Origin of the sequence: Grimontia sp. SpTr1 (genome assembly GCF_947387585.1) — a bacterium.
Lineage (GTDB): Bacteria > Pseudomonadota > Gammaproteobacteria > Enterobacterales > Vibrionaceae > Enterovibrio > Enterovibrio indicus.
Genome location: NZ_CANDOD010000023.1, coordinates 1 through 57,671, shown reverse-complemented (window position 1 = coordinate 57,671; position 57,671 = coordinate 1). Strand labels below are relative to the sequence as shown.

Here is a 57,671-nt window from a genome sequence, read left to right as displayed (position 1 = left end):
ACTTGAAGATTGGCAGCAAACCCTGCCACAGAACGCTCCGAATGTGTTCGCGCTGAACATCGCGAAAAGCGAGTTGGATGATTACGTCAGCAGGCTGGACGCGAACAATCTGGAACGTTCGGAAGCCTATCCGATTATCCGAGGTCGTTTGGTTGGCCTTAATGGGCAGCGTTATGCTGAGCTGACGCCAGATAGGGAAGAGCGGGATGAAGCGCTTCGCCGCGAGCTTAACTTCACCTGGCGCTACAACTTGCCAACCCATAATGAGTTGTTGGAAGGTTCATGGCCAAGTGAAGGTGGCGTTTCTGTGGAATCCGGTATTGCTGAAAGGCTAGGACTTCGCCTTGGTGATGAGCTGACGTTTAACGTTAACAGTCAGGAATTTACAGCGGAAGTAAACTCGATTCGTGATGTGGAATGGCGCAACATGAAGCCTAATTTCTACTTCATCTTTGACCCGGCTTTGGTGGAGAACTTACCTGCAAACTGGTTGGTCAGTTTCCGACTGGAAGATAGTCAGAGCGATATCCTCAACCAACTGGGACGTGATTACCAAACGGTGACTTTGCTGGATCTACGCACCATGAGCGGAAGAATTCAGGTGATCCTCAAACAAGTGAGCCTGTCGCTGTCAGTATTGGCGGGGTTGGCGGTAGCCAGTGGTTTATTGCTCTTGCTGACACTGCTTCGGATCACCCTTGCCGAACGCCAGCGTGAAATCATGCTTTACCGAACGCTGGGAGCGAGCAAAAAGCGCATCAACACCACGCTTTGGGCTGAATACGGCATTATGGCATTAGTGTCCGGTTGTATGGCCGTCGGCGGGGCAGAGCTTGCGATGGCAGGTTTGTTGAAGTGGGGTGTTGAGCTACCGGTTCGCTTGCATCCGGAAGTCTGGTTGAGCTTGCCGACATTAGCTGTTGGGCTGGTCTTCCTGACAGTGGCTTGGATGCTTCGGGGCTTGTTAGAGCCGCTCAAAAAATAGCAGTCAGACAAATGAAAAAAGGCACGCATTTCAGCGTACCTTTCTTTTCCTAAAGCGGGAGCTATCAGCGCAAAATGTTTTCCAGTGCAGGACCCACAGACGGATACTGGAAACTGTAGCCGCTGTTTTCCAGAGCTCTGGGCACCGCGCGCTGGCTGTCAAAAAGAAGCTGACCTGCTTCACCCAGCATCAGTGATATCGCAAGCTTGGGCGTAAACATAAAATGCGGGCGCTTAAGCGTTGCAGCAAGACTTTGGCTGAACACCTTGTTGGTGACTGGCTCAGGTGCGGTTAGGTTGAAGGCGCCACGGGTATCAGCATGTTCCAATAAATGAATGATGCCACCCACCATGTCGTCAATGTGTATCCACGGGAAGTATTGCTTCCCGTCACCGATTGGCCCACCCATGCCGAATTGATATGGCAGCAGCATTTTCTTCAATGCACCGCCGCTTTTACTGAGCACAATACCAGTACGTAGGATACATACCCGGGTCTTATCCGAGTCGGCGCGCATGGCGATTTTTTCCCAGTTCGAGCAGACAGAATGTGCGAAATCAGTAGCATCAACCGTGAGTGATTCGTCGATGATCTTGTCACCTTGATCGCTGTAGTAGCCAACCGCAGAGCCACTGATAAAGGTATGAGGCGGGGCATCGGCTTCTAAAATGCGCTGCACCAGTTGTTCTGTCATCCCCCAACGGCTGGCGCAGATAATCCCTTTCTGCTGCTCGCTCCATCGCTTATCAACGATAGGTTCACCTGCAAGATTGATGATGGCATCAAACTGACTGAAGTCTTCAATCTCGTCGATGTTTTTTATCAAGTGCACCTTCGATGGCAAAACATGACGTGCTTTCTCTGGCGAACGGGTCAGTACGGTGATTTCGTGATGTTCGAGCTTTGGGATCAACGCGCGTCCGATAAGTCCGGTTCCGCCTGTCACGAGAATCTGCATGAGGATCATCCTAGTTGGGGTGTTACTAAATAGTATGCATTCAATCGGTTATTTGATCAGCCCGATGGTGAAGTTAATGAAGAAATTCACGAAAACCTTGTTAGCTTTATCACCCTATAGACATTGTGGATTGGCAAATTTCTATACACTGACTCAGGGTTAAATTAACTAACTCCTCACCGCAATTTCATCAATTGGCGCATTTATCGTGCCGGGCTTTTCGTCTGGGCGTTTTCTCTGGAGAGAGTGTGAAGGGACTTACCGCATTGCTGACCTCAATGCTAGGGAGCTTGAAGGATCTACTTCCTATCATTCTTGTGATCGGCTTTTTTCAAATCATTGTTTTACAGCAGCCTTTGCCGGATTCACTGTCCATCTTAATTGGACTGGTGTTGGTCGTGATGGGGCTGACTTTCTTTGTTTTCGGTCTGGAAATGGGGTTGTTCCCCATCGGCGAATCTATGGCTCACTCGCTGGCGAGAAAAGGCAGTGTTTTCTGGCTGGTGGTGTTTGCTTTCTTGTTGGGGTTTGGAACCACCATCGCTGAACCCGCTTTGACGGCGGTAGCTGCTGAAGCAGCAGAAGTTGCCGCTGAAGGCGGTATGATTGCGATGACCGAAGACGCGCAATCTTCCTATGCCAATGGGCTTCGTATCACGGTCGCACTCTCTGTAGGCTTTGCCATTGTGCTTGGCGTGCTGCGTATTCTAAAAGGCTGGCCCATTCACCGCATCATCATCGGCGGCTACATTCTGGTGGTGATCATGACGGCATTCGCGCCGCGCTACATCATCGGTATTGCCTATGACTCAGGTGGCGTGACCACATCGACCATCACTGTGCCTTTGGTGACTGCGCTAGGCGTTGGACTTGCCACTGTGATTAAAGGACGCAACCCCATGGTGGACGGCTTTGGCTTGATAGCGTTTGCGTCGCTCTCGCCAATGATTTTCGTCATGGTGTACGGGATGGTGGCGACATGAATGTATTGTCTACCCTCATTCCGACCTTTATCGACACCTTACTCTCGACCATTCGGGATGTGATTCCGATTGTCTGCATCATTTTCGGTTTTCAGTTTGCCGTGCTGCGAAAACCGGTTGTGAATCTGAAGAAAATCCTCTTTGGCTTTATCTACGTCATTCTTGGTTTGTCATTGTTCTTAATGGGGTTGGAGATGGCGCTCTTCCCATTAGGTGAATCGATGGCCGTTCAGCTGACGGCACCCGCATTTCTGTTTGGCGAAGGAGAGAGCATTCCCGAGAACTTCTCCTGGCAGCACTACTATTGGGTTTACATCTTCGCCGCAGCCATTGGTTTCAGTACCACAGTGGCCGAACCTTCACTCATTGCGGTTGCTATCAAAGCGGAGCAGGTTTCTGGTGGGGCAATCAGTGTGAATGGTTTACGTTTCTCAGTGGCAATTGGGGTAGCGATAGGCATTTCCCTTGGCTGCTATCGCATCGTGGCTGGCGATCCGATTCATTACTACATCATTGCCGGATACGTGGTGGTGGTGATTCAAACCTTCTATGCCCCGAAATTTATCGTGCCGCTGGCTTATGACTCCGGCGGTGTGACGACGTCGACGGTGACCGTGCCTTTGGTTACCGCCCTTGGCCTGGGACTGGCTTCGACGGTTCCGGGCAGAAGCCCTTTAATTGATGGCTTTGGCTTGATTGCCTTTGCCAGTTTGTTCCCGATGATCACTGTCATGGGATACGCGCAGTTAACAGAGTGGGCGGCGAAACGCGGCACCACCGAAGAAAATACGAGGGAATCATAATGCGATTCAAACTGATTGTAGCCTTCATTGAGGACTCTAAAACCGATGCGGTTTTGGACGCCGCCAGAACGGCAGGAGCCACAGGTGCGACAGTGATTAACAATGCGCGAGGGGAAGGATTAACGAAAAAGAAAACCTTCTTCGGATTAACCCTCGATGTTCAGCGGGATGTCTTATTGTTTTTGGTAGAAGAACATTTAGCTCGCTCCATTCTTGAAACGATCAATGAGGTGGGGGAGTTTGATGCGTCATCAGGAACAGGTATTGCGGTGCAGCTAGACGTAGAAGATGCCGTTGGGGTAGCGCATCAAGTGCAGGAATTGAGCAGCAAGATTGAGGATGAGTTATGAAAGTGACCAAAAGAGTCTGCGATGTTATGAAGGACGACTATGCGCTAATTGATGGACTGACGACGGTTGCCGAAGCCATCCGTATTGCCCGTGATAAGGAAGTGAAAGCACTCATCGTGAAAAAGCGCGATGAAGACGATGAATTTGGTCTGGTATTGATGAACGACATCGCCAAGAAAGTGCTGTCACAAAATCGCTCGCCGGAGCGGGTAAACGTCTACGAAATCATGACCAAACCCGCTCTTCATGTGGCACCGGACATGAACGTTAAATACTGTGCCCGTCTGTTTGAACGATTTGGTATCAGCCGTGCGCCAGTGATTGACGGTGGTGAAGTGCTGGGCGTGGTCAGCTACAACAGCATTGTGATGTACGGTATGCTGGCTGACTAAAATGTCAGCTGGCATACTCGTTTGAAGCGCAGGTTAACGGTCGACGTGCCCCAGATCTCGGTCTGGATCGAACACATCGCGAACGCGTTGTTTCAGCACTTTGGCTTCAGGAAAACCGCCGTCTCGCTTGCGCTCCCAAATCAATTCGCCATTGCAGTGAATTTCAAACCTGCCACCTGTGTCAGGGTGCAGGGTTAAACTCTCCACTTCCTCGCTAAAGGTGGAAAGCAACTCCTGAGACATCCAGGTCGCGCGCAACATCCAGTTGCACTGGCGGCAGTAATAAATCTCGATATTGACTTTGTTCATAACACGCCCCACAAAAGCTTGATACCGACTGCAAAGGTCAGCAGCTCAAACGCAATTTTTATCATCTTGTTGCTGTATTTATCGGCAAGATAAGCACCGAGGTAACCACCCAAAATAGAACCCACCAGGAGTGCAGGGATCCACGGCCAGTAAATCTCCGCGCCGGCTATTGCCAGTGTTGCTGCACCCAATCCGTTCCAGAAGATGCCTACGCTGACCAAAGTCAGCGCGACGGCCTGCTTGTAATCGAAGCCAAACCAGCGAACCAAAAACAGTGTGACGAACAGACCTGTTCCCGCGGTGAGGGAACCGTTCAGCAAGCCGATCGCGCTAAGTCCTAGGCAACCTAGAACCATGCCCATCGTATCGCGGTGTTTGGGCTCTGCTTCCTGCCCGAGTGTTTTGCGCATCCGCGAGTAAACACCCAGCAAAATGATGAACCCGCCCAGCAACCCTTCGGCTAAAGGACCCGGCACAAAAAGAATGAGATTGGCACCACCGATCACCCCGGCAGCGCCAGCCAATGTCACGTAAAGAGTGAGTTTAGGGTCGAGGTTGCCACTACGCCAATGCTTGAGCGCCGCACCAAGTCCAAGCGCCACAGAGGCCACTTTGTGGGTTGCCAGTGCAACAGAAAAGCCGAGACCAAGGAATAGCAAAAGGGGAAGTTGCAAAAGCCCTGCACCGCCGCCGGCCAGAGAGGCAAGGGTATTGGCAATCAGGGAGCCAATGAAAAGGCCAATGGTAGAGAGAAAGTCCATGTTCGCTCAAAGTCATCCGTTGTGGAAACGCAGTGTATCAGGTTGTCCGAGACAGAAAAAAGCCCGTGATGAACACGGGCTTGATAGGGGAGCAATTGTTACTCGAACTAACGGCGATTACCAGCCTTTGACTGCGCCGCCATCAAAGATTTCAGATGCTGCGTTGTACACTTCGTCAGTCTGGTAAGACTGAACAAACTGCTGAACGTTTTGCGCAGTCACGTTGTTAGCACGGGCAACAATCAGGTTCACGTATGGAGACTCTTTGTCTTCAACGAAGATGCCGTCTTTCTCTGGTGACAGGTTGATTTCGCTAGCAAAGGTGGTGTTAATGATTGCCAGTGAAACATCTTCCAGAGAGCGTGGTAGTTGAGCGGCTTCCAGTTCGACGATTTTCAGGTTTTTAGGGTTCGCTGTGATATCCAGAACCGTTGCTTTCAGGCCCGCTTCGTCTTTCACTTCAATCAGACCTTGTTGCTCAAGCAGCAGCAGTGAACGGCCAAGGTTGGTTGGGTCGTTAGGTACAGCGATCTGCGCGCCGTCTTCCAGTTGCTCAACAGAAGTCACTTTGGTTGAGTAACCTGCAATCGGGTAAACCAGCGTGTTACCGGCGATTTCGAACTTGTAACCGCGGTCAGAAATCTGCTGGTCAAGGTATGGCTTGTGCTGGAATGCGTTTGCATCGATTGAGCCCTCATCCAGCGCGGCGTTTGGCGTGACGTAGTCAGAGAACGTCACCAGTTCAACATCCAGGCCGTATTTCTCTTTCGCGACTTTCGCTGCGACTTCTGCTACTTGCTCTTCAGCACCAGCGATAACGCCAATTTTTACTTTCGTCAGATCAACAGTCTCTTCCTGACCACAACCGGTCAGAACCAGAGTAGAAGCAAGGCCAACGGCAGCAGCAATTTTCTTGAGTGTAAAAGTCATTATGTATCTCCCTAAAAATAGAATTTCCATTTATCCGGACGGTGTCACCATCCGTTTTTATCTGTGGTCAACCCGCTTCACGAAATAGTCGCCGGCTGACTGAATCATTTGCACCAATATCACCAGCATCACTACGGTGATCAGCATGACGGTGCCGTCAAATCGTTGGTAGCCATATCGGATACCCACATCACCGAGACCGCCGCCGCCAACAGCACCCGCCATGGCGGAGTAGCTCACCAGCGTGACCAAGGTAATGGTTGCGCCGTTCAAAATTCCCGGCAACGCTTCTGGAAGAAGAACTTTGCGGATAATTTGTAGCGGTGTTGCGCCCATCGCCTGAGCCGCTTCGACCAAGCCTGACGGCACTTCCAGCAATGCACCTTCAACCAGACGGGCGATAAACGGAATTGCACCGACAGTGAGGGGAACAATCGCTGCACCTGTACCGATGGAGGTACCCATGATGAAGCGGGTGAATGGGATGATGGCGACCAGCAAAATAATGAAAGGGATTGAGCGGCCAATATTGACGATGATGCCAATGGATTTGTTCAATGCCGCGTTTTCCAACAAGCCGCGTGGCTTAGTGAGGTGCAGCAGTACACCTAAAGGAATACCAAACAGGAAACCAATCGCACCGGATACAAAGACCATGGTCAGGGTCTGGCCCAGTGCATCAATTAACAGGCCAACAAGACGTTCGTTTTCAGCAAACCAGCCTGAAACAGCTGCGATATTAAGCGACATAGCCCAGCACCTCGATGTTGATGTTGTGATCTTTCAGGTAAGTCAGCGCGTGGTTGACGTTCTCTTCGTCGCCAAAGAACTCAGCCAGCATCAGGCCAAATTTCACGCCGCCAGCGTAGTCCATGTCAGAACTCAGGATGCTGATGTCGATATTGAACTTTCGTGATACCTGGCTGATAAGCGGGGCATCGACACTGGCGCCAGTGAACTCAAGGCGAACCAGTGGCGGTAAATGACCATCACTCTGAGGTTGTAGTCGTTCCTCGTAATCCTGCGGGATGGAAAGATCCAACGTTGCACGGATAAAGGTGCGTGCCAGTTCTGTTTTCGGATGAGCGAAGATATCGCCCACAGGACCTTTCTCTACCAACTCACCGCCACCGATGATCGCTACTTCATGACAGATGCGCTTCACTACGTCCATTTCGTGGGTGATGAGAAGAATGGTCAAACCCAGCTTTTGGTTGATGGTCTGCAACAGGTTCAGGATGGAATGGGTCGTCGCAGGATCCAGTGCGCTGGTGGCTTCGTCACACAGGAGAACTTTTGGATCGCTTGCCAACGCGCGTGCAATGGCCACACGCTGCTTTTGACCGCCGCTGAGGTTAGAGGGATAGCTCTGGTGTTTATCGCTCAGACCGACCAAATCCAGCAGCTCAGTCACTTTGCGTTGAATATGTTGTTTATCTTTGCCTGCTAGTTCCAGAGGCAGTGCCACATTGTTAAACACAGTGCGGGAGGAAAGCAGGTTGAAGTGCTGGAAAATCATGCCGATTTTCTGGCGCTCACGGGTCAGTTCCGATTGAGACAGAGCGGTGAGCTCAACGCCATCGACAACGACTTTCCCGGAGGTTGGGCGTTCCAGCAGGTTGACGATGCGGATCAGCGTACTTTTACCCGCACCTGATGCACCGATAACACCAAAAATTCTGCCCTGTGGAATATGGAGGTCAATATCGAGCAGGGCATGGATCGTCTGATCACCCTGTTTGAACTCCTTGTTAACCTGTTTTATTTCGATCATAGGCCTTCCTGGACAAAAATCGTGTTAATAAAAGGTAAAAAAGATAGCGATTGTTATGGGGTTTTTGTGGCTATCTGGTGTTTGATGCTATTTATTGTCTCAAAATAAGTCAATAGATATTTTTACGGCTAGACGTCTAAACGTATATTGTAGGGATAAGTGATTGATAAGGGATTTGGGAATGGCTTGAGCTGGTAGGAATACCCAATCTTTGCGGGCTTGTAACCTGTTTTTTAACTCACCTCACATCAATTGCTTTCTTTTCATACTGACTCACTGCATCAATACACTTAGTGATATATATTTTGCGACTTATATTCACAAGCAGGATGGGTATGTGAGGGCGTCATTTAAACGAATGATGTTGTTGGCAAGCGCCTTAAGTTGGGTGCTGGTCTCACTGATGCCTGTGATAAATGCCCATGGCAGTAATGCTGGCGTCTGGGAAACACTCTGTACTGTTAATGGCTTTAAGCTGGTTCAGGTTGAAGGGGAAGAAACCAGCAGTGAAGGAAAGCACCATGGAAAGCCTTGTCCGTTCAGCCATTTCTCTTTTAGCCATCACCTTACACTCACCGCCACAGACACTCATACTCACGTAAAATTCGTGGGGAATCAGCACTACTCTTTATTGGCTCAAAGGGTAAAGTTTGAATCTCCCATAGCCCGCGCCCCACCTTTCTCTCTCTCATAATCTCCAAGCCCACATACAGCTGTAGTTGCTGAGGGCTGGAGTGTTCTAAAACAAAAATAAATAGGGCGCTTAGCCCACTGAGTAAAGTCATCGATAAAAATGCACTGCGTGTTTTGCGGTGTGTTTGCTTATGAGAAAGGAAAACTAACTATGGTTAGTGAAACCAACACAGCGGCTGCGCCTGCCCAAAAAGCGCGATATTTCACAGCTTGGCGATGGCACTTCTATGCCGGACTTTTCGTTATTCCCTTTATGTTGCTGCTGAGCGTTACCGGTCTTGTCATGCTGTTTGATGATGAGATTGAATCTGCCTGCTACGGAGACATGTTAACGGTTCAGGCCAGCGGACAACCAATGCAACCTTCTGAACAGCTCAATGCGGTAAATCAGGCGTTTCCAGAAGCCACGGTGACGCAATTTATTCCAGCGCAAACTGCAGATACTGTCAGCCGTTTTTCCATTCAATTGCCAGGCGGTGAAACCCGTTTTGCCTTAGTGAACCCGTATACAGCGGAAGTGACAGGGACAATCGACCGTAGCGACAGTTGGTATGAGCTGGCGAACGATATTCACGGCACACTACTTATTGGTGACTTAGGTGATCGGCTGATTGAAACTGCCGCCAGTTTTATGATTCTGCTCCTGGTGTCAGGGATTTATCTCTGGTGGCCGAAAGACGCGGCAAGCCGAGCCGGTTTTCTTAAGATCCGAACCGACAGTGGGTCGCGCATTTTCATGCGGGATTTGCATGCCAACCTAGGTGGTGTTTTATCCGTGGTATTACTGCTGTTTGTATTGTCTGGTCTTGCCTGGGCGGGTATCTGGGGCGGAAAAATTGTTCAGCCTTGGGGCAGCTTCCCAGCTGAACGATCAAAAAACGCGCCTGAATCGGTCATCACCCACAAGATGCTTAATCATGGCTCTGAAGAGGAAATGCCTTGGAATCTCGAGCAAACGCCGGTACCGAGCTCTGATCATGGTGGTCATGGCGCACCTGAGCCAAACGTGGAACGTAAGTACTCTGCGGATGTGAGCATCGATCAGGTTGTGACCTTGGCTAAGGAAGTGGGTTTTACCCACTATAAGCTGAAGTTTCCGAAGTCGGATACTGGGGTTTATACCTTGTCGGCGAACACCATGAGTGGGGATATCACTGACCCAACGCAAGACAGAACCATGCACATAGACCAATACAGTGGTGAAGTGCTGGCAGATATTACCTTTGCAGATTACAACTGGATGGCAAAAGCGATGGCGGCAGGGATTGCATTGCATCAGGGGGATATCAGCATCATCAATAAAGCGCTGAATGTATTTTTCTGTCTTGCCTTTACCGCCATATCGATCACAGGTGGTGCCATGTGGTGGAAGCGACGTCCGAACGGTTCACGCAAACTGGGTGCGCCCCCCGTTGTGGCAGGAAATGGTTTTTGGGTAGTTGGCGCGACAACCCTGATTGCCATCTGTCTGTTGTTCCCGCTCGCTGGTTTGTCAGTGGTTGCAATTTTATGCATCGATTGGCTTATCTTCCGACGCGTGCAGAGTTTGAAGCAAGCTTTCAGCTAACAAAATTGAGCCCCTCGCAATAGGGGCTTTTTTGTACATTTTAAACAAGGTGAAATCCCCAAAAACAGTGCGTGGTAGCACGCAATTAGGAGGCTACATAGGGAGTTATCTATCAGAAGGTTAAATAAAACCTGATCATTGTTTGACCGACTTCAAACTACCTTGTGATGAAGCTACTTGCCTAGGCGCATAATGAGTAAAGTTATTGCAACATCTTATTAACTGCATAGTTAGTGAGATTGCCACGGATTGAACAGGCAGCCTGCACCTATCTTTTGCAACTTTCCGCGTTGCCTGTTGTTACCGCCATTTCGAGCAAGGAGACTGAAATCATGTTGAAACGTCGTTCGTTCCTCGCCACCGCCGCAGTAGCACTCAGTGTGTTCATGGCTGGTTGTGGTGAGCAAAAGCAGGAAGCGGCAGCTGAAGCTGCACCCGCTGCGCAAGAAAAAGTAACCTGGAAAATGGTCACCACTTGGCCGAAGAACTTCCCTGGTTTGGGGACGGGCGCAAACAACCTTGCTGAGCTGATCACTGAAATGAGTGACGGTCGCTTGGAAGTGAAAGTGTACGGTGCCGGCGAACTGGTGGGTGCACTGGATGTGTTTGATGCAGTATCTCGCGGTACGGCCGAAATGGGCCATGGCGCGGGCTACTACTGGAAAGGTAAAGCGCCGGCAGGTCAATTTTTCGCAGCAGTACCATTTGGTCTGACCGCGCAGGAAATGAACGGCTGGATCTACAACGGTGGTGGTCTGGAACTGTGGGCGGAAGCTTACGAACCATTCGGCATCATCCCAATGCCAGCGGGTAACACTGGCGTACAAATGGGTGGCTGGTTCAACAAAGAAATCAACCAAATCAGTGACCTTGAAGGCCTGAAAATGCGTATCCCTGGTCTGGGTGGTGAAGTGCTGAAGCGTGTAGGCGGTACGCCTGTACTGCTGCCGGGCGGGGAAATCTTCCCATCTCTGCAATCTGGCGCGATTGACGCGACTGAGTGGGTAGGTCCATACAACGATTTGGCATTTGGTCTGCACAAAGCGGCGAAGTACTACTACTACCCAGGGTGGCACGAGCCAGGTACAACGCTGGAAGCGCTGATCAACAAGCAAGCATTTGAGAAGCTGCCAAAAGATCTACAATCTATTGTTCTGGCGGCAACCCGTGTAGCGAACGCCGATATGCTGGCTGAATTCACTGCACGCAACAACGCAGCGCTGGAAAGCCTGGTGAACGAGCACAAAGTTGAGCTTCGTCCATACCCACAAGAAGTGCTGACTCAACTACAGGCAGTGGCTGATGAAGTGGTTGCTGAGCAGGCAGCAGTGGATGAGATCAGTAAGAAAGTTTACGACTCTTACAAATCATTCCGCGATCAGGCAATTGACTGGCATGCGATTTCTGAGCAATCCATGCTGAACGCCCGTAACCCGCAATAATGTTGAACAGGCAGTGCCCCGGGCACTGCCTTTTTCAATACCCTCATAAAAACAAAAAGTAAGAGTTGTTTTATGGAAACCGCTTCTCCTTTTCTGATTTCCCTGATTAAAGGGATCAATCGATTCAGTGATTGGACGGGTCGCTTCGTTTCCTGGTTCGTGTTGGCAATTGTGCTTATCACCTTCGTGGTGGTGGTGATGCGTTATGTGTTTAACACGGGCTCAGTGTTTATGCAGGAGTCCGTTCTCTATTTTCATAACTATGTGATTATGCTGGGTGCCGCTTATGCGTTGCTCAAAGGCGCTCACGTTCGCGTGGATATTTTCTACCGCCCAATGTCTGACAAGAAAAAAGCATGGGTGGACTTGTTTGGCTTTTTACTTTTATTGCTTCCTACCTGTGTGTTTATTTTCTATATCGCTTGGGATTATGTGGCTGCATCATGGTCGATCATGGAAGGCTCGCAGGAAGCGGGTGGTGTAGACGCCCGCTATATCTTTAAAACCAGTATATTGCTGATGCCAGTCCTGGTTTTGTTGCAGGGTTTTGCAGAAGCGCTGAAAGCACTGCTGACGTTGACTGGCCATCAGGACTTGGCCAAACAATTGGAAGATCACGATGAGGAGCACGCACTATGACCGAGTTCCTCGCACTGTTTCTTTTCCTGTTTACCTTCGGCGTACTGCTGTTGGGGTATCCGGTGGCGTTTTCACTGGGTGGGTCGGCGTTGTTATTTGCCTTTATCGGTGCAATCACAGGAACTTTTGATCCTGCGTTTCTTGAAGCCATTCCCAATCGTATTTCCGGCACCCTTTCTAATGAACTGTTAGTGGCCATTCCACTGTTCGTCTTTATGGGTGTGATGCTGGAGAAGTCTAAAATCGCCGAAGACTTGCTCGATACCATGGGGCAGGTGTTTGGTGGATTAGCAGGTGGCTTGGGTATATCCGTGACCATCGTAGGTATGCTGCTGGCGGCGAGTACCGGTATTGTCGGCGCCACCGTGGTAACCATGGGCTTACTATCTCTGCCTTCGATGATGAAGCGCGGCTATTGTCCGCGTATCGCAACGGGAACGATTTGTGCCTCTGGAACACTGGGGCAGATTATCCCGCCATCTATTGTGCTAGTTCTTCTCGGCGATGTGATTTCATCGGCTTACCAACAGGCACAGCTTGATCAGGGGATCTACTCCCCAGAAAGTGTCACTGTGGGTGATTTATTCCTCGGTGCGTTGATCCCAGGTTTTGTGCTGGTGGGTCTATACATTGTGTACTTGATAGGTATCGCAATCCTCCAACCGCATCGTGTGCCACCCATTCCAGCTGAAGAGCGTAAGGTCAGCAAAGAACTCTTTGTTCAGGTACTGACGGTATTGATCCCGCCTGTGCTTCTGATTGTGCTGGTGTTGGGCTCCATCCTAACGGGTGTCGCCACACCAACAGAAGCCGCGTCGGTTGGGTCTGTCGGTGCCATCATTCTCGCGGCCAGCAAGCGCATGTTTAACATCGCTATCCTCAAGGAAGTCATGCGCACCACCACAGAAGTCACGGCCATGGTCTTTATGATCCTGATTGGTGCGTCACTGTTTGCGCTGGTGTTCCGTGGCTTTGGTGGTGACGATATTGTTCGCGACTTCCTCACTGGTCTTCCGGGTGGCGTGTTTGGCGCGATGCTGCTGGTCATGCTGGTGCTGTTCCTGTTGGGCTTCTTCCTTGATTTCATCGAAATCACTTTCGTGGTGATCCCTATTGTTGCGCCAATCCTGCTGACCATGGGGGTGGACCCGGTTTGGCTGGGTATCATGATCGCGCTGAACCTACAGACGTCATTCCTGACGCCGCCGTTTGGTTTCTCGCTGTTCTACCTGCGTGGGGTAGCGCCTAACTCCATCTCAACCATGGATATTTATCGTGGTGTGATGCCGTTTATTGCTATCCAGATTCTGGTGCTGATGATGCTGGCTTACTGGCCGTCATTGGCGACTTGGTTGCCAGAGTTGGTTTACGGCTAAGATTTGGTGTTTGCGTAAAACTGAAAGCCTCCTTCATAGGAGGCTTTTTACTGTGTATCAGTAAGACCATATTTTGCTATGGGGTATTCCATACTGCTATCTCAGCTCGAGACTTTTTGATTCAAATGTGAGCCATGTGTTTTCATGGTGGGTCTACATTTAGAGTAATACGCTTGAATATCGTCTCTTTAGTTTTTGGGAATGCTTCAGACCATTTTGATTCGCCCTCGCTGTACTTTGGCTTCCTCTCTTTTCATGCTTTTGCGTGTGGGGGTGTTGCTGACAGTATTTATGCTGACGGGTTGTCCCGACTTAGTGCTCTGGCAAGAGAGAAGTAAGCCCAAGGATGAAGCAAGCTCATCGACTTTAAGTGCCTTTAACATTATCTCGGTTTCTCCAGCCAATTCTTCTTCCCCAACTGCTTATATTGGTAGGGTGGAATTTGAGTGGGAGGCAGCAGGAGAAAATAATGAGGCCCCCATTTCCTACTCCATATGCCAGAAAGATCCCTCTGAGAGTCAAGGATGTTTGGAACTCGCATCTGTCACTAATGCACAGAGACTGAAAGTCGATATTGGTGGAGCTCTGAGCGCTGTTCAAAGTGATTATTTTATAAGAGCCTCCCGAGGTGGATTACAGAAAGATTCAAACGAAATTTCTATTGTAAACACAGTAGCAAATCAGCTTATTGGATACATCAAAGCATCAAATGCAGAGAGTCTGGACGAGTATGGGTCATCAATTGCACTGAGTGAAGATGGCAACACGCTAGCGGTCGGTGCGGCCAATGAAAGCTCAAATGCAACCGGAGTGAATGGAGATGAAGCAGATAATTCATCAGCCAGTTCTGGTGCAGTGTATGTCTATCGACGACAAGGTGGTGTCTGGTCGAAGCAAGCATATATAAAACCCTCGATACTAGATAGTGGGGACTACTTTGGTAAGAGCGTCTCGCTTAGCGCAGATGGAAACACTCTGTCAGTCACCGCCCCAGGCGAAGACTCTTCAACGAATAGCGTCAATAGCGATGCTTCTGACAATAGTGGAGATGGCAATGGTGCAGCTTACGTCTTTCGGTATTCAGCTGGTGCTTGGAGCCAGCAAGCTTACATCAAGCCATCCAACTCGGGTTCGAGGGATGCGTTTGGGAATTCTGGCCAACTGAGTGGGGATGGTAATACGTTTGCAGTATGTGCAAGAAATGAAGACTCAAATGCGATGGGCATCGATGGTGATGGCTCCAACAATTTGGCTTCAAATTCGGGAGCAGTTTATGTTTTTCGGTTTGATGGCAGTCATTGGGCTCAAGACGCTTACATCAAGGCATCTAATACTGAGGAAAATGACACTTTTTGTTTTGGTTTAGCGATAAGTGGTGATGGAAACACCATTGCATCGGGCGCATGGTCAGAAGACTCAGACACCACTGGCATAGATGGAGACCAGTCAAATAACGATGCAGTTAACGCGGGAGCCGTTTATGTTTTTCGTTACGATTTGGCATTAGGGTGGCAGCAGGAATCTTACATTAAAGCCTCTAACACCGGAAATGGTGACAGGTTTGGTAATTTAGTCGATCTTAATCAGGACGGAACCGTGCTGGTTGCGACTTCGTTTTACGAAGATTCTGATGGTTCTGGGGTCAATGGCGACCAGTCCAATAATGCAGCAAGTAACTCCGGCGCAGCTTACGTGTTTAGATATAGTGCCGGAAGTTGGACGCAAGAAGCATTCATTAAAATGGAAAACGCAGACAGTTTTGACCGTTTTGGAGAGTCGGTGGCGTTAAGCGGTGATGGAGGAACGCTTGTTATTGCATCGGCAGGGGATGACTCAAACGCTATTGGTATAGATGGGGAACAAACCGATAACTCGAACACAAATACTGGCTCAGCTGCTGTCTATCGTTATGATAATTCAGTGTGGACTTTCAGCCATTACCTCAAAGGAACCACCTCAGATGATGAAGATAATTTCGGGGCTTCTATCGCCTTGAGTGAAGATGGCTCGCGTATCGCGATCAGTGCCGACCTTGAATCTTCTTCTGCCTTAGACATCAACGGTGATCCCACGGATAATAGTGCCACCAACTCAGGAGCTGTCTATCTCTTCTAGCACCTTCAGCCATGTTGATTTTTGGCTTAATTGGATAACTCCTTCTTGACGCTGTAACGTCTCCAGTTTCTACTACGCTTCTTTATGCTTGTTATGTCCGGAGATGAAGTGGCATCTGCAGTTGATATCGCCATGTTGGCGGTGTTTATTCCAACATTCTTTTTTGTATCGGTCACGCCGGGTATGTGCATGACCCTAGCAATGACGCTAGGCATGAGTATTGGTGTACGTCGTAGTCTTCACATGATGTGGGGAGAGTTGATTGGTGTGGGCTTGGTTTCGCTGGCATCCGTTGCTGGCGTAGCGGCGATCATGCTCAATTACCCAGAGCTGTTTGCGATTCTGAAGTATCTGGGTGGTGCATACCTGTTTTACCTTGGTGTCCAGATGTGGCTATCTAAAGGGAAAATGGCGATTCCGCAGGACTTCACTTCAAATTCAGATACGTCTCGGCTTACGCTTGCAATGCAAGGCTTCGTGACTGCCATTGCCAACCCGAAAGGCTGGGCGTTTATGATTTCCCTGTTGCCACCGTTCATTAACCCTTCTTTGGCGTTGCCACCTCAGCTTTCCGTGCTGATTGGCATTATTCTGCTGACAGAGTTTGGCTGTTTACTACTTTATGCTTCGGGCGGCCGCACGCTGCGCCACTTCCTGCAAAAAAGCGGTAATGTGCGAATGATGAACCGCATCGCGGGCTCATTGATGATGGGTGTAGGTGTTTGGTTGGCTGTGGGCTGATTAATCCTCGGCGTTCAGTCTTTGTAAGTCTCTGCGATCTTTATAAAGTCTGCCTGCATTTCAAACATGATATCGACTAACAGAGGGTCGAAATGCGATCCTCTGCCTTCCCGAATAATGTCAAACGCCTCGTCGTTGGTCATTGCAGATTTGTAAATACGCTTACTGACCAACGCATCAAACACATCAGCAACCGCCATTAACCGCGCACTGAGCGGAATGTCTTCGCCAGCTAAGCCTTGCGGATAGCCAGAGCCATCCCACTTTTCATGGTGACCGTAGGCGATTTCTTTCGCTGCGCTCAGGAATGGATAATGCGCGTCTACTTCTTCCTCCGCTTTCACTATCGCGTCGTAGCCAAGTTTGGCGTGCGTTTTCATGATGTCGAATTCTTCTGCCGTCAGCTTGCCGGGTTTTAGCAAGATAGCATCTGGAATACCGACTTTGCCGATATCGTGAAGCGGTGCGGTTTTGAACACCATAGTGACGTACTCGGGCGTTACTATGTCAGGATATTTACCACGCAGGTAGAGTTGGTCTGCAAGGATTTTTACATAGTACTGAGTACGGACGATGTGATTACCGGTTTCCTGATCGCGTGTTTCCGCCAGGCTTGCGAGTGCATTGATGGTGACATCCTGAATAACACTGAGTTCTTTAACCCGACGCTGAACTTCTGCTTCCAAAAACTCATTTTGATCATGCAGGAAGTCTTTAGACGCTTTGTTCTCTAAATGGATGCGGATGCGCGCCATCGTGATAGGAGGGCTGAGAGGCTTTTTGATGTAGTCAGCAGCACCTACAGAAAAACCAAATTCCTGATCTTCCGCTTTTGACTTAGAAGTCAGGAAGATAACTGGAATATCGCCACCGCCTTTTTTGGCTTTGATCTGACGGCAGACTTCGTAGCCGTCCATGCCAGGCATGACGACATCCAAAAGAATCAGATCAATGGAAAATTTTTCAACGATAGCGAGAGCTGTTTGGCCGTTGGTCGCTGCCTTGACTTCATAATCGTTCTTGAGCATCTCGCTCACGAACACAAGATTTTCAGGCGTATCATCGACGACCAATATGGTTGCGCGTTTCTTTGCGTTGTTTTCCGGTGACACCATTTACGGGATCCTGAATCACTTTCCACTTCTTCAATCCTAGGTCTACTCTTAATAATGTTCCAATTGTGAGTCACATTATTTTAATTGAGACATGCAGTTACAGCGTGCGCACAGACGTACGGTAAAAATGTTTGTAATGTGCCAACGGCGAGCAGATCAAAACCTATGAACAACGACAGTTTTTTGGGCGTATCAGCGTTCACTGGAAAGCTTATCTTAGAACTTATTGCAAGGGCGGGCAGCGTGTTGAGCACAGCACTAGCCCGCGCTTTCGTTATGGTGGTACTCACCTTGCTGCCGATATCCGTGCGAGCGGAAAAAGATCATGGCTATCTATCTGCCACTTCGCTTCCGCCGACGGGGGAGGGGGTCAGCCTGCTGCCGCTGCTTACCGGTATCATTCTTATACTGTTAGTGATTGTGGTCCGTGGGGCAGTCACCATCAAAGGTCTGCAGGCCCAAGTCAAAGATCAGCGCCAGAAGATCCGCCAGACCGAAAAAGACCTCTCTATCGCAAAACGTTCCGCCAGCGTGGCACATCAGGCGAAGCGAGATTTTCTTTCCAACATGTCCCATGAGCTAAGAACACCCTTAAACGCCATATTGGGGATGTCTCAGCTGGCGATGGACAGTGGCCTTGAAGGGAAACAGCAACGGTATATCAAGCGCGTCATCAGTGCGGCTAACTCATTGCTTGATGCGGTCAATGAAGTGTTGGATTTCACCAATGTCAAAGCAGGTAACCTTCACATTGAATGGGTTGAGTGTAACCTCGAAACTATCCTGACACCGGTGGCAGACACCCTGGGCGAACGGGCTCAGGAAAAAGATGTGCTGTTTTGCGTCAACCTCGATATGGCGATTCCAAAGATCATAGATGCGGACTCTGTGCGCCTCACTCAGGTGCTCATGGCGTTGGGTGATAATGCGGTGAAGTTTACCGACAGCGGAGAAGTCACACTCTCTGTCACGCTCGAATCCTGTCGGGACTCTGACGTTAAAATACGCTTTACGATTCGTGACACCGGGATTGGGATCCGCAGAAAGGACTTGGATAACCTCTTCCAGCCTTTTTCGCAGTCAGACAATTCCTCATCACGGGAGCATGGCGGTCGTGGGCTAGGACTAACACTAGCCCGTGAACTGGTGTCGCTGATGGGGGGCGAGTTGCAGGCTGATAGCCGCTTGGGGGAAGGGAGTGTATTTTCCTTCTCGCTGCCTTGTCAGTCCGGGTTGCGTGAAACCTCAAAACTCGGTGGAGCCTGGGCGCGTTCGCTTACGGCCAAAAGCGTACTCATCGTGTCGCCAAATTCTACCCTGCGCAACAACATGAAAGAGCCACTGGTTTTTGCTGGTGCCAATGTCAGTCAATGCCGGGATGTCGACGACATTGAGCACAGCAAGCAGAACATCGAGCGCGGGGTTTATGAGCATGTTGTCGTGGACTGGGATCTGATTACACCAGAGATGAAATCCAGTATTTCAACCATATTCAATAACTTGTCACAAGCTCAATCCGTCCTTCTGCTGTGCGGAAAGAAACACTGTCTGGATATTCCTGATGCCAGACCGAACTTCGCGTTCAACTGGGTCACCATGCCTGTGCTTCCATCGAAATTTATGCGTTCGTTGACGGAAGAAGTACGCACCATCAAGCCGATCAAAAACGGTCGCAAAGACCTGCCAGAGCTGGAGCTGGAAGATGTTCCTGAACATGAAATGGCCATCAGGGATAAGGTCGTGTTGTTGGTTGAAGATAACCTGATCAATCAGGAAGTGGCACTGGGAGCGATGGAAACCCTGCCAATCAGTGTGCTGGTAGCAGACAACGGTGCAGAAGCTATCGCAATGGTTCAAGAACATCATGTTGATTTGATCTTGATGGATATGCAGATGCCGGTGGTTGATGGGGTGACTGCAACTAAGACCATCCGTCAGGAGCTAGGCATGAAAACCTTGCCGATACTTGCCATGACGGCAAACACGGATGCCCACGACGTGGCAGCGTGTCGTGAAGCGGGGATGAACGAGCATCTTGCCAAACCCATCAACTTTGAATTATTGCACGCCAATCTAATAGAGTGGCTTTCGAAAGATGCACCGGAAGAGAAGAAATCTGAGGCACCGCTTGAATCGGTTGTGGTTTCATCATCTACAGAACCAGAACCAGAACCAGAACCAGAACCAGAACCAGAACCAGAACCAGAACCAGAACCAGAACCAGAACCAGAACCAGAACCAGAACCAGAACCAGAACCAGAGCCGGAGCCAGAAAAAGCCGAAGACACCACGGAAATAGCTGAAGAGGTGGAAGACGCAGATATTGAAGCGACGACGGAAGTGGTCAATACCGTTGGCGAAACACAAGAACCCAAAGGGGAGTCAACCGTTGATGCGGAAGCTGAGGACGCTGAACGGACCCGAAGGAGAGTAAACATGGAATACGACGATACAATGTTTGATCTGATGGTTGATAACGTGCCCGGCATCAATCTTGGTGAGGGGGTGCAACGACTGGGTGGCAACAAAGCCAAGTACCTCAAAATCCTGTCGCTGTTCCTGACTTCCCAAAAAGCAGCTATGGATCAATTACTATCAGATGCTGACAACAGTGAGAAAGCGATACTTGCCCACTCGTGTAAAGGGGCGGGGAGTAATATTGGCGCAGATGCAATCTCCAAGATAGCTTCTGGTTTGGAAGATAAATACAACGCGGGTGAAACGGTCACAGAAGCCGAGGTGAATGAGCTGAAAAACCTGATCACAGCGGCTATAGATAAATTTGATGAAATTGCTTTAAGCTCAGCGTCAGTGGAAGCAGAGCCAGTTGTCCAAGAAGAAATTAAGCCATTGGATGCGTATCTGATTGAACAAATCAATGCTTTGCAGACAAGTCTGCAAGAGTTTGATATTGGCGTGCAGGATAAGCTGTCTTCGCTGTCAAAAGACCTTCCGCAATGGTTCAACCAACTTGAGGAATTTAAGCGTTTGCAGGAATCAGTGAATCAGTTTGATTTCCTTACGGCAGAAGAACACCTCAAAGCGCTGAAGAAGAAAACTGGGTAGTTGAAATAAGTCAGTCCATTATAAGGCCTCGTTAATCGAGGCCTTTGTCTTTTCCAAAGAACATGCCAATTCGGCGTCGGTAGATATATAGGACAAACACACAGTTTATTAGCACCAGCCAAAGTGGAAGATAAAGGCTAAATGCAGTGAAATGCCGTTCAGTGATAAATCCGAAAATCTGAGGGACTTGAGCGTAACTAATCAAGTCAAAGTAATCCTTAAAGAAGCCAACAATTGTCAGCATCTGGATGAGGGTGATGACAAACAGAATGAATGATTGTTTTTGCTCGATAGCCTGTATGTTGTAACTGATTTTTCTATCGATGAAGTCCTTATTGGTTTGAATCCATCGTCGTACATCCTCCATTGACGCCAATAAGCCCCAGTACTGCTCAACACCTTCAAACGCTGCAGTCTGCCATGGCTTTAGTGCGCCTTTGTATTGAGAATGACGTATGTTGTACCACTCGTTGGCGAGTACCATAGTGTCAAACATACGTGAACGCTTTTTCAGTTCGTCATTTGTTATGCTTCTAGACAATACATTCATGGACTCCAGCAAAACAGACTTGAAAAACTTGTTTAAAAACCAAAAGCTTTGAAGGTAAAGCATGAATGGAAGACACATTTTTGCGCGACTCTCTTTCAACCCTAACAAGGTAGAATAACTCCAGCCAAAATGACTGAACACCTGGTTGGAAGAACCGTCAATTGGCGTCACATCCTCGTAGTCCAGTTCCTCCTCGGCATGAATTTCCTGCGCGCTTTGAATAGAAAGCTCATCAGTGTTAGAGCCAAAGTCACTAACTATGTGGCAGGTATTGTCACTGACATACACGCAATCTTGAGGCATGGTTCGATGGGTGATGACCTCAATGAGCTTTCTTGATTCGAAGCAGGCAGAATCTTTCATTTCGCTCGACCAACCTTCCGGCTTGTTGTTCTCCATGATTCGACGAATATACAAAGGCAATTGGTGTAATTGCGCGAGGTCTGCTTCAGAAGTGCTTTTAATTTTGAACTGAACAACCAGCATAAAAACGCATTTGTTGACGAACATTAGCTGCAACTGAGTCTCTTCGCAGGCCAGACGAAACCCAGGCGGCAGCTCCCCAATAGAAGTGTTAGTGTTCGTAAAGTACTGAAGCCGTTCAATATGTCTTCGACGGCTCATATCGCATAGCTGGAGATCAAGATATTTGGCTTGTGGTTGGACCATGAACGCATCTAACCACTCTTTGTCACCAACTTCTGGTTGGAACTGCTCAAGAGGTGTCCAGTTAGACATTGTTGAAACCAATGTGTTGTCACCATCTAGCATTCCTACCTTTTCAAGTAACCGAATCCACTGGTTATCTTTAATCCATAGGGGTTGGTAGCATGTGAAGGTATAAGTGCTATCCATCGCATCAAGTCCTTTTGGCATGATTTGTCTATAGGTATGTGGAACCATGTTGGTTTAGATAACAGTCAGGCAACGGCTCCTGACGATAGTCCAGTGTGAACTCCTCATCTTTGGCGATATTGGTGAGGGTAACTACGCGGATGGGATGATAGAGAATGACTGTATTGGGCTGGCGGCTGTGATTGATAAAGCCATATTTGGTGCGAACGGGACGAACCAGTAGCGTTTCTTTGTCCAGTGCATTCCACTCAAATGATGTTGCATACGCATCATCCCAAGGGACGACCTGTCCATCTAGCACACCAAGGATGCAGCCTGTGGGAATGTCTTGAACAGCAAAAAGACCTTTTCCATGAATTGCACTATTCCCAATGATACCCAGTGGTATGTTATCTACAGTCGGTAACCCTAAATCTTTCATTATGTACTTCCTTGCTCACATATGACCAAGGTTTGATATCACACTCGCTGGTTGGGAGCTATCTGATTGTTTATTAAGCGTGATCTTGCTAAGGACATAAAAAAGCCGACGCGATTGCGTCGGCTTTTCTTCTAGAAGTCAGAGAGCTTATTCAGCTGCTGCTTCTGCATCTTCCGCTTGTTTTGCCTGAATCGCAGTCAGTGCAACGGTGTAAACGATGTCGTCTACCAGTGCACCACGAGACAGGTCGTTAACAGGCTTGCGCATACCTTGCAGCATTGGACCGATTGAAACCAGATCCGCTGAACGCTGTACCGCTTTGTAAGTGGTGTTACCGGTGTTCAGGTCTGGGAATACGAATACGGTCGCTTTACCTGCTACTGGAGAGTTTGGCGCTTTAGAAGCAGCCACGTTTTCCATGATAGCGGCGTCGTACTGCAGAGGACCGTCGATCATCAGATCAGGACGTTTCTGCTGAGCAATCAGCGTTGCTTCGCGTACTTTCTCAACGTCTGCACCCTGACCAGAAGTACCGGTAGAGTAAGAGATCATTGCTACGCGAGGCTCAATGCCGAATGCCGCTGCAGAATCTGCAGACTGGATAGCGATTTCAGCCAATTGCTCTGCGTTTGGATCTGGGTTGATCGCACAGTCACCGTAAACCAGAACCTGGTCAGGCAGCAGCATGAAGAACACAGAAGACACCAGAGACGCGCTTGGCGCAGTCTTGATGATTTGCAGCGGTGGACGGATGGTGTTTGCTGTGGTGTGAACCGCACCAGATACCAGGCCGTGTACTTCGTTCGCTTCCAACATCATAGTACCCAGTACCACGGTGTCTTCCAGTTGCTCACGCGCTACAACTTCGGTCATGCCTTTGTTCTTACGCAGCTCAACCAGACGCGCAACGTATTGCTCACGAACTGCTTCAGGGTCGATGATGGTGACGCCAGCACCCAGAACCACGCCTTGCTGATCTGCAACACGCTTGATTTCTTCTGGGTTACCCAGCAGCACACATTCCGCAATTTTACGCTCAGCACAGATAGCTGCCGCTTTAACGGTGCGTGGCTCGTCGCCTTCTGGCAGAACGATACGCTTAGCCGCTTTACGAGCCAGCTCAGTCAGCTGGTAACGGAATGCTGGTGGGCTCAGACGACGTGCACGTGCAGCGCCTTCAGACAGAGACTCAATCCAGTTGCCGTCAACGTGTGCTGCAACGTGGTTTTGAACGAACTCTACGCGCTCTTTATCATCAGCTGGAACTTCCAGGCTGAAGCTTTGCAGGTTCAGAGACGTCTGCCAGGTGTTACCCGCAGTGGTGAACACTGGCAGGCCTGCTTGGAATGCGCGCTCGCACAGACCGTTCAGCTGTTCTGGGATGCTGTAGCCGCCAGTCAGCAGCAGGGCACCGATTTCCAGACCATTCATCGCAGCCAGACACGCTGCAACGATAACGTCAGGACGGTCAGCAGAAGTTACCAGCAGAGAGCCTGCGCGGAAGTGTTCAACCATGTTAGGAATTGAACGCGCACAGAAAGTGATGCTCTTGATACGACGGGTGTTGATTTCACCTTCGTTGATGATTTCAGCATTCAGGTGCTTCGCCAGATCGCTCGCACGTGTTGCAATCAGATCGATGCTCCAAGGCACACAACCCAGAACGCGGATTGGGCTGGAGTTGAAGATCTCCATCACTTCAACATTGCTGCCTTTCGCTGCATTGTTGTCGTCGAAGATGTCAGACAGATCAGGACGGGTACGGCCTTGCTCATCAACCGGTGCGCCGTGTTTGTTGATCACAACGCCTGCGATGTTTGAGTTCTTGCTACCACCGAAGTTAGATACTGCAACTTCAATGCGCTCTTTCAGTTGCGCAGGGTTGTCAGTACCTGGAGTGGTGATGAACACGATTTCCGCATCCAGCGTTTTCGCGATTTCGTAGTTAACCTGGTTCGCGAAAGGATGGTTACGGGTAGGTACCAGACCTTCAATCAGCGCCACTTCTGCTTCTGCAGTTGCTTCTTTAAAGCGTGCGATGATTTCTTCCATCAGCACGTCAGTCTGATCGGTACGGATCAGCGCTTCAGCGTTTGCCATGGTCAGCGGCTCTGCCACTTTCATGTCGCTGTTTGCTTCGATGATGGTTGTTGTCAGGTCAGGTTGGTTATCGCCATGGCGAGGCTGGGCGATAGGCTTGAAAAATGAGACGCGAAGGCCCTTTTGTTCCATCGCACGCAGTACGCCCAGGCTAACGCTGGTCAGACCGACACCTGTGCCGATTGGAATGAGCATAATAGTACGGGACACGCTTGATTCCTCTTTACTATGTAGGGAGCAAAACCCACAGACGCGGGTTTTGTTAATAATTCAGTTTGGCAGACAGTCAGATAACTTTGCCAAATTGAAACGGCTGACCACATTGATCAGCCGCATGTTTGCATCAAATGGCGATTAGATTTCAGCCAGACGTGCAGTGTCTTGTGCGATAACCAGCTCTTCGTTGGTAGAGATAACCATTGCTGGAACACGGCTGCTATCAGTAGTGATAACGCCTTCGCCGCCGAAGCGAGCTTTCAGGTTGCGCTCTTGATCAACTTCAACACCCAGCAGAGCCAGACGGTTCAGAACCAGCTCACGGATTGGGCCAGAGTTCTCGCCGATACCGCCAGTGAACACGATCGCGTCCAGACGGCCGTCCAGACATGCAGTGTAGCTAGCAACATATTTCGCCAGACGGTGACAGAAAACGTCCATTGCGCGAGTCGCTTCTTCTTTCGCGCCGTAGTTGTCTTCAACGAAACGACAGTCAGAAGTCACTTCGGTCAGACCCATCAGGCCAGATTCTTTGGTCAGCATGCTGTTGATTTGCTCAACGCTGTAACCCAGTGCATCGTGCAGGTGGAAGATGATTGCTGGGTCCAGGTCACCAGAACGGGTACCCATTACCAGACCTTCAAGAGGAGTCATACCCATAGAAGTGTCTACAGATTTACCGTTCTTGATTGCACACACAGATGCGCCGTTACCCAGGTGACAGTTGATGATGTTCAGTTCTTCAACTGGCTTATCAAGCTGAGCCGCTGCTTCTTGAGCGATGAAGTAGTGAGAAGTACCGTGCATGCCGTAACGACGGATACCGTGCTCTTTGTACAGCTTGTATGGCAGTGCGTACAGGAACGCTTCTTCAGGCATAGTCTGGTGGAACGCAGTGTCGAATACCGCGACGTTTTTCAGAGTAGGGAATGCTGCTTTCGCTGCTTCGATACCTACCAGGTGCGCAGGGTTGTGCAGAGGTGCGAAGCTAGAAGCGTCTTCGATACCTTTCAGTACTGAATCACAGATCAGTGCAGACTTAGTGAACTGCTCGCCGCCGTGAACAACACGGTGACCGATTGCGCCCAGGTTTTCAGCCAGTTCTGGTTTAGAAGCCAGAATGGTTTCAACGATGAAGCTCAGTGCTTCTTTGTGTGCAGCACCTTCGCCCAGTTGAGCTTCGTGTTTGCCGTCCAATTTCCACTTAATGCGTGCTTCTGGCAGGTGCAGACATTCTGCCAGACCTGACAGGTGCTCATCACCTGATTGTGCGTCGATGATTGCGAATTTCAGCGAAGAGCTGCCGCAGTTAAGAACAAGAACCAGCTTAGACATTTGAGACTACCTATTCGTGTAAAGTAGATGGTGTTTACTAATCGGAGAAGGATAGTTGATTAACGTCACACTAACCGTCCCAGAAAAACTTTTAGCAAAATTTGTCGCGGAATAGATACATCGCTCATCAGTCCTTTGATAGATACCCACTGCATCGCGCCCATCCTGTTTTGCGTCACATGACTGTCCAATTCGGTTTTCCGTCACATCAGTGATTGATGTTCGAAGAATTCACGTATTGGACCTTATGACTCAACAAGGTTTGAGCTTTAAGGTGTGACTGCTTCATTTTCTGAAACAGTTTTTTGCCACACCGGTCAACATATCCGGGTACGCAACGAAAAACGCCAGACAGATTGTCCTACAGGCCCACCATCTTTGGTGATTTGTTGCGCTGCCGGTCATCCATTTGGCGTTTCAGTGGTTGCGAGATAATCAAATCCGAGCAACAATTGATTTAGGTCGGCTAAGTCTAGCGATACTTGCGCCAGATAACAAAAATTTTTGAGTCTTAATTGATTTGAATTAATGTTTATCAACTTTGTTTTAAAGATTGCAGCAAGTTTTTAGCCGATGATACAGAGACATCGCTTGAGAGGTATGCGCCATATGAGTAATAAATCAATGTGGAACGCGTTCCGTGATGGTCAGAAGTACATGACGGAATGGCCAGTTCGAAAAGAGCTGGCACCAATGTTCCCGGAAAACCGAGTAATCCGTGCAACCCAGTTTGCGATTAAAGTGATGCCTGCTGTTGCCGTCATCAGCGTGTTGATGCAAATGGCCTTCAATAACTACTCAGGTTTGCCGCAAGCCATGATCATGGCTTTGTTTGCACTGAGTTTGCCGCTACAAGGTATGTGGTGGCTTGGGAAACGTCGTGAAACACAACTGCCTCCTGCGCTGGCGGGTTGGTATCGCGAATTGCATGAGAAGATTGTCAGCGAAGGCGGGGCCGTGCAGCCAATGAAAAGCCGCCCACGTTACAAAGAGCTGGCTCAAACCCTGAACCGCGCATTTAAACAGCTAGATAAGTCCTCGCTGGAACGCTGGTTCTAACTTTGCCCGAAAGAAAAAACGCCTCGGCTTGTGCTGGGGCGTTTTTGTTTGCTTAGTTGGCATCCAATCGCGTGAAAGCCTGCTCGCTCGCGCTGATAAGCGTGGCTTCGTCAGCTATCCAACCTACGCCGTTTCGAGTGAGAAGGTGATAAACACCATCTGGCATTTGAAAAATACCTTCAATGCCATCTTGGGTCTTTGTCAGGTTGCCAGCAGGTTGGCCATTGTTATCAACGAATACCCAGTTGGTGGCGCCATGTTTCCAATATTCCTGTTGCGTGACGATGACCTGCTGACGGCTTTCTCCCAACTTGGGCAAGGTAAAGCGTTGCCCAACCTCCAGTGTTTCAAGTAAGGACTCATCAAACTCGATGAAGTGCTCTTCACTGAGCGACACGACTGCCCCGTAGTTTTCAAACACAGACTTAGCAGAAGATACAGGTTGCCAAAGGGTTATCTCAGCATCAAAAAACACCGGGATGATATCTTCTTTTTGCGCTTGTTCGTCGCTGCTGCTTGTTGGTGGAAGGGTCGCGACATCTGCCAAATATTCATCCACAGTGTCAGATTCTGGGGCCATGATGTGAATGTTGGATACTTCATTGCTTTGTGTTGAAGAGGCAGCAGCAGAAATGGTCGGCTCTGCTTTGTCTGCTGGTATCGAAACACGTGAAGAGTCGGGGACAGAGGCCCCCGAGTCTTCAACGATCATTGCGACACTTTCATCAGACGCGGCAGGCTCAAGCAGCCTGATAGCGAAGAAAATCAGGGTTCCAGCCAGTGCCAGATAAATCAGTGACGTTTTCACTGAGCACCTTTCTCTACGTCAAGCTTGAAGGTCAGCAGCTTATTAAAGTCTGAGTGCCAACCGCGTGCGCGGATGTTAAACAAAGTTTCATAGTCACCCGCTGGAAGTGCGGAGTTGTCTTCTGGATGGTAAGAGACCCGTAACTGCCCGTAGTTTGCGCCATTGGAGCAGTAAACACCGTTGTTCATTACGCTCCAGCCACAGCCAACATAACGGGATGCGCGCAGGACGATAGTCGCAGACTCTTTGGTGGTTTTGTTGACGACGGGAACTTGCAATGACGACCATGTGTTGAACTGTCCGCTCCAAACCCTGCCGCTTGCATTACTTTGAACGTTACCTTCAGGCAAGTAATAGACCGAGCCGTTGACTGTGCTGTCATAGCGAATAGTCGTCGCTGCAGAAGAAGCGGTGACTGTGCCTTCCAACGCTGAATCACTGCCGACAAGGATATTGGCTTTCAGTGCAATGTCAGCGCTGTAGCTGTGATCATGCCAGCCTTTTGCTGTGAGAGAGAAATCGCCTTGATACAAGCCAGCAGGCGCAGCGGTGTTATCGTTGGCATCAAACCACACTTTTAACCCGCCCTTGGTTGCATCCGGTGAACAGTAAACGCCATTGTTAATTTCACCCCAGCCACACCAAGTCTGACGTTGTGCGCGGAGTTTGATGTGATGAGTTTGACCTGTCGTTTGGTTCACCATAGCCACGGAAAGCGCCGAGAAGCCTCTTGGGTAAACCCATTTACCTGAGGTTGGGCCAGAAACGTTGTTTCCCGCTAGATAATAAACGGTGCCATTAACCCGTGCTTCTACGTCATTCAGGGTCACGTTTTCGTCTTCAGTCAACGTACGGGTACGCGTGACTGTATTTATTTCAGGGTATGTTTTTTTCATCCAAGCCTGATAGGGTGCAACACGGCCATGGCCCGACTGGCGGCCATTCCAACCCGCCCACCACGAAGTGACCCCCACCCCGACAAACTGGCCTTCACGCCATTGCCAAGTGGCGGAACCGCTATCACCGGGTGCGCCAAATGCCCAGGCTTCTTCGGTATTGGCTGGATTTCGCAGACAGCCACCGACATCGCGTGAAATATGCCCTAAACCATACGCTCGGCCGCTGGACACTTTTCCAAGACTAGGTGTACCTTGAATACCGTAACCTGTAAGCGTCATGGGTTTACCCACGTATTGATTGAAATCTGGCGCGTCAGCAATGACAGGTTGAGGAACTGCACCACCCTGAGCATTGATCGGAGAAGTAAGGAGGGGAGCTTTGACAATCGCGATGTCAGAGTGACAGCCCGTGTAGCCGATAAAGTGGGTCGTCGCAGTGCCAGAGGCGATAAGTCGGCCATCCCCTGTGCGGAAAGAAACATTCTGTCCGGTATAAACAGATTCCTGATCTTTGTTATCTCCCTGCACACAGTGAGCGGCGGTGAGGATGACGGCTTTGTCTCCCTCATTACCCAGCCAGGTGGCAGTGCAAAGCGCACCGCCTGCAATGATGCGGCCCACTGCATCGAATCTTTGTTCACGCGAGATTTGGTTTAAATGGTCGTAAACTTTTCTGACCGTGGCTTGATCGTTTGAGAGTGAACCACCAAGTTCAATGAACTTGGCGTCACTGATACCAACAGCGAAAGCCTGAGAGGAAAGGGTCGCCGCGCCGAGTGAGAAAAAGAGCGCCTTAGATGTGCTAGTGCCTACTGTTTCTATTGGTTTTTTCTTGATAAACATTATATTGCCTTGAGTGTCCCTATATTAATCAAGGCAATATTGGACGCAGCGAATCCACTTCGTATATTGAATAAAGTATGAAGTGTTTAGCTTCTAACTCGTGGTCATGTTTTCACAATACGTACGTGTAAAACTGGCCTTCAATGAAGCGAGTGTTATGAAATTGAGGCAGGCAGGTGATGTCGAATGATTCAGTAACACAAGAAACTGACCTATTCGCAGTCAATATCTTTCCCTGAATAGCTGTGTCGCATCTCTTTCATCGCCGCATTCATTTCATCGTCAGAGAGCCACTGAGGTGGCAGCGGATTGACCACTAATCGGAAATCTTTTACCTCTTTCCCGAGAGGCTGTTCCTCAGACTGAGGTGAAACAATAGCTACCTTCAACTCTGGATTTCTGGCGGTAATACGCGCCGCAATACCAAGTCCATTTTCAACATGGAACGCACCGGCAATGTGCATGACTTTGTCATATGGGTGTTCGGCCAGATAGTTCACAATGCTCTCGGCCATGGTGTCGTCCCACGCCAATTGCGCCAGATACTGATTCTCGGTTTTTTTCTCATCGCCATGGAACATGGCAGCCAAGAATTTCTCTTTGTACGGCGAATCACCATCGCTGAGTGTGGCGGCCACCAAACGGCGCTTTTCTGGTGGTAGCTGGTCTAGATAACCTTTCCCTTCCTTGGCGATACAACGAACGATTTCAATCGGCGCATTGGATGCTATCAAAGGGACAGAGTGGGCTTTGGCGTATTCCACCAATGGGCGATAACTACCTTCATAGTTTGACCATTTACTGGTTTTGCTAAGGAGACTGTTTTCACCGAATTTGCCCGCGAGGTAATCATCAAGCACGGCCTGATCATTCCGCGTGAACTGCTCCATGGAGAGCGCTACATCTGGGTATGCTGAAGTCAACATGGCGAGGAGTTGCGCTTGAAAGAGATGAACACCGGAGTGGGTGTGCCATTCACCAACCAAAATGACATCAGCGTCTTTGACCTCTTTAGAGAAGGCTTCCAGTGTCAGCGGGGCGTTATCAGCTGTGGTGAGTTGATAATCGTAGAGAGAAACTGAACGCGGCTCGGATGACAATCCATGCAATTGTTGGCTGCACCCAGCAAGCAAGCTGCAGAGTAGCCATGTACCTATTGATTTCTTCACCGTCATCGCTTTCCCGCCCGATTAAATTACACCTAAAACTCAAGACTTTAATTCTAGTTCCAAGTCAGCTCAACCGAGCAGCAGAATTTTCTGCAGCGACTAGAGTTTCAGGCGGGAAAAGTTTTTTAGCAGGAGAGTAGTGAGTGCAAAAGCGTGTTTGGGTAACGGGTGGTAGTCGTGGCATTGGTTTCGCGTTGGCACAGCACTTTGTGGAAGGTGGATACAAGGTATTGGTGATTGCCAAAAACGAGAACAGTTTGGATAGCGCGAGACAGCGGATTGAAAGCCAGAATCCTGAAACTGATTTGGTATCCGTACAGTTAGATTTCTCTGATGTTAACGCGGTGGATTGCAAAGTGCAGAAACTGCTTCAAGAGTTCGGCGCTCCAGACATTCTCGTCAGCAACGCGGGTATCTTGGCATTTGGGAACACGTCTGCCTCCGCATCGACCATTCATGATGTCTTTTTGGTGAATGTGGTGTCATCGCTGGTTTTCACCAACAAGGTGGCAGAGGCAATGAAAGAAAAAGGTGCTGGGAGGATTTTCATCGTAGGATCAACCGCAGGGATAACGCCCGTCAGCAAACTGGGTGTGTATTCAGCATCCAAGGCAGCAGTGGTGAGTTATAGCCAGAGTTTGTATGAAGAGATGCTTGCGCATGGTGTGGATGTAACCTGCTTATGCCCAAGTGTGGTGGATACAGACATGACGGACGATGGGCGGATAGACAAGATGCTGAAAATACAGCAGGAAGACATTGTGAAAGCAGTGGACTACATCATGTCATTGTCGCCGGGTTGCGCGGTGCCACTACAGAAAATTGCCTGTAAGGTGATAGATTTAGAAAACCTATAAAAAAGCCAGCACTGTCGCTGGCTTACCATTCTAATTAAGATATTTTGCGATACACACGGAGCGTGAAATCGGCTTCACAGTCAAACTGCTCTGCGTCTTTGAGGATTTGCCACAGACTTTCCGGTGCGCGCCAAGCGAATGGCGTCATTTGCAACAAGGTCGTTGCATCAGTGCTGTTCAGCGTCATTGGGTAAGCGACGGTTTGCTCAGTTTCCAGTTCAAAGCCCGGCAAATCTTCCACTGGCACATCGTGAAGACGGACTTCGTCGTAAATGCCCGCTTTCAGTTGATAAAGGTGACGTGGCCCAGGTGTGACTGTCACCACCACGCCGTTGTTTTTCACGGCACGTTCTAGTTCTTCGCCATTGCATGGCGCGTAGATACGTACCACAGCATCCAGTTGTTGGTTAGCGAATGGCAAACGCTGACTGGAGGCAACGAGAAAATCTACATTCGGGTAGCGTTTGGCACCATAGCGAACCATTACTTTGGAAATGTCGAGACCAAACACCTTGGTGCCCGCCAGTTGATCCGCAAAGTAGCTGGTGTAATAGCCTTCACCACAACCGATATCCAAAAGCTCCGCACTGTCTTTTCCAGCAAGCAGTGAGGTGAGCAATTCACTGACTGCATCGCGCATTGGCTGGTAATGACCACCATCCAAAAACTGGCGACGGGCCTGCATCATCTCTTTGTTGTCACCCGGATCTTTTGAACGTTTGTGCTGCACAGGGAGTAGATTTACATAGCCTTCTTTCGCCAGATCGAACTGGTGATTGTTGGCGCATTTGTACGTGCGGTCAGAAAGGTTCAGCGGCTCTTGGCACAGCGGACAAAGATAAGATGACATAGCGAAATTTCGGCAAGGATGAATGAGCGGCAAGGATACGGTGTGGGGGCTTAGGGTTCAAGCGGTGATAGGAGATATGAAATGCATAAGCACCAAAGGAAACATGATTTATTTATTTGTTGGGGTACGTCTGGTTGATGACAACGTTGCTGCACTATGGTGTTGTGATTGGATTTACTATTTTAGTCTTTTTTATTAGAGGTTTAGAGTTTTGACCGACGAGCATCTTTGTATCAATATGTATTAACGAAAATGTAGTTAATACAGAGAACATGAAGACATTAGGTCAGCTTATACGTACAGAGAATCAGATTTTAAGGGTAATTGCTAAAAAATATGAAGAGAGCCTCTCCGATGAGTTCTACATCGCTAGAAGAAACCTGCTTCTAGCTTGCAGTGCGCTTATTTTTCTAACGGTGGCGGTACTAGAGAAATGCCTTAATGATGTTGAGTTGGCTCTTATCATAAAAGCTAAAGTTTCTAGTGAGACGGTATTCCTTTTGCTCGCAATAGCTTGTACATATTTTTATTTCAGGTTTCGTGCACTTGGGAATGTGTCGCTCATCAATGCCCATGAAAGGTCTTATGTCGACTATGTAAGCTTGATATGCCTAGACAAGTTCAATGCACAACTGGATAGGCAGCTAGAGGCACTTAGTTGCGGTAGTAACCAAAATTATCCGCAGTTTCGCTTCAACGATTGTTGTTCAAACTTGAGTGCATCAAGTACAGCAACACCAAACAGCTATTTTGAAGTTCATCTACGACTGGACTCGAAACATATGAAAGGCTTTAAAAAAGAGGAAATAGAAAAAGCATTGGAAGTATTGGGAGAGTCTCCGAGTTATCACACATTTGATAACGGTGAATTTGCATTAACAATAGATAAAAGCGTACACCTTAACTTTTTTGAATTAAGCCAGTACCAGAGGATAGAGCGCTACATGTTGTGCGCTAAACAAAGCCTTTTTATTGAGACTGTACTCCCGTCGATTTTATTTTGGTTTGCTACGACTTTCGCCACGGTGGCTTCAATTTTCTTGAATATCAGCAACTAGAGTTGGCGTCGTTGGTACTCGGTGAGAATAATACTTTAGCCTTAAAAAACAGAGCTATTGTGGGATCTTCTTGTGATGCGCCATACAAAAAACACCCGCCTAAGCGGGTGTTTCTAGTCAGCAAAGTAGTAATCACTTCGCTTTACGATTCGCTGCCCATACATACAGCAGGTCAGTTGCAATCGTCGCTGCCGCAAGAGAGGTCAGATCTGCATGGTCGTAGGCGGGTGCCACTTCTACCACATCCATACCAATCAGATTGATGCCTTGCAGTGACCGAATCACTTTCAGGATCTTGTCGGTGCTCAGGCCACCACAAACTGGGGTTCCAGTACCCGGCGCGTAAGCTGGATCCAGACAGTCGATGTCGAAGGTCAGGTAAACCGGACGGTCGCCAACGCGGGTTTTAATCGCTTCTACGATTTGTTCCACTGACCAATCGTTTGCCGTCGCTGCATCTACCACCTGGAAGCCCAGCTCATCGCTATGCTCAGTGCGGATGCCGATTTGGATAGATGCGTGTGGATCAATCAGACCTTCTTTTGGCGCGGTGTAGAACATGGTGCCATGGTCGAACTCGCTGCCTTGATCGTAGGTGTCGGTGTGGGCATCAAAGTGAACCAGTGCCATTTCACCGAACTGCTTTGCGTGGGCGCGCAGCAGTGGCAGGGTCACGAAGTGGTCGCCGCCAAATGTCAGCAGGGTTTTGCCTTCTGCCAGCAGGCTAGTGGCGTGTGCTTCCAGACGCTCGCTCATGTTGCGTGCATCGCCACAATCAAACACCAAATCACCGCAGTCAGCGATTTTGATTTCTTTGGTCAGAGAGAAATCCCAAGGCCATTTTTTGCTTTCCCATGCCAGATTGGTGGATGCCTGACGAATCGCGCCTGGGCCCATGCGCGCACCAGAGCGGCCTGTAGTCGCCATATCAAAAGGAACACCTGTGATCACCACGTCAGCGTCGCAACCTTGTGGGTTAAACACCAGTGGTTGGCGCAGGAAACCGAACGCGTTGGCGTACAGGGAGTAGTCTGGGTAGTTGGCCAATGTTGCCATTGATAAATCCTTGAAAAAGGGGCTGCCCGCGATGCAGGCAGCCGAAATCATTAACGGTTGTGATGAATGTCTTCGAGGTAGGTGTAACCTTTCAGGCCTTCTGAAAGCTCAGACAGAATCGCATCTTGCTCGTTCTCCGGCAGTGTTTTCACCATTTCTTCGTATTGGCTCAGGAACTCGTCCGCTTCCAAGTGCACGTAACGCAGCACATCACCCACAGTGTCGCCGTGGTGGATAGATTCAATCTCGTAGCCGCCATCTTTATTGCAGCGAACAACGGCAGAGTCGGTATCACCGAACAGGTTGTGCATGTCGCCCAGAATTTCCTGATACGCCCCCACAAGGAAGAAGCCGATGCGGTATGGCGATTCATCGCTCCAAGTCGGTACAGCGAGTGTACTTTCGATGCCTTGGCCTTCTACGTATTGCTCAACGGCACCGTCAGAATCACAGGTAATATCCAGCAGCACTGCGCGGTTTTCTGGCTCTTTATCGAGCTTTGACAGCGGCAGGATAGGGAACACCTGCTCAATACCCCAAGCATCCGGCAGAGACTGGAACAGGGAGAAGTTCACGAAGAACTTGTCTGCCAAGCGGCTGTTCAGCTCATCCAGTACCGGGCGGTGTGCGCGGTTCTTGTGGGACATCTTGCAAGACAGCTCGTAACAAATACGCAGACTGATTTGTTCTGCCCAAGCGCGCTCAGCAAAGTTCACCAAGCCCATGGCGAACTGCATGTGTACTTCTGCCAGATCGTTCTGGTTGTCGTGGTAAATCTCAACCAGTGAACGCTGGTCAGTTGACTGACTCAGGTCTTTGAATGAACGCCACATGTTATGAAGGATCTGCGATGCATCTTCTGCTGGTGCAAACACTTCCTCACGCTGGTAGCTTTCAACGCCCATCACGTCAGTGATAAGCACAGCGTGATGCGCAGTCAGGTTACGGCCAGACTCAGAGATAATGCGCGGCATCTTGATGTCGAATGCCTTACACACATCACCGATGGTGTAGACGACATTGTTGGCGTACTCGCGCTGGCTGTAGTTCATGGAACAGCTGCTTTGGCTACGTGTGCCTTCGTAGTCGATTGCCAGACCACCGCCCACGTCAAGCGTGGTGATTCCTGCACCCATTTGGTAGAGCTCAGCAAATACACGTGCCGCTTCGTTTACACCTGAGCGTACGTCGCGGATATTGGCGATTTGTGAACCCAGATGGAAGTGCAGCAGTTGTAGTGAATCCAGCATGTCGTTTTCGCGCAGGCGATCCATTACCGTCATACACTGAGAAGCTGACAGACCGAACTTCGACTTCTCGCCGCCGCTTGCCTGCCATTTACCCTTGCCCTGAGACGCCAGACGCGCGCGCAGACCCAGACGCGGTTTTACGCCCAGCGCTTTGGCTTCTGCCAGCACAGTATCCAGCTCAGAAAGCTTCTCCAGCACGATGTAGACTTCGTGGCCCAGCTTTTCGCCAATCAGTGCCAGGCGGATGTATTCGCGGTCTTTGTAGCCATTACACACGATCACAGAGCTTGCCTGACGCGCCATGGCCAGCACTGCCATCAGCTCAGGCTTACTGCCCGCTTCCAGTCCCAACTGACGTTCCTGACTGGCGTATTGGCTTTTCAGAATTTCGCCAACCACTTCTTTTTGCTGGTTCACTTTAATCGGGTAAACCAGCAGGTATTCGCCTTCATAGCCGTAGTCAGCAATGGCATCGTTGAAGTGGGTGCACAGGCTGTCTACGCGGTGGTGCAAGATCTCCGGGAAACGCACCAGCACAGGCAGTGAAGCGCCTTTGGCAATCAGTTCATCAGCCAGCGTTGAAAGCGCGATGTTGTTGTCCGGTTGTTGGGTATCCGGACGGGCAATCACCTCGCCTTGTGAATTAATATCGAAGTAACCCTGACCCCAGTAAGGCGTGTTGTAGACATCGCGGGCGTCATTGATAGACCAATCACTCATGTTCGTTCCTCAGTGGTGATTGGGTACAGGAAACGCCGCTGACGGCAGATAATAGGTGGCCGTCACCGGTGCTGTGTACCAGATAAAAATAATGGGTAACGCTGGCAGACCTTACTCAGGCATCTGAAGCGACAGTTCGAAAAGCACGGTTTCCGCGCTGCGTGTTCGCTTTAACGATGCCCGTTTCCTGCGTACATGGGTCGACAGGTTCTGGGGTTTGTTTTGCGGGTGGATGTTAGCTGCGGTGTCGCAAAGAGTACTCAGGCCTTCAGCCTGAACAGCGTGGTTTGCGATAGATTTCATTGCCATTCCTAAAAAGGCCGCGCTTACTGCTGCGCGGTATGACAGAGAAAACGGCTCGTCTGCGTGGAAACTGCAACTTGAGGTTGTTCCAGCACATTGCAAATCAGAGGTTTGATTTGCTCGACCTAGCCCGTATACACCTCGACGGCATCATCAAAACCGGTTGGGTGCGTGGCGATTAGACAACCGATTTAGCTTGGGCGCAAATAAATTAATTTGTCACTGACAATCAAAATTACTTGTCGAACCATCTGTCAATGTTGTACCGGATAAGTTCAATTTAAACATGGGGTTATGAGTGGAATTTAAATGCAGAAAAGCCGCTGAAAACAGCGGCTTTTGATTGAGGTTTTTGGCGCTTACGCACCCACGATTTGGCAAAGCTCGTTACCACACAGGTGGTACTGACGAGGGCAGTTGCGCCATACCTGCAGCATGCGCTGGTATTTCGCCAGCATTGGCGTTTGGCTGTTGAAGTGGTGTGAGCCTTTGTCGAATTGTGGGTACAAACCTTCTACGTCGGTCAGGAAGCGCACGTAGTTCACCAGATGTGCTTCCGTCGCGGCATCAAAGCCCCAGAACTGCAGGCGGCGTGCATCCACGTCACATTCACAACGGGTGCCATCTTCCAGCATGCGGTAAGACTCTTGAAGTGCGTGGTGCATCTCCATGATATCAACTACCTGGCGGCACAGTTCTTCTGACATGTCGCCAAAGTCTTTATCCAATTCACGCATTTGCAGGGCATATCCACGCTCTACAATAGTTTGTAGACGACGATATTTTTCTGCGTTTTGTGGATCAAGTTGGGACATTAGCGTGTATTGATTAGATAGGATAAGACGTTGAGCGTGTGTCATTTCCATAATAGTGGCCTCGAAAGATAAAAATTCTTTATCCAAACAGTCTCTTAGTAATGATTTGAAGTGAGCAAGTTTGGCAATTCATGTGCCACAGATTAACAGTTGGAGCAGGTCGTTTTTTTGATCTGGACACAGGTTAGTTACGCTTTTTTAACTTGAAAAGTGACTGGATTTTGTAGCTCAGAGCCCAAGAATAACGGAGCAAGGATGATTTACTGGCAGGTGTTTGGTTGGACGTGTTTTCTGGTGTCGCTGTGGCTTTGCCGATCGCCGCTTGGCTGGCAGAAAATGCGTACCGAAAAAGACTATCAGCACTTAGTGTTTGCCAGTGGGATCATCCTGTTTTGTTTGTGGGCATTGAAAGCAGGGATCAGTGAAGGATTGGATATCCACTTTCTGGGAATGACAGTGCTCACGCTGTGCCATGGCCCGAGAATCGCTATTTGGATTTCAGTGATTCCATTAACTCTGATGGTGGGTTTTGGCCTTTTGCCGTTTGCCGATGTCGGGCTGTATGCGTTCACCACGGCGGTGCTTCCTGCCTTGGTCAGCTATGCGATTTTCCAGCTCTCCTATCGGTATCTCAGTCATCACCTGTTCATCTATATCTTCATTGCTGGTTTTCTTAACGCGGCCTTTACCATCGTGTTCCACCTTTGCACGGTATCGACAGGTTACTGGGTGTCTGGCCTTCATGGCTGGGATACCATCCTCGATAATTACCTGACACTGGCGCTGTTGATCTGGTTCCCGGAAGGGCTGCTCAACGGCATGGCCGTGACTTTACTGGCGGTGTATCGTCCGCATTGGCTGCGCACATTCTATGACAGGGAGTACTTGTCGCCGGATAGGTGATCTTCTTTTGACCTTTTTTCTACCGACCATCGGATAGGTTATCTGTTCGTTGTATCAAAGAGAAAAGCGATGTTGGCGCAGATCAGAAAACCAGAGTGGGCAAGCCTTGGGTCGGCGAAGGTTGTGATAGGGCAGCTAAAGCGTTTCTCAGGCGTGGGTGTTTTTAACACTGTGCTGGGTTACGGGCTCTATGCTTTCTTCCATCTTTTTTTGGACTACGCAACGGCTTATAGCCTTTCAGTGCTGATAGGTGTGGCGTTGTCGTTTGTGCTCAATACCAAGCTGGTGTTTCAAACTCATTTGTCCCGCGGGAAATGTCTGCGTTTTACCCTGGTGTGCTTGGCGCAATATGGCATTGGATTGATGGCTTTGAAAGGATGGGTGGAGTGCGTCAGGGTCGATGACATGCTCGCCCCTTTGTTGGTGTTGGCTTTAACGATACCGCTTGGCTTTGCGGGTTTTCGGTGGGCGTTGATGGATAAAAAAATGGCTTGAGTCTTTGCCCAAGCCATACGAGATTTCTCTATCAGTAAACCACTTTGTGGCCGTAGCCTTCCAAAATCGCTTTTAGCGTTTCCATGGTTTCTTTCTTCGGTGGGCTGACATCTTTCAGCTCATACTCGTAACCCAGCGCTTCCCACTTGTGGGCACCCAGCTGGTGGTATGGCAGCATTTCGACTTTCTCAATGTTGTCCATGTCTTTGATGAACTCACCCAGACGGTGTGCTGACTCTTCATCGTCGGTGTAGCCGGGAACCACTACGTAACGAATCCAGGTTTTCTGGCCACGCTGATGCAGGTAGCGGGCGAAATCCAGTGTGCGGCGGTTGGACACGCCAATCAGATCTTTGTGGATTTCGTCGTTCATTTGTTTCAGGTCCAGCATCACCAGATCGGTGGCATCCAACACTTCATCAACGACATCAGTGTGCTTGCGGATGTAACCATTGGTATCCAGACAGGTATGAATGCCTTCGGCTTTTGCTGCACGGAAGAAATCACGGACGAATTCAGGTTGAAGCATAGCTTCACCACCGGATGCTGTAACACCGCCACCGGAGGCATTGATGAAGTGACGGTAGGTCACCACTTCTTTCATGATTTCTTCGACGGTGACCTCGCGGCCATCATCCAGATCCCACGTATCACGGTTGTGGCAGTATTTGCAGCGCATCAGGCATCCTTGCATGAAAACGATAAATCGAATGCCAGGACCATCAACGGTTCCACAAGACTCAAAAGAGTGAATACGGCCAATCACCGACATGAGCATCTCCAAAACTACTGTAAAAAGTAAGGTGTTATTTTATTACAGAAACGTGGTGACCTAAAGGGAATATGCCCCTATTAAAGCCATATGAGACGTGAAATTGTAAGGAAAGGAGAAAGGCGCGAACACCGCGCCATTACTGGGATTAGATTTCGATGGTGTTGAGGGCAATTGGGGGGCACAGCGTGCGACTTTCCAGCACGGAATCCCACAGTGTTTGCCATTGCTTCAATTGGTCTGCTGGCATAGGGCGGGCAATGAAAAAGCCCTGACCATAATCACAACCCATGTCACGAAGCGAGTGCCAGACTTCAATGCATTCAATGCCTTCTGCCACTGAAGCGACGCCAATGCGGTTAGCAACCAAGTTACTGGCTTCAACCAAGGCGAAGGCTGTGCGTGAACTTAGCATCGGTAGCACCAGATTAAGGCCGATTTTCAGGGAGTCCAGTGGCAGGAATTCGACTTGTTGCAACGTGCTGTAGCCTGAGCCGAAATCGTCAATCGCGATACGGAAACCATTGAGAAGTAAACGGGAAGCGGCTTCCTGTAGCTGAGCGATCTGCGAGAAATTTTCTGGCTCGTGAAGCTCGAAGTAAATCAACTGATTGAGGTTGGGGTATTGATGGCCCAGCTCAATCACCTCATCCACAAAGTTCAGTTCGATAAGATTGTTCACGGAAACATTGATGCCGACTGGGTGACCATCGAGGTGAGTTTGGTTGGCAATCACGGCGTTGACTACCGAAAAGGTCAGCTCTGATTCCAGATTCAAATTTGATAACTGGGAAAGAAAAGATATCGGGGTGAGGGTTCCCCGTATCGGATGTTTCATCCGCTGTAATGCTTCGCAGGCTACCCACTCACCGGTATCAAATCGCACGATAGGTTGAAACCAAGTTTCAAACAAATTCGCTTTCCAGGCTTCCAGCACTTCGTCGTCAGTAAGTGGAAGCAAATCCTGCGGATAATCGGTGTCGTGCTCCATCGCCAGTGTCAGATAATACTTCAGCAGGGGGATAGAAGCAGGTTTTGGTAATACTCCGAGAACGTTGAGGCTCATGTGCTCACACATGCTTTTGACGGTATCCATCACCTTCTGAGACGCTGCACTGGTGATCACAATGCATCCCATAAAACCGCGTTCGGCGGCATTGCTCAACAACTTGATGCCATCCATGTCTGGCAATTCCAGGTCACAGAACACCAAATCCGGCTTACCGTGTAGGATTTTCTCAAGCGCAGCATTGCCGGATTCGGCAAAAATCAGTGTGTCGTCTCCTGAAAGGAGCTGCATCAATTGCCCTGCAATCACATCTCGTTGGAAAGGATGATCTTCCACTAGCAAGATATTCATGGCGTTCCCCTAAAGCGCACATGTCGGCATCAAAGTGTGATGCGAAAATTGTTGTGATAGAACAGCTTGCTTCCAGTATGGTCGCTATTTTTCAGAGCGTCGACAGAACGTTATGCGGTTAAGGGGGGAGTTGAGGCGTTTTTTGATCAGGCATAAAAAAACACCTCCCGGAGGAGGTGTTTTTCAATTCAATGAATACTCAGATTACAGAGATTCAGTGAAAGTACGTGCGATAACGTCTTTCTGCTGCTCAGCAGTCAGAGAGTTGAAGCGAACTGCATAACCCGATACACGGATAGTCAGCTGTGGGTACTTCTCTGGGTGCTTAACTGCGTCTTCCAGCGTGTCACGGTTCAGAACGTTAACGTTCAGGTGCTGACCGCCTTCGATGCCAGACTCGTGGTGGAAGTAACCATCCATCAGACCAGCAAGGTTAGCTTTCTGCGTGTCACCGTCTTTACCCAGTGCGTTAGGCACGATAGAGAAGGTGTAAGAGATACCGTCTTTCGCGTGAGCGAATGGCAGTTTACCTACAGAAGTCAGAGAGGCTACTGCACCTTTCTCGTCACGACCGTGCATTGGGTTTGCACCTGGTGCGAATGGCGCGCCTGCACGACGACCGTCTGGCGTGTTACCAGTCTTCTTACCGTACACAACGTTTGAAGTGATGGTCAGGATAGACTGAGTAGGTACTGCATCGCGGTAAGTTTTCAGCTTACGAATCTTGTTCATAAACTTCTCAACCATTTCACATGCGATGTCATCAACGCGTGAATCGTTGTTACCGAACTTCGGATAGTCGCCTTCGATTTCGAAGTCGATAGCGATGCCGTCTTCGTCACGAACTGGTTTCACTTTTGCGTACTTGATAGCAGACAGTGAGTCAGCGGCTACAGACAGACCAGCGATACCACAAGCCATAGTGCGGTAAACGTCACGGTCCATCAGAGCCATCAGAGACGCTTCGTAGCTGTATTTGTCGTGAGAGTAGTGAATCGCGTTCAGCGCGGTCACGTACTGCTTCGCCAGCCAATCCATGAAGCTGTCCAGACCCGCCCAAACTTTATCAAAGTCCAGGTACTCGTCTTTCATTGGCTCTTGTTTAGGACCAACCTGCATCTTCAGTTTTTCGTCAACACCGCCGTTGATTACATACAGCAGCGTTTTCGCCAGGTTCGCACGTGCGCCGAAGAACTGCATGTGTTTACCAACAACCTGTGGAGATACACAACAAGCGATTGCGTAGTCATCGTTGTCGAAGTCTGGACGCATCAGGTCATCGTTTTCGTACTGGATAGAAGAAGTATCGATAGATACTTTCGCACAGAAACGCTTGAAGCCGTCAGGCAGTTGCTCAGACCACAGTACAGTGATGTTTGGCTCTGGGCTTGGACCCATAGTGTACAGGGTGTTCAGGAAGCGGAAGTTGGTACGTGTTACCAGCGTACGACCGTCACAGCCCATACCACCCATAGATTCTGTTGCCCAGATTGGGTCGCCAGAGAACAGCTCATCGTACTCAGGAGTACGCAGGAAGCGAACCATACGCAGCTTCATGACGAAGTGGTCGATGATTTCTTGCGCTTCAACTTCAGTGATCTTGCCTTCAGCGATGTCACGCTCAACGTAAACATCAAGGAACGTAGAAGTACGACCCAGTGACATTGCAGCACCGTTCTGAGACTTAACAGCAGCCAGGTAACCGAAGTACAGCCACTGAACCGCTTCTTGTGCGTTAGTCGCAGGACCAGAGATGTCGTAGCCGTATTTCGCAGCCATTTCTTTCATCTGGTTCAGAGCACGGTATTGCTCTTGGATTTCTTCACGAAGCTGCATGGTCATTTGCAGATCGTCGCCCGCTTCCAGTTTCTCTTGCAGAGAGTGGAATTGCTTCGCTTTGTCTTTCAGCAGGAAGTCTACACCGTACAGTGCTACGCGACGGTAGTCACCGATGATACGACCACGGCCATATGCGTCAGGCAGACCAGTCAGAACACCAGACTTACGGCATTTCAGGATATCTGGGGTGTAGATATCGAAAACGCTTTGGTTGTGAGTCTTGCGGTACTCTGAGTAAATTTTTGAAACCATTGGGTCCAGCTCACGGCCGTAAGCCTTGCAAGAACCCTCGATCATGCGAACGCCGCCGTTTGGCATGATTGCACGTTTCAGAGGTGCTTCAGTTTGCAGACCAACGATCTTTTCCAGATCTTTGTTGATGTAGCCTGCGTCGTGAGCAGTAATGGTAGAGATTACAGAAGTGTCGAAGTCTACAGGCGCGTGAGTTGAGTTCTCAAGCTTGATGCCTTCCATCACTTTTTCCCAAAGCTTGTTAGTTGCTTCAGTACCTTCAGTTACCAGGAAAGACTCGTCGCCCTCGTAAGGGGTGTAGTTCTTCTGAATGAAGTCACGAACGTTAACTTCGTTCTGCCATTCGCCGTCAGCGAAACCTTCCCATGCTTTAGCAAATTGCTCAGACATGTTGTACCTACCTTTTTAGTAGAAGAAAACAAGTACTTAGCGACTTTGACGTCGCTCCACCGTTGAGCCAGTGGTAGTACACGATCATTAAAAAACTGTAAAAGCAAAAACGGTCTTTCAAAACGCGTTTGATTTTACGCTTTCTAGCCAATTTATGAATAGTAAATTGGGCAGCCAGTTAAGGCTGCCCAAACCGTTATTACATCAGAGCAGGGATGCCGAACTGATCTTCGAGCATACCAACCGCGAGCATAGCAACCAGACAGATAATTAATACTGAACCTGGAATCACGATACGGTCTACGAAAGACAGTTTTTTCGCACGCTCTTTGTCACCAATGAGACCATTGTTGTCGAGCAGCATTGCCAGCGCCCAAGCCAGTACTGGGTTAGCAACCATTGATGCGAAGATACAGATACCTGCTGATTGTGAATCCTTAGTTTCACGAACCATCTGAACACCTGCTTCAAGCAGTGGCAGGAATACACCTACCAGCAGCGCGATACGCATTACCGGTGGCCATACTGCTACGTCCATTGGGAAACCAAGGATAGCGATGAACATCACCAAACAGCCCAGCAGAATCGCACCAGCAGGGATTGGACGCTTCGCAATCGCTGCAGGGATCATGTAAGTACCCCAAGAAGACGTGATGTTACCGCCACCTACCGCAGTACCAACCATCTGGCGGATAGAACACATAGTCATTGTGTCATCCACGTCCATCAGCACTTTTTCGGTTTTCTTCGGGTAGTTCAATTCTTGGAAAATACGGTGGCCCAGGAAGTCAGGAGACCACATGGCGACTGCCAGAATCGCAAATGGCAGAGAGGCAATGAAGTGCTGCAGATTTGGCAGACCCAACATCCAACCTTGCTCAGTGCTACCCCACCAGTAAACAGGGTTCAGGTTAGGCAGACCCATTTCAGTGGTGAAAGTCAGGTCGAAACCAGCGCCCAGCGCCAGTGCCGCAATCAGACCAGTGAACGCACAGGCAGGGATTGCCAACCAGCGTTTACCGATACGCGCCAGCAGAGCGTAAAGCACTACGTTCACGGCCAGAACCACTAAGCCAACGTAACCCATGCTGCCTTTCGCGACGGTTGCAGACTCCAGGCCTTTTGCCCAAGTCTGGATGTCTGCGATTTGGCTCATTGCACCGGTGAAACCGAGGAAAATAAGAAGACCGCCGGCGACCCCTTCACTGGTGAGGTTCACCAGTTTCGAGCCACCTTTGAAGTAACTCAGCATCAAGCCAAACATACCCAGCAGCAATGCAAGCGCAAGAGGGTGAGCACCGGCTAACGCAATGGTACCGATCAGTGGGATCATTGGACCATGGTTACCGGCAAGGTTAGCGCGTGGGTTGATAAAGCCAGAGGCAAGCACACAGAACAGCAGTGCAGGGATAAGCATCTCAACACGTGCTACTTCGATTGCGAACTCTTTGCCCAGATTGATGTGATCCCAAGCTTGGGTCAGGCCATCAGCCCAAGACATCATCACTGCTGAGTACATCGCGATAATGCCGATGGTACCCGCCAATGCAGGAACGAGATCTTCGAGTTCGAAACGGAAATCACGGCCAGGAAGGTTTAGCTTCCAACGGCGCGGGTTCATGATTTGAAGTTCGTGGTCCAGGTAATCTGAACGTGTCGCGAACTCTGAGGCAGGTCGGTGCTTAGCTTGATACTCGCTTTGCGCCTTATCGCCGATGTGCTCTGATGGAGCTTGAGTTGACATAAAGTCCTCTTCGTACAAAAGCAAACAGAACTGGTTACGCTCCCCGCAGGTTTTAGCTTTTATTCAGCAATGAACGCGCTGCTGATTGAGGTGAGGCCGGGAGCCAAAATTCGTTACAAACATACTAACAAACCTCTCCTGAGCAAATTTGATCTAAATCATTTTCGTGAAAATAAATTACAGGATTTGAAAGTTGCCAGAAACGGAAAATGCCATAAATGATAAGGATATTGCCGTTTTTGCCGAATTTACTTTGATTTCTGAAATAAAATTACCAAAAGTGGTGCGGGAGATGTGCCACAGAAATGCACTAAATTGCTATGAAAATACGTTGGCTGTCACTTTTTCCGCACATCGTTCTTGAACAATATAAAGAAGCCTGCAGGGGTTTCCCTCAAGCAGGCTTGTTCGGTGCAGAATCGTAAGAAATAATTACGCAGCGTTGGCTTTTGCTTGTTGCAGCTTTTCGTAGGAGGCCAAAAGTTTCTGATGCGCACCAAATGAGGTCAAATCTGCACTTTCTAGCTCAAGGCCAAAGAAGCGGATGTCACCGCAGATTGAGCTCCAAACCGCTTCGGTGATGCTTTCGCCGTAAACAAACCCAAATGCGCGACGGTACTCTGCAGCGTCTCGCGCTTCATCCTGGGCCAGCTCCAAGCTTGCAATCAGGCAGCGCATAAACATGGTGCGTTCCTGACTGTAGATGGTGGCATTGTATTCCAAACTCCAGGTCGCGAAATCCTGTGCTGTTTCCATGTCGCCCATCGCCAGTGCCAGCAAGCATTTCAGCTCGCCAATGGTGAGTGACTTCCAAGCGGTACCTGCATCCGGCAGCACGCCCATCAGTTCGCATACCATGTAGCTGTCATCAAAGTCTGACATTTCCAGCACATCAAACAGAGACTCAACCGATTCATCACTGAAACCCGTTGCGAGCAGCATGGACATTGCTTCACGCAGATCGGTACCGCGGTTGTTATTGCAAAGTTGCACTTCCTCCGGCGGGTAGATTTCAGACCAACCCGGCACAATCACTCGGCAACAGTTCACACCCAGATGACTGTAATCGGCGATGTAGGCATCAGCATCTTCCGCATGGAGTTTGCCCAGCAACCAGGAAACTTCTTCTTCAGAAGTGCCTTCGAAGTTCCACTCAGTGAATTCGTAATCCGGTGTGGACTTGAACATGTCCCAAGAGACCGTGCCCGAAGAGTCGATAAAGTGGGTTTCGAGGTTATGGTGGTCAGCCACGTCTTCATCATGGAAAGAAGGCGCTTCGAATACATCCAGATCTTTCAGGCTGCGGCCTTGCAGAAGTTCGGTCACAGTGCGCTCGAAAGCCACCTGGAAGCGAGGGTGTGCGCCCCAAGAAGTAAAGCAAGTGCCATTGTTGGGGTTAAACAGGGTGACACATACCACCGGATACTGACCACCCATGGAGGCGTCATAAACCGCAATCGGGAAACCTTCTGCCTGCATGGCTTCAATCGACGTCTGAATAGTCGGGAAACGGGCAATCACCTCAGCAGGAATTTCCGGCATGCTGATGCGCTCAGCAATGATGCGGTTTTTAATGGCGCGCTCAAACACTTCTGACAGCGCCTGACTGCGCGCTTCGGTTGCAGTGTTGCCCGCTGACATGCCGTTAGAGACATAAAGGTTACCGACAATGTTCATTGGCACGTAAACGGTTTGCTGATCTTTCTGGCGGATAAACGGCAGCGCACAGATCCCGCGATCTTCATTGCCCGATTGAAGATCAACCAGATCGCTCGCCATCAGGGTTTCTTCCTGATCGTAGAAGGCGCGCATGTCATCATCGAGCAGACCTTCTGGCAGCATGTCGTCATCAGTGAGAGGAAACCATTTCTCGTTTGGATAATGAACGAAAGGCGCCTCTGCGATCTCTTCGCCCAAATAGAAATCCGCATAAAAATAGTTGCATGAAAGACGCTCAAAATACTCGCCGAGCGCCGAAGCCAAAGCGGCTTTCTTGCTGGCACCTTTTCCGTTAGTAAAGTTCATTGGCGCGTCCACATCGCGAATGTGAACAGACCACACATTCGGCACAGGATTAAGCCAGGAAACAGGTTCAACGTTAAAACCGGCCGCTGTCAGTTTAGCTTCAAAGTTGTTGATGGACTCTTCGAGCGCAGCGTCTTTACCAGGGATATAGGTTTTCATGGGATTCTCAGTATTTATAAGAAGGCGCGGAGTATATAGAGCCCGCTAGTAAGACGCCACGGAAGATATGTTGCGTCCCTGCAAAAAATAGACGTTTTTACAGGCGCAGTGTGTCTAATCTACGTTATATTCGAGATATCAAATCGTTATTGGCTGAGGGATATGAAACTTTTTGGTGTTGGCGTATTGCTGTTGTGTGCAAGTTTACCGGCGTTTGCCAGTGATCCGGATTTTGCCCGTCACCTGAATCGTATCGAAACCCTGCTATCGAATGATGAGGTCGATAAAGCAGCCGATCTGGCGAAAGCGATTGTTGCGGATAACGAAGAACAGAATGCCTTACATCAGCGGTTGCTCGGTTACATCTATCTCAATGAAGGTGACTACAACCGTGCGTATCTTGCCTACACCAAAGCGCTGGAGTACCGAAAGTTACCTGAAAGTCTGAGACAGGATGTGCTGGGCGCATTAGTGTCCCTTTCTATGAAGCGTGGCCGTCCAGAAGTCGCCATTCAATACGGTAAAACCTATCTGGCTGAGTTTCCTTCCTTCCAGCCGGTTGAGCATCTTTATACCCGTGCGCTGTTCAGCGAAAAGAGATATGCAGAAGCGTTGAAACAGGCTAACGCCATTATTGCCCGTTACGCCGATGTGCCGGAATTTATATGGCAGATCAAACTGCTGAGTGAAGAACAGCTTCAGCAGCACCGCGCGCTGATTAATACCACCCGCGTGATTCAAGATAAATTTGGTCATGACATTCGCTGGCAACGCAAGAAAGCCTCCGCCTATGCGGCATTGGGTGAAGTGCGTGCTGCGTTGAGAACTTTACGGGAAGAAGCCAAAGCCGGAGCCACGCTGACCGAGGCGGATTACCTTAACATGTCCCAATACGCGAGCATGCTGGGAGATACCGAGCAAGCGAAGCGATTGCTCAATCAAGGTATCAGCTCAGAAGCTGTGACCGTGAACCGTGATGTGCTGAAACGTAAACTCCAATATCACATGCAGTCGATGGAGTGGATGGAAGCTTGGGAAGTGGTGTCTTTGCTGAATAGAGAGCCTGAACTTTCTCTGGTGAAAGTGCAGGTTAAAATAGCGTCCCAACTGCAACGTTGGCAGGAAGCCGCCAATCTGGCGCAGCAGGCCATCGACATGGGGGGCAGCCGGGATGCCTTTTTGTGGGAGATCTTGGGCTTTAGCGCGATGAAAACTAACCAGCTTGAGTTGGCGCGTTCAGCATACGAAAGACTAAAGATGCTAGACCCTCACAGCGACGCAGATGTATGGCTCAAAACGTTGGAGTTAATGGGCAAGGAATAGCGTGAAGGCCCCGAGTAAAAGAAAACCCAAGCATCAGCTTGGGTTTTCTTTTATGGGGTATTCTTGGGTGACTCTTCAACCGGTTCCAATTCGAGCAATTGAATCAACCTTGGCCTTTCTGTGTACCAAATTGGCGGTACATTCGGCGTCCCGTCTTCATGCCTTCTCCAGCCTTTGTAACGTGTGGTGGTGAATTCCACCGTTTCCAGCTTGTAATAAAGCGGCACAGTCACCTGATTTTCAGAAACGCGCAGATGAAGCTGGCTGACAATATCGCGCTGTTTCTGCTGATCAGTTTGAAGCAGAAAGTCATCCAACAGGTCATCCACTTTTTCGTCTTTGAAATAGTGCTGGGCAAAACGTGGCGAAGTAGGGGTTTGATAGGCGCTGTTAAAGGCTGAATTGAAATACCTGAAAGGCGTTAGGCCGGTAAAGTAGTTGGTGATGCTGAGATCGTAACTGGCATTCGCCATGCGGGCTTCATATTCAGGAAACGGTAAAACTTCTGTTTTTACACGCAGGCCGACAGCCGCGAACATCTCCGCAGCCACATTAGAAGCAGAGATGAAGTCGCTCCAACCATTCGGTGCGATGATCCGCAGAGTCAGTGGCTCTCCAGACGGTAATTCCCGGAATCTGTCGCCGTCGATATCGACCAATCCCAACTCGTCAAGCAGGCGTGAAGCGGCTTTGGGATGAAAGCGAATGTAGTAAAGATGCTGCTCTGCGGCCGAATTCGGTATCCAGTCCTCAAATGTCGATGCCATACCACTGGCAAATACCGCTTTTTCACCCTGCCCAAAAACAGCAACACTGATCAAAAGATCCCGTGCAAGGCTCATCGACATCGCACGGCGAAAACGCACGTCTTGAATAACTTTGCGTAATTCTTCGTTGGGATGTTTGAAGTTAAACATCAAGCTGACGATGGTTGAGGGCTTATGGTGGTAATGGTAATCACGCGAATAGGAGGCGTAGTTACGCTCAATATCTGGAATAAACGCACTCGCCCAGTCAAATTCACCGTTGCTCAGACGGCTGATGAGCTCATCATTACTTTTGACTTGTGGGTAGCGAATGCAATCGACCTTGAGTTTGTCTTGTTGCCAGTAGTTGGGGTTACGGCACTGAACGATGTTATTGCTGCTAAAGGCTTTTATATCGGTAAAAGGGCCAGTGCCGACAGGATGGGCATTAAGGAAAAAACGCTTGTCAGAAATGTCCTGCCACTGGTGCATGGGAACAATGATGGCTTCCTGTAAACGATGTGCTATCTGTGCGTTTGGATGGCTTAACGAGACGTATACCTCATTTTCGCCACGTTTTTCGATGTGCTCCATCCAGTACCCGAGTGAATTGTAATCCAGTTCGGGTTCGTCTTTTAGCAGTGAAAGACTATAGACCACATCGTCCGCAGAAAAGGGGGTACCGTCAGACCATTTAATGTCATCTCGCAGCGAGAGCAGAATGCCTTTCAGGTCGGGGGATAGGGTGTAACTTTTGGCTAGACGGAAATGTGCGACGCCCTCCTCAAAAACCATCAGGGGTTCGAAGATGAAGTCTCTCGTCGTCGCCAGTGTATCGGCGCGGAAAGGGTTGTAGTTTCTGACAAAGCCGTTCGACAGCTCGGGAATAATTGTAAGTGTATTGGTTGTGGCTGAGCTGGCGAAAGAGACGAGCGCGAAACACAGGGTCAGCAAGCGTGGCAACATAGCTCTCTCGATATTGATCTACAAGCAAATTTTCATCGAAATACACCCTACACTAACCACTCAAAACCATCAATCAATTCACACTCTTGATAAAGCACTCATTCTGTTTAATTATGCATTGAAAATGACTTATTTTTTATTCACTTAAAGGTTAACAAATTGTTGCTGTTGAAACTGATGGATGTTATTTTCAGATAAACGAGCCTCAGTAGTGAAATGTGTTGTGGCACGGCAGAAAATGACAATTTACGCCATAGTTACACTGAACTCGTACCACCAAGCCATATAAAAAAGAGTGCCTAAGCAGTCTTCAGACTAAGAGCAGGTGCTCGTATTAGCTCGGCGTGCAAACAGAAAGACAGGAGTCAAGCGCATGACGGAAGCAGTAGCGCTACAAGTCAAAGACCTTCACAAGACCTTTGGTCAACACGAAGTATTAAAAGGGATTTCACTGGACGCACACCGTGGCGATGTCATCTCTATCATCGGATCATCCGGTTCAGGTAAAAGTACCTTCCTTCGCTGCATCAACTTGCTGGAAACCCCAACTGCAGGTGAAATCTGGGTGAACGGCGAACTTATCGAAATGAAAAACGGTCGCCATGGCGAAGCCGTACCCGTTAGCGAAAAACAAGTTCAACGCATTCGTTCCCGTCTGGCGATGGTATTCCAGGGCTTCAACCTGTGGTCTCACATGACAGTACTGGAAAACGTGATTGAAGCACCTATCCATGTTCTGGGCGTACCAAAAGCAGAAGCGTTGGAACGCGCAGAAGCCTTCCTGCAGCGCGTAGGCTTGTGGGAACGTCGTGATTACTACCCAGGGCACCTTTCCGGTGGTCAGCAGCAGCGCGCTGCGATTGCCCGAGCTCTTGCGGTCGAGCCTGAAGTGCTGTTGTTCGATGAACCTACCTCAGCCCTTGACCCAGAATTGGTGGGTGAAGTACTCAACGTCATGAAAATCCTGGCCGAAGAAGGTCGTACCATGCTGGTCGTGACCCACGAAATGGCTTTTGCACGTGACGTTTCCAACCATGTGATGTTCTTACACCAAGGACTAGTGGAAGAGCAGGGCGACCCAGCTAAGCTATTTACTAATCCTGAATCGGAGCGATTACAGCAATTTATCTCTTCGATTTACTGATAGTTCTGAAATAAGAAAGCCCCGACGCGGTAAACGCATACGGCAGATGGCAAAGGAGTATCGCCATCTGAACAATATATCCATAAGGAGACAGAAAGATGAAAAAATGGTTAGTTGCTGCTGCAGTGACAGCTGCACTGGGCGCGACAGCTGTTCAGGCAAAAGATTGGACAGACGTTCGCATCGCTGTGGATGTACCTTATGAACCATTCGAATACAAAGCACCAGACGGTACCCTGACTGGTTTCGAAGTGGATCTGGGTAACGCTGTATGTGAAAACGCAAAGCTGAACTGTAGCTGGGTTATCCAAGCATGGGACGGCATCATTCCAGGTCTGCAAGCGCGTAAGTACGACGTGATCTTCTCATCAATGTCGATCACTGAAGAGCGTGCTAAGCAGGTACTGTTCTCAGAACCTTACTACAACACCCCAAGCGGTTTCTTCGCACCAAAAGGTTCAGGTCTTAACCCAGCCGATGTTGACTCTCTGAAAGGTAAGCGTATCGGTGTTCAGCGCGGTACGATCCAAGACAACTACGCGACCGACACGTTCGGCAAAGTAGCAGAAGTTAAGCGCTACACCACGGGTGATGATCTGGTACTGGATCTGCAAGGTGGTCGTCTGGATATCGTGCTTATTGACTTCCCAGTAGGCGAATCTTCAATCCTAGGCGGTAAAGACGGTGACACCTTCGAAGCAGTGGGCGACAACGTTCAACTGGGTAATGGTGTAGCAGCAGCATTCCGTAAGCGTGATAAAGACCTGGCAGCGATCTTCAACAAGTCTCTGTCTCAGGTGAAAGCGAACGGTACGTATGACGAGATTCGTAAGAAGTACTTTGCCTACGATATCAAAATGTAAATCTGCTTCTTAGTTGGAGCGATAGCTGCGTTGCTCTAGCTCCAACTACTTTGCAGGAACTCTGCTAGGCCTATATGGCAACACATGGCAGATTCATCAGCCCTCTGATTTAGGGGGCTGATAAAGCTCTAGGGGGAGCGGGATTCGCTCCCTTTTGACTGATAAGCGAAAACTGAATACAAGATCCATAAAGCGGTAGTTTCGCTATCGGTTTATTCGTGCAGGAGGAAAGGATGTTAGATCTGCATGGTTATGGCCCTTCCATTTTCATGGGCGCAATATTAACCGTCGAATTGGCGGTGCTTTCTGCTGTGATTGCGGTGTTACTGGGATTGGTAACCGCATTGGCACGACTTTCTAAGAACCGTTTTGCCCGCGGTGTGGCAACGGTTTATTCCACCGTGGTTCGGGGTGTACCCGATCTGGTGTTGATGCTGCTGATTTTCTTCGGCGCACAAATCATGATGAACAACTTCTCTGACTGGCTTTACGAAAAGTATGACATTGATATGTTCATCAACATCAATGAGTTTACTGCTGGTGTTTCTACGATTGGCTTTATCTTCGGTGCCTACATGGCTGAAACCTTTCGCGGCGCATTTCTGGCGGTTGACCGTGGTCAGTTGGAAGCAGGCACTGCATATGGCATGAGCCCTTGGATGATCTTCCGTCGCATTATGTTCCCGCAAATGATGCGTCACGCATTGCCAGGCATTGGTAATAACTGGTTGGTGTTGGTGAAGACAACGGCGCTGGTGTCAGTGATTGGTCTGGCGGATATGACGCGCCTTGCCAAAGAAGCGGCAGGTGCGGTGAACGAACCGTTCAAATTCTTTATTCCGGTAGCATTGGTCTACCTGCTGATCACCTCCATCTCTGAGCTTGGACTCAAGCGCTTGGAGCGTAAGTTCAGCGCCGGTGTAGTAAGAGGCTAAGGAGACACGGAATGTTAGAATCAATTTACGCTTACCTCGACCAAAACGAGATTTTCACCTCGACCACCATTCTCCACTACTGGAGTGGTTTGACGGTCACTGTTCAACTGGTGTTCCTGTCGCTGGTGCTGGGTCTTATCCTGTCCGTACCATTGGCGGTTGCTAGGACCTCAAAGAACCCTTGGATTAACCGTCCAGTTTGGATTTACGTTTACATCTTCCGTGGCACGCCGCTGCTTATCCAGCTTTACCTGATTTATTACGGTGTGGCGACCATTGAAGGCATTCAACAAAGTATGTTCTGGGCAGTTGTCGAAGATGCTTTCTATCCATGTCTGTTTGCTTTTGTGTTGAACACGGCCGCATACACAACGGAAATCCTCCGTGGTGCGATGGTGGCAACACCTGCAGGTGAAATCGAAGCAGGCAAGGCTTACGGCATGTCGCGCTTTACGATTCTGCGCCGCATCATCTTGCCATCTTCATTCCGCCGCGCACTGCCAGCGTACAGCAACGAAGTTATCTTCATGCTGCATGCAAGCTCGATTGCGTCGGTCGTGACCATCATCGACCTTACAGGCGCAGCCAGGGACATCTATGCACGTTTCTACGCGCCATTTGATGCCTTCCTGTTTGTGGCGGCTATCTACCTGTGTCTGACCTTCGCTATTGTTTACGGCTTTAAGCGACTAGAACACCGCTGGCACAGACATTTGAGACCGTTGGAGTCGTAAGAGCAGGACCTAGGGAAGAGAAAGGTCCTAGGTCCTGGGAAAAGAAAGGTCCTAGGAAGAGCAGGATACAAAAAACCGCCAGTGAATGGCGGTTTTTCTTTTTGGGCTTTTGCTCTTCCCTAGGACCTAGGACCTAGGACCTTCTCTTCCTAGGTCCTGATCTACTTAAACTCCGCCCAAATTGGCGCGTGGTCGGAAGGTTTTTCAATACCTCGGAGTTCGTAATCAATACCCGTATCAATGCAGTCTGCTGCCAGTGAAGGGGTTGCCAGAATCACGTCGATGCGCAGACCGCGGTTGTCGTCAAAGCCACGTGAGCGGTAATCGAACCAGGAGAACTTGTCGTCGGCATCAGGGAACTGCTGGCGGAAGGTGTCCACAAAGCCCCAGTTCATCAAGGTCGCCAGCATTTCACGCTCTTCCGGCTGGAACGAACACTTACCGGTTTTCAGCCAGCGCTTACGGTTCACTTCACCAATGCCGATATCCAAATCAATCGGGCTGATGTTGATATCACCCATCACAATCAGTTTCTCGTCATTGCTGTGCGAGGTGTTGAGGTAAGTCATCAAGTCTTGGTAAAACTTGCGCTTGGCAGGGTACTTGGTTTCGTGGGCGATGTTTTCACCTTGCGGGAAGTAGCCGTTCAGCACTGTCACTTCACTGCCATCGTCTTTTTTGAAGGTTGCCATGATCATACGGCGCTGTGCATCTTCCTCGTCTGTTGGGAAGCCTTTTTGCACTTTTATTGGCTCTTGTTTGCATAGCATCGCGACACCGTAATGCGCCTTCTGACCATGGAAATAGACTTTGTAGCCCATCGCTTCGACGTCTTCGACAGGAAAAGCTTCATCATGAACCTTGATTTCCTGCAGGCCGATAACGTCCGGTTGATGCTTTTCAATCAGTGCCTGAAGTTGGTGAAGGCGGGCGCGCAATCCATTGATATTAAAAGAAATGACTTTCATGCTGATTTACTTCTCTTTGTCTGAAGTCCATTGAGGTCTGCCCAGTTTATCTGAAATTACTACAGCTCGCAGAACATTAGTGTCTTACTATCGATGCAAGTTCGTCCCATTCGTAAAGCAGCTTCTATTTATTGCAACTATGCTAGTAAAGAAAAGAATCTTCGGACACTCAAGGTGTTATCGTTTTTTGAGCGAAGGGAGCGCGAACTTATGAATGTGGTTTCATTAATGAAACTTTCAGTGGCTTCACTGACAATAACCTTGGTTGCGGGGTGCAGCGAGTACGGCGATTTCACACAAGAACAAATCTGTCGGGCGAGTTTGGCCGCTATCAAAGGAAAAAGTCCTTCTATCATGATGGTTGATAAAAAGGTCATAGAACCGGAAACGGAAAAGGATGTTTTTCATATATCCTATAAGCGGCCAGATGACGGAAAGAAATGGCATTATCGCTGCAAAATCGACAAGCAACGCGCAGTTTGGGCGCAAGGAAAAGACGGTCGATGGCGTGATCAGGCTCAGGATCCCACGATTCGGTTCAAGATCGAAGGGGAAGATATCCTGATCCACGAAACCTTCCCTGACGGAAGTACTGCTCTGGATATTAGCTTCAGCATCTACATGCTGGGTGGTAAATCCTAACCTCTCCCCCCTGATCCCGGCAGCGTCATCGTCGGGGTCATCTTAGTCTTGTTTCAAATATTCGAACGACTCTGACGAAACCCTCCTACCGACATCTCCTTATCCTTTTCATATACTCTTCTCAACAAAACAAGGAGATTGGATATGGGCAAATTAGTGGAAGGTGTTTGGCATGACGTCTGGTATGACACCAAATCATCTGGCGGGAAATTCGTTCGTGAAGACGCAGGATTCCGTTCCTGGGTAACGGCAACCGGTGAAGCGGGTCCAACGGGTGAGAGCGGTTTTAAGGCTGAATCTGGCCGCTATCATTTGTACGTATCGCTCGCGTGTCCATGGGCACACCGAACACTGATTTTCCGTAAACTGAAAGGCCTTGAAGAGCACATTACCGTGTCTGTGGTGAGTCCTGACATGATGGAGAAAGGCTGGCAGTTTGATGAGCCTGAGTCACTTTATGGCTTTAACTACGTGCATCAGCTATACACCAAGGCGAAGTCTGATTACACCGGGCGCGTCACAGTGCCTGTGCTGTGGGATAAGAAAACCGAAACCATTGTCAGCAATGAATCGTCTGAAATCATCCGCATGCTCAACACCGCCTTCAACGGGGTGACAGGTAACACGGAAGATTTCTATCCAGAAGCACTGCGCAGCGTGATTGATGAGTGGAACGATTATGTTTACCCAAACATCAACAACGGCGTGTACCGCTGTGGTTTTGCCACCACGCAAGAAGCTTATGAAGAAGCTTTCGACAATCTTTTTGCTGCATTGGACAAATTGGATGCGCATTTGGCGACCAGCCGTTACTTGGCAGGCGATCAAATTACAGAGGCAGACTGGCGCGCCTTTACCACGCTGGTACGTTTTGACCCGGTATACGTGGGGCATTTCAAATGTAACCGCCAGCAGATTGCCCAATATGAGCACATCTTCGGTTATCTGAAAGAGTTATATCAGGTTGCGGGTGTGGCCGAGACGGTCGATATGCCATACATCAAGCGTCACTATTACTACAGCCACGCCAACATCAACCCAACCCGTGTTGTGCCCAAAGGGCCAGTGCAGGATTTGACCACGCCACATGGTCGTGAAAGCGTGTAGTTTGCAGGAAAGCAAAAAGCCAGCTCAATGAGCTGGCTTTTTTAATGATGGTGGTGGGAGAAGGATTCGAACCTTCGAAGGCGGAGCCGTCAGATTTACAGTCTGATCCCTTTGGCCACTCGGGAATCCCACCACGAGTTA

Annotated in this window: 53 protein-coding genes and 1 tRNA gene (1 of these 54 running past the window's edge); 27 read left to right on the top strand and 27 right to left on the bottom strand. The window is 49.3% G+C overall.

Annotated elements, in window-relative coordinates; translation table 11 throughout:
- A protein-coding gene (locus QL223_RS23320; protein WP_002541301.1) for an FtsX-like permease family protein crosses the window boundary here: on the top strand, positions 1 to 985 show its 3' end. The gene continues 1,436 nt to the left of window position 1, outside the view; only the last 985 of its 2,421 coding nucleotides appear in the window; the start codon falls outside the window, past its left edge; its stop codon occupies positions 983 to 985.
- Positions 986 to 1,049: 64 nt separating this feature from the next.
- Here QL223_RS23320 and QL223_RS23315 read toward each other — a convergent pair whose 3' ends face one another.
- Positions 1,050 to 1,943, bottom strand: a complete 894-nt coding sequence (locus QL223_RS23315) for a TIGR01777 family oxidoreductase (protein WP_002541302.1) — start codon at positions 1,941 to 1,943, stop codon at positions 1,050 to 1,052.
- Positions 1,944 to 2,191: 248 nt separating this feature from the next.
- Here QL223_RS23315 and QL223_RS23310 point away from each other — a divergent pair, with 248 nt between their 5' ends.
- The 4 genes from QL223_RS23310 to QL223_RS23295 are packed head-to-tail and all read left to right on the top strand — an operon-like array spanning position 2,192 to position 4,471.
- Positions 2,192 to 2,926, top strand: a complete 735-nt coding sequence (locus tag QL223_RS23310) for a DUF1538 domain-containing protein (protein ID WP_002541303.1) — start codon at positions 2,192 to 2,194, stop codon at positions 2,924 to 2,926.
- Complete coding sequence (locus QL223_RS23305; protein ID WP_002541304.1) at positions 2,923 to 3,729, top strand: DUF1538 domain-containing protein; 807 nt, start codon at positions 2,923 to 2,925, stop codon at positions 3,727 to 3,729. Before QL223_RS23310 ends, QL223_RS23305 begins: the two co-directional genes overlap by 4 nt.
- Positions 3,729 to 4,079, top strand: a complete 351-nt coding sequence (locus tag QL223_RS23300) for a P-II family nitrogen regulator (RefSeq protein ID WP_002541305.1) — start codon at positions 3,729 to 3,731, stop codon at positions 4,077 to 4,079. The genes QL223_RS23305 and QL223_RS23300 overlap by 1 nt, the downstream gene beginning before the upstream one ends.
- Positions 4,076 to 4,471: a CBS domain-containing protein gene (locus QL223_RS23295; RefSeq protein ID WP_039850410.1), complete on the top strand. Its 396-nt coding sequence runs from the start codon at positions 4,076 to 4,078 to the stop codon at positions 4,469 to 4,471. Before QL223_RS23300 ends, QL223_RS23295 begins: the two co-directional genes overlap by 4 nt.
- Before the next feature lie 33 nt (positions 4,472 to 4,504).
- On the opposite strand, the gene QL223_RS23290 is transcribed toward QL223_RS23295, so the two are convergent.
- From QL223_RS23290 to metN, 5 genes are all read right to left on the bottom strand, one after another.
- Positions 4,505 to 4,780, bottom strand: coding sequence for a SelT/SelW/SelH family protein (locus QL223_RS23290; RefSeq protein WP_002541307.1), 276 nt, complete (start codon positions 4,778 to 4,780; stop codon positions 4,505 to 4,507).
- Positions 4,777 to 5,541 (bottom strand): sulfite exporter TauE/SafE family protein, encoded by a 765-nt coding sequence (locus QL223_RS23285; RefSeq protein WP_002541308.1) that lies wholly within the window; start codon positions 5,539 to 5,541, stop codon positions 4,777 to 4,779. The genes QL223_RS23290 and QL223_RS23285 overlap by 4 nt, the downstream gene beginning before the upstream one ends.
- A 117-nt stretch (positions 5,542 to 5,658) precedes the next feature.
- On the bottom strand, positions 5,659 to 6,471 hold the full coding sequence (locus QL223_RS23280; protein ID WP_002541309.1) for a MetQ/NlpA family lipoprotein: 813 nt from the start codon (positions 6,469 to 6,471) through the stop codon (positions 5,659 to 5,661).
- Between the two features lie 57 nt (positions 6,472 to 6,528).
- Positions 6,529 to 7,221, bottom strand: coding sequence for a methionine ABC transporter permease (locus QL223_RS23275; RefSeq protein WP_002541310.1), 693 nt, complete (start codon positions 7,219 to 7,221; stop codon positions 6,529 to 6,531).
- Positions 7,211 to 8,245, bottom strand: coding sequence for a methionine ABC transporter ATP-binding protein MetN (metN, locus tag QL223_RS23270; protein WP_002541311.1), 1,035 nt, complete (start codon positions 8,243 to 8,245; stop codon positions 7,211 to 7,213). The genes QL223_RS23275 and metN overlap by 11 nt, the downstream gene beginning before the upstream one ends.
- Positions 8,246 to 8,606: 361 nt before the next feature.
- Between metN and QL223_RS23265 the strand changes: the two genes are divergently transcribed.
- The 7 genes from QL223_RS23265 (at position 8,607) to QL223_RS23235 (ending at position 16,818) form a co-directional block, all read left to right on the top strand.
- Positions 8,607 to 8,939: a hypothetical protein gene (locus QL223_RS23265; RefSeq protein WP_152442411.1), complete on the top strand. Its 333-nt coding sequence runs from the start codon at positions 8,607 to 8,609 to the stop codon at positions 8,937 to 8,939.
- 150 nt (positions 8,940 to 9,089) lie between these two features.
- Positions 9,090 to 10,505 carry a PepSY domain-containing protein gene (locus tag QL223_RS23260; RefSeq protein WP_281546108.1) on the top strand — a complete coding sequence of 472 codons (1,416 nt, stop codon included), beginning with the start codon at positions 9,090 to 9,092 and terminating at the stop codon, positions 10,503 to 10,505.
- Between the two features lie 332 nt (positions 10,506 to 10,837).
- Entirely contained in the window at positions 10,838 to 11,947 is a 1,110-nt protein-coding gene (locus QL223_RS23255; RefSeq protein WP_281546107.1) for a TRAP transporter substrate-binding protein, read from the top strand.
- 72 nt (positions 11,948 to 12,019) lie between these two features.
- Entirely contained in the window at positions 12,020 to 12,586 is a 567-nt protein-coding gene (locus QL223_RS23250) for a TRAP transporter small permease subunit (RefSeq protein ID WP_281546106.1), read from the top strand.
- The gene (locus tag QL223_RS23245) at positions 12,583 to 13,962 is read left to right on the top strand and encodes a TRAP transporter large permease subunit (protein ID WP_281546105.1); all 1,380 of its coding nucleotides are present in this window, start codon (positions 12,583 to 12,585) and stop codon (positions 13,960 to 13,962) included. The genes QL223_RS23250 and QL223_RS23245 overlap by 4 nt, the downstream gene beginning before the upstream one ends.
- Positions 13,963 to 14,163: 201 nt before the next feature.
- Complete coding sequence (locus QL223_RS23240; protein WP_281546104.1) at positions 14,164 to 16,077, top strand: FG-GAP repeat protein; 1,914 nt, start codon at positions 14,164 to 14,166, stop codon at positions 16,075 to 16,077.
- 132 nt (positions 16,078 to 16,209) lie between these two features.
- Positions 16,210 to 16,818, top strand: coding sequence for a LysE family translocator (locus tag QL223_RS23235; RefSeq protein ID WP_231590941.1), 609 nt, complete (start codon positions 16,210 to 16,212; stop codon positions 16,816 to 16,818).
- 14 nt (positions 16,819 to 16,832) lie between these two features.
- Here the strand turns inward: QL223_RS23235 and QL223_RS23230 are convergent, their stop codons facing one another.
- Positions 16,833 to 17,933 carry a two-component system response regulator gene (locus QL223_RS23230; protein ID WP_002541319.1) on the bottom strand — a complete coding sequence of 367 codons (1,101 nt, stop codon included), beginning with the start codon at positions 17,931 to 17,933 and terminating at the stop codon, positions 16,833 to 16,835.
- A gap of 165 nt (positions 17,934 to 18,098) precedes the next feature.
- Here QL223_RS23230 and QL223_RS23225 point away from each other — a divergent pair, with 165 nt between their 5' ends.
- Positions 18,099 to 20,999: an ATP-binding protein gene (locus QL223_RS23225; RefSeq protein WP_281546103.1), complete on the top strand. Its 2,901-nt coding sequence runs from the start codon at positions 18,099 to 18,101 to the stop codon at positions 20,997 to 20,999.
- 31 nt (positions 21,000 to 21,030) lie between these two features.
- Here QL223_RS23225 and QL223_RS23220 read toward each other — a convergent pair whose 3' ends face one another.
- The 4 genes from QL223_RS23220 to QL223_RS23205 all read right to left on the bottom strand — a co-directional run bounded on the left by QL223_RS23220 (position 21,031) and on the right by QL223_RS23205 (position 26,476).
- Positions 21,031 to 22,425, bottom strand: coding sequence for a hypothetical protein (locus QL223_RS23220; protein ID WP_281546102.1), 1,395 nt, complete (start codon positions 22,423 to 22,425; stop codon positions 21,031 to 21,033).
- A gap of 7 nt (positions 22,426 to 22,432) precedes the next feature.
- Complete coding sequence (locus tag QL223_RS23215) at positions 22,433 to 22,825, bottom strand: SET domain-containing protein (protein ID WP_281546101.1); 393 nt, start codon at positions 22,823 to 22,825, stop codon at positions 22,433 to 22,435.
- A gap of 147 nt (positions 22,826 to 22,972) precedes the next feature.
- A complete protein-coding gene (pta, locus tag QL223_RS23210; protein ID WP_039850370.1) occupies positions 22,973 to 25,120 on the bottom strand; it encodes a phosphate acetyltransferase in 2,148 nt (715 codons plus the stop codon).
- A 159-nt stretch (positions 25,121 to 25,279) separates the two neighbouring features.
- On the bottom strand, positions 25,280 to 26,476 hold the full coding sequence (locus QL223_RS23205; protein ID WP_002540979.1) for an acetate kinase: 1,197 nt from the start codon (positions 26,474 to 26,476) through the stop codon (positions 25,280 to 25,282).
- 609 nt (positions 26,477 to 27,085) lie between these two features.
- Here QL223_RS23205 and yfbV point away from each other — a divergent pair.
- The gene (yfbV, locus tag QL223_RS23200) at positions 27,086 to 27,535 is read left to right on the top strand and encodes a terminus macrodomain insulation protein YfbV (RefSeq protein WP_039850371.1); all 450 of its coding nucleotides are present in this window, start codon (positions 27,086 to 27,088) and stop codon (positions 27,533 to 27,535) included.
- A 52-nt stretch (positions 27,536 to 27,587) separates the two neighbouring features.
- On the opposite strand, the gene QL223_RS23195 is transcribed toward yfbV, so the two are convergent.
- The 3 genes from QL223_RS23195 to QL223_RS23185 form a co-directional block, all read right to left on the bottom strand.
- On the bottom strand, positions 27,588 to 28,343 hold the full coding sequence (locus QL223_RS23195; RefSeq protein ID WP_281546100.1) for a hypothetical protein: 756 nt from the start codon (positions 28,341 to 28,343) through the stop codon (positions 27,588 to 27,590).
- Positions 28,340 to 30,085: a trypsin-like peptidase domain-containing protein gene (locus QL223_RS23190; protein WP_281546099.1), complete on the bottom strand. Its 1,746-nt coding sequence runs from the start codon at positions 30,083 to 30,085 to the stop codon at positions 28,340 to 28,342. The genes QL223_RS23195 and QL223_RS23190 overlap by 4 nt, the downstream gene beginning before the upstream one ends.
- Positions 30,086 to 30,297: 212 nt before the next feature.
- Positions 30,298 to 31,260, bottom strand: coding sequence for a ChaN family lipoprotein (locus QL223_RS23185; RefSeq protein WP_281546098.1), 963 nt, complete (start codon positions 31,258 to 31,260; stop codon positions 30,298 to 30,300).
- Between the two features lie 137 nt (positions 31,261 to 31,397).
- Between QL223_RS23185 and QL223_RS23180 the strand changes: the two genes are divergently transcribed.
- Positions 31,398 to 32,111 carry an SDR family oxidoreductase gene (locus tag QL223_RS23180; RefSeq protein WP_281546097.1) on the top strand — a complete coding sequence of 238 codons (714 nt, stop codon included), beginning with the start codon at positions 31,398 to 31,400 and terminating at the stop codon, positions 32,109 to 32,111.
- Positions 32,112 to 32,145: 34 nt separating this feature from the next.
- On the opposite strand, the gene rlmA is transcribed toward QL223_RS23180, so the two are convergent.
- Entirely contained in the window at positions 32,146 to 32,961 is an 816-nt protein-coding gene (gene rlmA / locus QL223_RS23175; protein ID WP_281546096.1) for a 23S rRNA (guanine(745)-N(1))-methyltransferase, read from the bottom strand.
- 272 nt (positions 32,962 to 33,233) lie between these two features.
- Between rlmA and QL223_RS23170 the strand changes: the two genes are divergently transcribed.
- Complete coding sequence (locus tag QL223_RS23170; protein ID WP_281546095.1) at positions 33,234 to 34,019, top strand: hypothetical protein; 786 nt, start codon at positions 33,234 to 33,236, stop codon at positions 34,017 to 34,019.
- 132 nt (positions 34,020 to 34,151) lie between these two features.
- Here QL223_RS23170 and speB read toward each other — a convergent pair whose 3' ends face one another.
- The 3 genes from speB to QL223_RS23155 form a co-directional block, all read right to left on the bottom strand.
- Positions 34,152 to 35,075: an agmatinase gene (gene speB / locus QL223_RS23165; protein ID WP_281546094.1), complete on the bottom strand. Its 924-nt coding sequence runs from the start codon at positions 35,073 to 35,075 to the stop codon at positions 34,152 to 34,154.
- 50 nt (positions 35,076 to 35,125) lie between these two features.
- Complete coding sequence (gene speA, locus QL223_RS23160; protein WP_281546093.1) at positions 35,126 to 37,045, bottom strand: biosynthetic arginine decarboxylase; 1,920 nt, start codon at positions 37,043 to 37,045, stop codon at positions 35,126 to 35,128.
- A gap of 111 nt (positions 37,046 to 37,156) precedes the next feature.
- A complete protein-coding gene (locus QL223_RS23155; protein WP_002540990.1) occupies positions 37,157 to 37,348 on the bottom strand; it encodes a hypothetical protein in 192 nt (63 codons plus the stop codon).
- Between the two features lie 38 nt (positions 37,349 to 37,386).
- Here QL223_RS23155 and QL223_RS23150 point away from each other — a divergent pair, with 38 nt between their 5' ends.
- On the top strand, positions 37,387 to 37,530 hold the full coding sequence (locus QL223_RS23150) for a hypothetical protein (RefSeq protein ID WP_002540991.1): 144 nt from the start codon (positions 37,387 to 37,389) through the stop codon (positions 37,528 to 37,530).
- A 177-nt stretch (positions 37,531 to 37,707) separates the two neighbouring features.
- Here QL223_RS23150 and QL223_RS23145 read toward each other — a convergent pair whose 3' ends face one another.
- Positions 37,708 to 38,214 (bottom strand): YfbU family protein, encoded by a 507-nt coding sequence (locus tag QL223_RS23145; RefSeq protein ID WP_046307024.1) that lies wholly within the window; start codon positions 38,212 to 38,214, stop codon positions 37,708 to 37,710.
- A gap of 204 nt (positions 38,215 to 38,418) precedes the next feature.
- Here QL223_RS23145 and QL223_RS23140 point away from each other — a divergent pair, with 204 nt between their 5' ends.
- Entirely contained in the window at positions 38,419 to 39,066 is a 648-nt protein-coding gene (locus QL223_RS23140) for an energy-coupling factor ABC transporter permease (RefSeq protein ID WP_002540994.1), read from the top strand.
- Positions 39,067 to 39,135: 69 nt separating this feature from the next.
- Positions 39,136 to 39,561, top strand: coding sequence for a GtrA family protein (locus QL223_RS23135; protein ID WP_281546092.1), 426 nt, complete (start codon positions 39,136 to 39,138; stop codon positions 39,559 to 39,561).
- A gap of 31 nt (positions 39,562 to 39,592) precedes the next feature.
- Here QL223_RS23135 and pflA read toward each other — a convergent pair whose 3' ends face one another.
- The 4 genes from pflA to QL223_RS23115 form a co-directional block, all read right to left on the bottom strand.
- The gene (gene pflA / locus QL223_RS23130) at positions 39,593 to 40,333 is read right to left on the bottom strand and encodes a pyruvate formate lyase 1-activating protein (protein ID WP_002540998.1); all 741 of its coding nucleotides are present in this window, start codon (positions 40,331 to 40,333) and stop codon (positions 39,593 to 39,595) included.
- 148 nt (positions 40,334 to 40,481) lie between these two features.
- Positions 40,482 to 41,693 carry an EAL domain-containing response regulator gene (locus QL223_RS23125; RefSeq protein WP_281546091.1) on the bottom strand — a complete coding sequence of 404 codons (1,212 nt, stop codon included), beginning with the start codon at positions 41,691 to 41,693 and terminating at the stop codon, positions 40,482 to 40,484.
- 204 nt (positions 41,694 to 41,897) lie between these two features.
- On the bottom strand, positions 41,898 to 44,174 hold the full coding sequence (pflB, locus tag QL223_RS23120; RefSeq protein ID WP_281546090.1) for a formate C-acetyltransferase: 2,277 nt from the start codon (positions 44,172 to 44,174) through the stop codon (positions 41,898 to 41,900).
- Positions 44,175 to 44,373: 199 nt separating this feature from the next.
- Positions 44,374 to 45,918: a DUF3360 family protein gene (locus QL223_RS23115; RefSeq protein ID WP_002541003.1), complete on the bottom strand. Its 1,545-nt coding sequence runs from the start codon at positions 45,916 to 45,918 to the stop codon at positions 44,374 to 44,376.
- Positions 45,919 to 46,111: 193 nt separating this feature from the next.
- Between QL223_RS23115 and QL223_RS23110 the strand changes: the two genes are divergently transcribed.
- Positions 46,112 to 46,282 (top strand): hypothetical protein, encoded by a 171-nt coding sequence (locus tag QL223_RS23110; protein WP_281546089.1) that lies wholly within the window; start codon positions 46,112 to 46,114, stop codon positions 46,280 to 46,282.
- A gap of 68 nt (positions 46,283 to 46,350) precedes the next feature.
- Here the strand turns inward: QL223_RS23110 and ycaO are convergent, their stop codons facing one another.
- A complete protein-coding gene (gene ycaO / locus QL223_RS23105) occupies positions 46,351 to 48,102 on the bottom strand; it encodes a 30S ribosomal protein S12 methylthiotransferase accessory factor YcaO (protein ID WP_281546088.1) in 1,752 nt (583 codons plus the stop codon).
- 162 nt (positions 48,103 to 48,264) lie between these two features.
- Between ycaO and QL223_RS23100 the strand changes: the two genes are divergently transcribed.
- Positions 48,265 to 49,425 (top strand): tetratricopeptide repeat protein, encoded by a 1,161-nt coding sequence (locus QL223_RS23100; protein ID WP_281546087.1) that lies wholly within the window; start codon positions 48,265 to 48,267, stop codon positions 49,423 to 49,425.
- Positions 49,426 to 49,475: 50 nt separating this feature from the next.
- Here the strand turns inward: QL223_RS23100 and QL223_RS23095 are convergent, their stop codons facing one another.
- Positions 49,476 to 51,137 carry an ABC transporter substrate-binding protein gene (locus QL223_RS23095; RefSeq protein ID WP_281546086.1) on the bottom strand — a complete coding sequence of 554 codons (1,662 nt, stop codon included), beginning with the start codon at positions 51,135 to 51,137 and terminating at the stop codon, positions 49,476 to 49,478.
- A 373-nt stretch (positions 51,138 to 51,510) separates the two neighbouring features.
- Here QL223_RS23095 and QL223_RS23090 point away from each other — a divergent pair, with 373 nt between their 5' ends.
- The 4 genes from QL223_RS23090 (at position 51,511) to QL223_RS23075 (ending at position 54,813) form a co-directional block, all read left to right on the top strand.
- On the top strand, positions 51,511 to 52,281 hold the full coding sequence (locus QL223_RS23090; protein ID WP_002541009.1) for an ATP-binding cassette domain-containing protein: 771 nt from the start codon (positions 51,511 to 51,513) through the stop codon (positions 52,279 to 52,281).
- Between the two features lie 98 nt (positions 52,282 to 52,379).
- Entirely contained in the window at positions 52,380 to 53,144 is a 765-nt protein-coding gene (locus QL223_RS23085) for a transporter substrate-binding domain-containing protein (RefSeq protein ID WP_002541011.1), read from the top strand.
- A 233-nt stretch (positions 53,145 to 53,377) separates the two neighbouring features.
- Positions 53,378 to 54,079 (top strand): ABC transporter permease, encoded by a 702-nt coding sequence (locus QL223_RS23080; RefSeq protein ID WP_002541012.1) that lies wholly within the window; start codon positions 53,378 to 53,380, stop codon positions 54,077 to 54,079.
- 11 nt (positions 54,080 to 54,090) lie between these two features.
- Positions 54,091 to 54,813 carry an ABC transporter permease gene (locus QL223_RS23075; RefSeq protein ID WP_002541015.1) on the top strand — a complete coding sequence of 241 codons (723 nt, stop codon included), beginning with the start codon at positions 54,091 to 54,093 and terminating at the stop codon, positions 54,811 to 54,813.
- Between the two features lie 161 nt (positions 54,814 to 54,974).
- Here QL223_RS23075 and xthA read toward each other — a convergent pair whose 3' ends face one another.
- Positions 54,975 to 55,781 carry an exodeoxyribonuclease III gene (gene xthA, locus QL223_RS23070; RefSeq protein WP_281546085.1) on the bottom strand — a complete coding sequence of 269 codons (807 nt, stop codon included), beginning with the start codon at positions 55,779 to 55,781 and terminating at the stop codon, positions 54,975 to 54,977.
- 210 nt (positions 55,782 to 55,991) lie between these two features.
- Between xthA and QL223_RS23065 the strand changes: the two genes are divergently transcribed.
- Complete coding sequence (locus QL223_RS23065; protein WP_002541018.1) at positions 55,992 to 56,423, top strand: hypothetical protein; 432 nt, start codon at positions 55,992 to 55,994, stop codon at positions 56,421 to 56,423.
- Between the two features lie 144 nt (positions 56,424 to 56,567).
- A complete protein-coding gene (locus tag QL223_RS23060; protein WP_281546084.1) occupies positions 56,568 to 57,530 on the top strand; it encodes a glutathione S-transferase family protein in 963 nt (320 codons plus the stop codon).
- Between the two features lie 48 nt (positions 57,531 to 57,578).
- Here the strand turns inward: QL223_RS23060 and QL223_RS23055 are convergent.
- Positions 57,579 to 57,663, bottom strand: a tRNA-Tyr gene (locus QL223_RS23055).
- Between the last annotated feature and the right edge of the window lie 8 nt (positions 57,664 to 57,671).

Coding starts and splice junctions, on each gene's coding strand:
- QL223_RS23315 (WP_002541302.1), bottom strand. CDS start 1,943: ATGCAGATTCTCGTGACAGGCGGAACCGGACTTATCGGACGCGCGTTG.
- QL223_RS23245 (WP_281546105.1), top strand. CDS start 12,583: ATGACCGAGTTCCTCGCACTGTTTCTTTTCCTGTTTACCTTCGGCGTA.
- QL223_RS23125 (WP_281546091.1), bottom strand. CDS start 41,693: ATGAATATCTTGCTAGTGGAAGATCATCCTTTCCAACGAGATGTGATT.
- pta (WP_039850370.1), bottom strand. CDS start 25,120: ATGCTCATTCCAATCGGCACAGGTGTCGGTCTGACCAGCGTTAGCCTG.
- QL223_RS23285 (WP_002541308.1), bottom strand. CDS start 5,541: ATGGACTTTCTCTCTACCATTGGCCTTTTCATTGGCTCCCTGATTGCC.
- QL223_RS23280 (WP_002541309.1), bottom strand. CDS start 6,471: ATGACTTTTACACTCAAGAAAATTGCTGCTGCCGTTGGCCTTGCTTCT.
- QL223_RS23240 (WP_281546104.1), top strand. CDS start 14,164: ATGCTTCAGACCATTTTGATTCGCCCTCGCTGTACTTTGGCTTCCTCT.
- QL223_RS23060 (WP_281546084.1), top strand. CDS start 56,568: ATGGGCAAATTAGTGGAAGGTGTTTGGCATGACGTCTGGTATGACACC.
- xthA (WP_281546085.1), bottom strand. CDS start 55,781: ATGAAAGTCATTTCTTTTAATATCAATGGATTGCGCGCCCGCCTTCAC.
- QL223_RS23185 (WP_281546098.1), bottom strand. CDS start 31,260: ATGACGGTGAAGAAATCAATAGGTACATGGCTACTCTGCAGCTTGCTT.
- QL223_RS23230 (WP_002541319.1), bottom strand. CDS start 17,933: ATGGTGTCACCGGAAAACAACGCAAAGAAACGCGCAACCATATTGGTC.
- rlmA (WP_281546096.1), bottom strand. CDS start 32,961: ATGTCATCTTATCTTTGTCCGCTGTGCCAAGAGCCGCTGAACCTTTCT.
- pflB (WP_281546090.1), bottom strand. CDS start 44,174: ATGTCTGAGCAATTTGCTAAAGCATGGGAAGGTTTCGCTGACGGCGAA.
- QL223_RS23290 (WP_002541307.1), bottom strand. CDS start 4,780: ATGAACAAAGTCAATATCGAGATTTATTACTGCCGCCAGTGCAACTGG.
- ycaO (WP_281546088.1), bottom strand. CDS start 48,102: ATGAAAACCTATATCCCTGGTAAAGACGCTGCGCTCGAAGAGTCCATC.
- QL223_RS23190 (WP_281546099.1), bottom strand. CDS start 30,085: ATGTTTATCAAGAAAAAACCAATAGAAACAGTAGGCACTAGCACATCT.
- QL223_RS23170 (WP_281546095.1), top strand. CDS start 33,234: ATGAAGACATTAGGTCAGCTTATACGTACAGAGAATCAGATTTTAAGG.
- QL223_RS23100 (WP_281546087.1), top strand. CDS start 48,265: ATGAAACTTTTTGGTGTTGGCGTATTGCTGTTGTGTGCAAGTTTACCG.
- QL223_RS23095 (WP_281546086.1), bottom strand. CDS start 51,137: ATGTTGCCACGCTTGCTGACCCTGTGTTTCGCGCTCGTCTCTTTCGCC.
- QL223_RS23260 (WP_281546108.1), top strand. CDS start 9,090: ATGGTTAGTGAAACCAACACAGCGGCTGCGCCTGCCCAAAAAGCGCGA.
- QL223_RS23155 (WP_002540990.1), bottom strand. CDS start 37,348: ATGAAATCTATCGCAAACCACGCTGTTCAGGCTGAAGGCCTGAGTACT.
- QL223_RS23080 (WP_002541012.1), top strand. CDS start 53,378: ATGTTAGATCTGCATGGTTATGGCCCTTCCATTTTCATGGGCGCAATA.
- pflA (WP_002540998.1), bottom strand. CDS start 40,333: ATGTCGGTGATTGGCCGTATTCACTCTTTTGAGTCTTGTGGAACCGTT.
- QL223_RS23275 (WP_002541310.1), bottom strand. CDS start 7,221: ATGTCGCTTAATATCGCAGCTGTTTCAGGCTGGTTTGCTGAAAACGAA.
- QL223_RS23145 (WP_046307024.1), bottom strand. CDS start 38,214: ATGGAAATGACACACGCTCAACGTCTTATCCTATCTAATCAATACACG.
- QL223_RS23065 (WP_002541018.1), top strand. CDS start 55,992: ATGAATGTGGTTTCATTAATGAAACTTTCAGTGGCTTCACTGACAATA.
- QL223_RS23225 (WP_281546103.1), top strand. CDS start 18,099: ATGAACAACGACAGTTTTTTGGGCGTATCAGCGTTCACTGGAAAGCTT.
- speA (WP_281546093.1), bottom strand. CDS start 37,045: ATGAGTGATTGGTCTATCAATGACGCCCGCGATGTCTACAACACGCCT.
- QL223_RS23295 (WP_039850410.1), top strand. CDS start 4,076: ATGAAAGTGACCAAAAGAGTCTGCGATGTTATGAAGGACGACTATGCG.
- QL223_RS23215 (WP_281546101.1), bottom strand. CDS start 22,825: ATGAAAGATTTAGGGTTACCGACTGTAGATAACATACCACTGGGTATC.
- QL223_RS23140 (WP_002540994.1), top strand. CDS start 38,419: ATGATTTACTGGCAGGTGTTTGGTTGGACGTGTTTTCTGGTGTCGCTG.
- QL223_RS23250 (WP_281546106.1), top strand. CDS start 12,020: ATGGAAACCGCTTCTCCTTTTCTGATTTCCCTGATTAAAGGGATCAAT.
- QL223_RS23135 (WP_281546092.1), top strand. CDS start 39,136: ATGTTGGCGCAGATCAGAAAACCAGAGTGGGCAAGCCTTGGGTCGGCG.
- QL223_RS23265 (WP_152442411.1), top strand. CDS start 8,607: ATGTTGTTGGCAAGCGCCTTAAGTTGGGTGCTGGTCTCACTGATGCCT.
- QL223_RS23085 (WP_002541011.1), top strand. CDS start 52,380: ATGAAAAAATGGTTAGTTGCTGCTGCAGTGACAGCTGCACTGGGCGCG.
- speB (WP_281546094.1), bottom strand. CDS start 35,075: ATGGCAACATTGGCCAACTACCCAGACTACTCCCTGTACGCCAACGCG.
- QL223_RS23255 (WP_281546107.1), top strand. CDS start 10,838: ATGTTGAAACGTCGTTCGTTCCTCGCCACCGCCGCAGTAGCACTCAGT.
- QL223_RS23115 (WP_002541003.1), bottom strand. CDS start 45,918: ATGTCAACTCAAGCTCCATCAGAGCACATCGGCGATAAGGCGCAAAGC.
- QL223_RS23205 (WP_002540979.1), bottom strand. CDS start 26,476: ATGTCTAAGCTGGTTCTTGTTCTTAACTGCGGCAGCTCTTCGCTGAAA.
- QL223_RS23235 (WP_231590941.1), top strand. CDS start 16,210: ATGTTGGCGGTGTTTATTCCAACATTCTTTTTTGTATCGGTCACGCCG.
- QL223_RS23075 (WP_002541015.1), top strand. CDS start 54,091: ATGTTAGAATCAATTTACGCTTACCTCGACCAAAACGAGATTTTCACC.
- yfbV (WP_039850371.1), top strand. CDS start 27,086: ATGAGTAATAAATCAATGTGGAACGCGTTCCGTGATGGTCAGAAGTAC.
- QL223_RS23300 (WP_002541305.1), top strand. CDS start 3,729: ATGCGATTCAAACTGATTGTAGCCTTCATTGAGGACTCTAAAACCGAT.
- QL223_RS23220 (WP_281546102.1), bottom strand. CDS start 22,425: ATGCCAAAAGGACTTGATGCGATGGATAGCACTTATACCTTCACATGC.
- QL223_RS23090 (WP_002541009.1), top strand. CDS start 51,511: ATGACGGAAGCAGTAGCGCTACAAGTCAAAGACCTTCACAAGACCTTT.
- QL223_RS23150 (WP_002540991.1), top strand. CDS start 37,387: ATGACAGAGAAAACGGCTCGTCTGCGTGGAAACTGCAACTTGAGGTTG.
- metN (WP_002541311.1), bottom strand. CDS start 8,245: ATGATCGAAATAAAACAGGTTAACAAGGAGTTCAAACAGGGTGATCAG.
- QL223_RS23305 (WP_002541304.1), top strand. CDS start 2,923: ATGAATGTATTGTCTACCCTCATTCCGACCTTTATCGACACCTTACTC.